General features: G+C 55.9%; 42 protein-coding genes, 1 pseudogene and 1 riboswitch (2 of these 44 cut by a window edge). Of the genes and pseudogenes, 30 read left to right on the top strand and 13 right to left on the bottom strand.

The genetic code is table 11. The annotated features are described in order from the left end of the window. Together K227x_RS25710 and rplU are read left to right on the top strand one after the other, a co-directional pair. Window positions 1-1,727, top strand: partial view of a S9 family peptidase gene (locus tag K227x_RS25710; protein ID WP_218933534.1) — the 3' portion only. 604 nt of this gene lie to the left of the window's left edge; 1,727 of the gene's 2,331 nt are visible here — the last part of the coding sequence; its start codon lies off the left edge, out of view; its stop codon occupies window positions 1,725-1,727. Between the two features lie 270 nt (window positions 1,728-1,997). Then, on the top strand, window positions 1,998-2,312 hold the full coding sequence (gene rplU, locus K227x_RS25715) for a 50S ribosomal protein L21 (RefSeq protein ID WP_145174742.1): 315 nt from the start codon (window positions 1,998-2,000) through the stop codon (window positions 2,310-2,312). A 1-nt stretch (window position 2,313) separates the two neighbouring features. Here the strand turns inward: rplU and K227x_RS25720 are convergent, their stop codons facing one another. Further along, entirely contained in the window at window positions 2,314-2,667 is a 354-nt protein-coding gene (locus tag K227x_RS25720) for a hypothetical protein (RefSeq protein ID WP_145174745.1), read from the bottom strand. Window positions 2,668-2,698: 31 nt separating this feature from the next. Here K227x_RS25720 and K227x_RS25725 point away from each other — a divergent pair, with 31 nt between their 5' ends. The 4 genes from K227x_RS25725 to K227x_RS25740 all read left to right on the top strand — a co-directional run bounded on the left by K227x_RS25725 (window position 2,699) and on the right by K227x_RS25740 (window position 7,811). Then, a complete protein-coding gene (locus K227x_RS25725; RefSeq protein ID WP_246146268.1) occupies window positions 2,699-3,820 on the top strand; it encodes a serine/threonine protein kinase in 1,122 nt (373 codons plus the stop codon). A gap of 158 nt (window positions 3,821-3,978) precedes the next feature. Beyond that, complete coding sequence (locus K227x_RS25730; RefSeq protein ID WP_246146269.1) at window positions 3,979-4,677, top strand: FKBP-type peptidyl-prolyl cis-trans isomerase; 699 nt, start codon at window positions 3,979-3,981, stop codon at window positions 4,675-4,677. Window positions 4,678-4,919: 242 nt separating this feature from the next. After that, window positions 4,920-6,407: an aldehyde dehydrogenase family protein gene (locus tag K227x_RS25735; RefSeq protein ID WP_145174747.1), complete on the top strand. Its 1,488-nt coding sequence runs from the start codon at window positions 4,920-4,922 to the stop codon at window positions 6,405-6,407. A gap of 120 nt (window positions 6,408-6,527) precedes the next feature. Next, window positions 6,528-7,811, top strand: a complete 1,284-nt coding sequence (locus tag K227x_RS25740) for a class II aldolase/adducin family protein (RefSeq protein ID WP_145174750.1) — start codon at window positions 6,528-6,530, stop codon at window positions 7,809-7,811. A gap of 3 nt (window positions 7,812-7,814) precedes the next feature. Here the strand turns inward: K227x_RS25740 and K227x_RS25745 are convergent, their stop codons facing one another. Both K227x_RS25745 and K227x_RS25750 read right to left on the bottom strand, forming a co-directional pair. Further along, window positions 7,815-8,549, bottom strand: a complete 735-nt coding sequence (locus tag K227x_RS25745) for a dienelactone hydrolase family protein (RefSeq protein WP_145174753.1) — start codon at window positions 8,547-8,549, stop codon at window positions 7,815-7,817. A gap of 149 nt (window positions 8,550-8,698) precedes the next feature. Further along, complete coding sequence (locus K227x_RS25750) at window positions 8,699-10,186, bottom strand: TonB-dependent receptor (protein ID WP_145174755.1); 1,488 nt, start codon at window positions 10,184-10,186, stop codon at window positions 8,699-8,701. 817 nt (window positions 10,187-11,003) lie between these two features. Continuing rightward, window positions 11,004-11,078, top strand: a riboswitch (cyclic di-GMP riboswitch). 82 nt (window positions 11,079-11,160) lie between these two features. Between K227x_RS25750 and K227x_RS25755 the strand changes: the two genes are divergently transcribed. The 13 genes and pseudogenes from K227x_RS25755 (at window position 11,161) to K227x_RS25820 (ending at window position 25,954) form a co-directional block, all read left to right on the top strand. Next, complete coding sequence (locus K227x_RS25755; RefSeq protein WP_218933535.1) at window positions 11,161-11,550, top strand: response regulator; 390 nt, start codon at window positions 11,161-11,163, stop codon at window positions 11,548-11,550. A 102-nt stretch (window positions 11,551-11,652) separates the two neighbouring features. Continuing rightward, the gene (locus K227x_RS25760; RefSeq protein ID WP_218933536.1) at window positions 11,653-11,985 is read left to right on the top strand and encodes a hypothetical protein; all 333 of its coding nucleotides are present in this window, start codon (window positions 11,653-11,655) and stop codon (window positions 11,983-11,985) included. A gap of 38 nt (window positions 11,986-12,023) precedes the next feature. Then, entirely contained in the window at window positions 12,024-12,602 is a 579-nt protein-coding gene (locus tag K227x_RS25765) for a chemotaxis protein CheW (RefSeq protein ID WP_145174765.1), read from the top strand. After that, a complete protein-coding gene (locus tag K227x_RS25770) occupies window positions 12,599-13,960 on the top strand; it encodes a methyl-accepting chemotaxis protein (RefSeq protein WP_218933537.1) in 1,362 nt (453 codons plus the stop codon). Before K227x_RS25765 ends, K227x_RS25770 begins: the two co-directional genes overlap by 4 nt. Before the next feature lie 12 nt (window positions 13,961-13,972). Then, window positions 13,973-16,783, top strand: coding sequence for a hybrid sensor histidine kinase/response regulator (locus K227x_RS25775; protein ID WP_145174771.1), 2,811 nt, complete (start codon window positions 13,973-13,975; stop codon window positions 16,781-16,783). Next, window positions 16,780-18,414 carry a response regulator gene (locus tag K227x_RS25780; protein ID WP_145174774.1) on the top strand — a complete coding sequence of 545 codons (1,635 nt, stop codon included), beginning with the start codon at window positions 16,780-16,782 and terminating at the stop codon, window positions 18,412-18,414. Before K227x_RS25775 ends, K227x_RS25780 begins: the two co-directional genes overlap by 4 nt. Next, entirely contained in the window at window positions 18,411-19,823 is a 1,413-nt protein-coding gene (locus tag K227x_RS25785) for an FHA domain-containing protein (RefSeq protein ID WP_145174777.1), read from the top strand. The genes K227x_RS25780 and K227x_RS25785 overlap by 4 nt, the downstream gene beginning before the upstream one ends. Window positions 19,824-19,825: 2 nt before the next feature. After that, the gene (locus K227x_RS25790) at window positions 19,826-20,449 is read left to right on the top strand and encodes a hypothetical protein (RefSeq protein ID WP_145174780.1); all 624 of its coding nucleotides are present in this window, start codon (window positions 19,826-19,828) and stop codon (window positions 20,447-20,449) included. Window positions 20,450-20,645: 196 nt separating this feature from the next. Beyond that, window positions 20,646-21,533 (top strand): formylglycine-generating enzyme family protein, encoded by an 888-nt coding sequence (locus tag K227x_RS25795; protein ID WP_145174783.1) that lies wholly within the window; start codon window positions 20,646-20,648, stop codon window positions 21,531-21,533. Continuing rightward, window positions 21,533-22,450 carry a TRAFAC clade GTPase domain-containing protein gene (locus K227x_RS25800; protein WP_145174786.1) on the top strand — a complete coding sequence of 306 codons (918 nt, stop codon included), beginning with the start codon at window positions 21,533-21,535 and terminating at the stop codon, window positions 22,448-22,450. Before K227x_RS25795 ends, K227x_RS25800 begins: the two co-directional genes overlap by 1 nt. A 19-nt stretch (window positions 22,451-22,469) precedes the next feature. Then, complete coding sequence (locus K227x_RS25805; RefSeq protein WP_145174789.1) at window positions 22,470-23,264, top strand: GAP1-N2 domain-containing protein; 795 nt, start codon at window positions 22,470-22,472, stop codon at window positions 23,262-23,264. 327 nt (window positions 23,265-23,591) lie between these two features. Next, the gene (locus tag K227x_RS25810) at window positions 23,592-24,398 is read left to right on the top strand and encodes a S1C family serine protease (protein ID WP_218933538.1); all 807 of its coding nucleotides are present in this window, start codon (window positions 23,592-23,594) and stop codon (window positions 24,396-24,398) included. Between the two features lie 71 nt (window positions 24,399-24,469). After that, a pseudogene (locus K227x_RS25820) lies at window positions 24,470-25,954 on the top strand (IS1380 family transposase). A gap of 333 nt (window positions 25,955-26,287) precedes the next feature. Here K227x_RS25820 and K227x_RS25825 read toward each other — a convergent pair. After that, the gene (locus tag K227x_RS25825; protein ID WP_246146271.1) at window positions 26,288-28,789 is read right to left on the bottom strand and encodes a type IA DNA topoisomerase; all 2,502 of its coding nucleotides are present in this window, start codon (window positions 28,787-28,789) and stop codon (window positions 26,288-26,290) included. A 229-nt stretch (window positions 28,790-29,018) separates the two neighbouring features. Between K227x_RS25825 and K227x_RS25830 the strand changes: the two genes are divergently transcribed. The 3 genes from K227x_RS25830 to K227x_RS25840 all read left to right on the top strand — a co-directional run bounded on the left by K227x_RS25830 (window position 29,019) and on the right by K227x_RS25840 (window position 31,992). Next, a complete protein-coding gene (locus K227x_RS25830) occupies window positions 29,019-29,720 on the top strand; it encodes an AIM24 family protein (protein WP_145174801.1) in 702 nt (233 codons plus the stop codon). Window positions 29,721-30,167: 447 nt separating this feature from the next. Continuing rightward, entirely contained in the window at window positions 30,168-30,395 is a 228-nt protein-coding gene (locus K227x_RS25835) for a hypothetical protein (protein WP_145174804.1), read from the top strand. Window positions 30,396-30,540: 145 nt separating this feature from the next. Then, complete coding sequence (locus K227x_RS25840; protein ID WP_145174808.1) at window positions 30,541-31,992, top strand: autotransporter outer membrane beta-barrel domain-containing protein; 1,452 nt, start codon at window positions 30,541-30,543, stop codon at window positions 31,990-31,992. A 266-nt stretch (window positions 31,993-32,258) separates the two neighbouring features. On the opposite strand, the gene K227x_RS25845 is transcribed toward K227x_RS25840, so the two are convergent. Both K227x_RS25845 and K227x_RS25850 read right to left on the bottom strand, forming a co-directional pair. After that, window positions 32,259-33,065 (bottom strand): SDR family NAD(P)-dependent oxidoreductase, encoded by an 807-nt coding sequence (locus K227x_RS25845; RefSeq protein WP_145174811.1) that lies wholly within the window; start codon window positions 33,063-33,065, stop codon window positions 32,259-32,261. Between the two features lie 175 nt (window positions 33,066-33,240). Next, window positions 33,241-34,227 (bottom strand): zinc-dependent alcohol dehydrogenase family protein, encoded by a 987-nt coding sequence (locus tag K227x_RS25850; RefSeq protein ID WP_145178468.1) that lies wholly within the window; start codon window positions 34,225-34,227, stop codon window positions 33,241-33,243. 152 nt (window positions 34,228-34,379) lie between these two features. Here K227x_RS25850 and K227x_RS25855 point away from each other — a divergent pair, with 152 nt between their 5' ends. Next, on the top strand, window positions 34,380-34,766 hold the full coding sequence (locus K227x_RS25855) for a winged helix-turn-helix transcriptional regulator (RefSeq protein ID WP_145174814.1): 387 nt from the start codon (window positions 34,380-34,382) through the stop codon (window positions 34,764-34,766). A gap of 398 nt (window positions 34,767-35,164) precedes the next feature. Here the strand turns inward: K227x_RS25855 and K227x_RS25860 are convergent, their stop codons facing one another. Next, window positions 35,165-36,757 carry an adenylate/guanylate cyclase domain-containing protein gene (locus K227x_RS25860; protein WP_246146274.1) on the bottom strand — a complete coding sequence of 531 codons (1,593 nt, stop codon included), beginning with the start codon at window positions 36,755-36,757 and terminating at the stop codon, window positions 35,165-35,167. A gap of 177 nt (window positions 36,758-36,934) precedes the next feature. Continuing rightward, complete coding sequence (locus K227x_RS25865; RefSeq protein WP_145174816.1) at window positions 36,935-38,224, bottom strand: alpha/beta hydrolase family protein; 1,290 nt, start codon at window positions 38,222-38,224, stop codon at window positions 36,935-36,937. A 601-nt stretch (window positions 38,225-38,825) separates the two neighbouring features. Here K227x_RS25865 and K227x_RS25870 point away from each other — a divergent pair. After that, the gene (locus K227x_RS25870; protein WP_218933539.1) at window positions 38,826-41,039 is read left to right on the top strand and encodes an autotransporter family protein; all 2,214 of its coding nucleotides are present in this window, start codon (window positions 38,826-38,828) and stop codon (window positions 41,037-41,039) included. Between the two features lie 427 nt (window positions 41,040-41,466). Here the strand turns inward: K227x_RS25870 and K227x_RS30890 are convergent, their stop codons facing one another. After that, a complete protein-coding gene (locus tag K227x_RS30890) occupies window positions 41,467-42,033 on the bottom strand; it encodes an EAL domain-containing protein (RefSeq protein WP_315854326.1) in 567 nt (188 codons plus the stop codon). Window positions 42,034-42,089: 56 nt separating this feature from the next. Here K227x_RS30890 and K227x_RS30895 point away from each other — a divergent pair, with 56 nt between their 5' ends. The 6 genes from K227x_RS30895 (at window position 42,090) to K227x_RS25900 (ending at window position 52,338) form a co-directional block, all read left to right on the top strand. Continuing rightward, window positions 42,090-42,998 carry a transposase gene (locus tag K227x_RS30895; protein ID WP_218933541.1) on the top strand — a complete coding sequence of 303 codons (909 nt, stop codon included), beginning with the start codon at window positions 42,090-42,092 and terminating at the stop codon, window positions 42,996-42,998. Between the two features lie 347 nt (window positions 42,999-43,345). Continuing rightward, entirely contained in the window at window positions 43,346-45,364 is a 2,019-nt protein-coding gene (locus tag K227x_RS25880; RefSeq protein WP_145174824.1) for an ATP-dependent nuclease, read from the top strand. Then, window positions 45,357-47,300, top strand: a complete 1,944-nt coding sequence (locus K227x_RS25885; RefSeq protein WP_145174828.1) for a UvrD-helicase domain-containing protein — start codon at window positions 45,357-45,359, stop codon at window positions 47,298-47,300. The genes K227x_RS25880 and K227x_RS25885 overlap by 8 nt, the downstream gene beginning before the upstream one ends. 198 nt (window positions 47,301-47,498) lie before the next feature. Then, the gene (locus tag K227x_RS25890; RefSeq protein ID WP_145174831.1) at window positions 47,499-49,580 is read left to right on the top strand and encodes a RecQ family ATP-dependent DNA helicase; all 2,082 of its coding nucleotides are present in this window, start codon (window positions 47,499-47,501) and stop codon (window positions 49,578-49,580) included. Between the two features lie 130 nt (window positions 49,581-49,710). Continuing rightward, window positions 49,711-50,871, top strand: a complete 1,161-nt coding sequence (locus K227x_RS25895; RefSeq protein ID WP_218933542.1) for a DNA-processing protein DprA — start codon at window positions 49,711-49,713, stop codon at window positions 50,869-50,871. Between the two features lie 612 nt (window positions 50,872-51,483). Continuing rightward, window positions 51,484-52,338 (top strand): transposase, encoded by an 855-nt coding sequence (locus K227x_RS25900; RefSeq protein ID WP_246146276.1) that lies wholly within the window; start codon window positions 51,484-51,486, stop codon window positions 52,336-52,338. Between the two features lie 610 nt (window positions 52,339-52,948). On the opposite strand, the gene K227x_RS25905 is transcribed toward K227x_RS25900, so the two are convergent. The 4 genes from K227x_RS25905 to K227x_RS25920 all read right to left on the bottom strand — a co-directional run. Next, complete coding sequence (locus tag K227x_RS25905) at window positions 52,949-53,641, bottom strand: hypothetical protein (RefSeq protein WP_145174837.1); 693 nt, start codon at window positions 53,639-53,641, stop codon at window positions 52,949-52,951. Next, window positions 53,638-57,030 (bottom strand): HsdM family class I SAM-dependent methyltransferase, encoded by a 3,393-nt coding sequence (locus K227x_RS25910; RefSeq protein WP_218933543.1) that lies wholly within the window; start codon window positions 57,028-57,030, stop codon window positions 53,638-53,640. Before K227x_RS25910 ends, K227x_RS25905 begins: the two co-directional genes overlap by 4 nt. Before the next feature lie 147 nt (window positions 57,031-57,177). Then, the gene (locus tag K227x_RS25915) at window positions 57,178-57,477 is read right to left on the bottom strand and encodes a hypothetical protein (protein WP_246146278.1); all 300 of its coding nucleotides are present in this window, start codon (window positions 57,475-57,477) and stop codon (window positions 57,178-57,180) included. Between the two features lie 19 nt (window positions 57,478-57,496). Next, on the bottom strand, window positions 57,497-57,671 hold the final stretch of the coding sequence (locus tag K227x_RS25920; protein WP_315854327.1) for an EAL domain-containing protein. 785 nt of this gene lie beyond the right edge of the window; only the last 175 of its 960 coding nucleotides appear in the window; its start codon lies off the right edge, out of view — the gene reads right to left on this strand; the stop codon is at window positions 57,497-57,499.

Consider the following 57,671-nt stretch of genomic DNA (forward strand, 5'->3'; position numbering starts at 1 on the left):
CCGACGACGCCGACGAAACGCTGCTGGACGGAATCCTGGACTGGACCTACCAAGAAGAAATCTTTGGTCGCGGAAACTATCGCGGTTTTTGGTTCAGCCCCGACGGCAACTGGCTGGCCATGCTGCGAATCGACATCAGCCGGATCGAACCCTATGTCTTGACCGAAGCGTCATCGGATCGCGGGTCCAGCCTGGTACGGCGGTACAGCAAGGCTGGCGACCCGATCCCGCAAGCCAAGCTGTACCTATGGGATCTTCGGCAAGCCCAAGAAGGCATTGTCCCGCCCGCCCGTTTGGTCGAGGAATCGACGCAGGAGAACGAGAAACTGATCACCGGAATTTGGTGGCACCCGCGGAAAGCAACGATGCTGTACGCCGTTAGCGATCGATTGCAGACTTGGCGCGAACTACGCCGGATCGACTCGTCATTCTTGACCGGACGAAGTTCCACCAGCGACCTGGTTCTGCGCGAAGACAGCCCCGCGTGGATAGAACCACCAACGGCGCCACAGTGGCCCGACGACGACAACCTGCTGTGGCTCAGCGAAGTGCCCAGCGGATACAACCGACTGTACCGCGTCGCGATCGACGGCAGCATCGTTCGACCGGCTTCGCCCGATGGACTGGACGTGGCATCGTTTCGCGTGGACCACCAAAACCAGCACATCTTGGTCACGGGCGACCAGGATCGCGGCACCGTCGACCACTACGTCTATCGAATCGATCGCCGCGATGGGACCGACGCAGCCGCGCGATCGACAACCGACCTGGTTCGCGTGACGACGGAATCCGGATGGCACGCAACCGAGATCAGCCCCGATGGCCGCTGGTTTGTTGATCAATTCAGCACCCCCAATCAACCGCCGCAGGTCAGCGTTCGATCGGCGGATGGCCAGCGACGGATGCCGATCGGGGCAGCCAAATTGAAAATCGCCAAGCCGATTTCCAATCCCGAACTGTTTTCGATCTCGACCCCGGACGGCATCGAATTGCCTGCGATGCTGGTCAAACCGGCGAACGCGGGACCATCGTCACCGGTTCCCGTGGTGATCGAAGTTTACGGCGGCCCCCGCGCACCGGTCGTGCGAAGTCGCTGGGGGGGCAAGCAAACTCTGTATCGCGAACTGCTGGCTCGCCGCGGGATTGCAACATTGGTCGTCGACAATCGTTCCAGCGCGGGCCGCGGGATCGCCGACACCTGGACCATTCGCGGCCGGGTCGGCGAAGTCGAGATGAAAGATGTACAGAGTGTGGCGGACTGGATCGCCCAACAACCTTGGGCCGACGCCGACCGTGTCGCGATTCGCGGCTGGAGCTTTGGCGGTTTCCTGACGCTCTATGCGATGACACATAGCGAATCTTTTGCCGCTGGAATCGCCGGTGGTTCCGTCACCGACTGGCGCGAATACGATTCGATCTACACCGAACGCTACATGGGTCTGCCGCAGGACAACCCCGACGGCTATTCCGCCACGTCGCTGATCGATGTGGCGGGGGATCTGCATGGTGAATTGCTGATGATCCATGGGGAAGTCGATGACAACGTCCACCCGTCGAACACCCTGCGAATGGCGCATGCCCTGCAGAACGCCGGCAAAGACTTCCGATTGATGATCTATCCCGGGGCCGCACATTCGGTGGGATCCGGCCCCCAGGGCTGGCATATGTCGCAGATGATAGACCGTTTTTTGATCGAAACGCTGACCCCCGATTCGTCGGGTGAATGATGCTTCGCGCGAATCAGGCGGTGGGCGAAGCGCCCCTAGCCAAAAGGGGCTCGTTTCCGCGACACGGGCCCATCGACCGCCGCATCCGGGGGGATTCGAACCCCAATGGCGCGTTGGGGTTGGGACAATTGTGCCGTCTCCGCCAAAACTGCCTCGTAAAAGTCAGTGGAAGGCCTGTGCGCCGTAGCCCATCGTCGCTAAACTACGCGGCTCGACCATTAAGGGCGAGCAATTTTGATACCAAGTCAGTTTAGATAACCAGAGGGTTTTATGTACGCCATCATCGTTGACGGTGGTCGCCAGTATCGCGTCCAACCAGGCATGGAATTGGATGTCGATTACCGCGATATCGCGCAGGGTGAAAACCTGACTTTCGAGAGGGTTTTGGCCGTCAGTGGTGACGACGGGATGAAGCTAGGTGCTCCAACCGTCGCCGGTGCGACTGTCACAGCATCTGTCATCGGTCTGAAAATGGACAAGAAGATCTACGTCCAGAAGTTCCGTCGCCGCAAAAACAGCAAGCGACGCACCGGGCACCGCCAAATGCACACCCGCGTTCGCATCGAAAGCATCGCTGGCGCTTAGTTCAGTATCTGGTTTTCGCTTCGGCCCGGATCATTTCCTCGCCGCCGACGTTCACCAGCTTCCTGACCCAATGAATCACGATTACAGTGACGCTACCGCTTCCATCGGAAGGGGCGGCGTCATTTTTCGTAGAAACGCGGAAGCATGAATCGACGTTGAACATCACGGTCTGTTCAAACAGGCCGCCAGCGTGCACGATCGACGCCGTGGGCGGGTGAGACTTGCCGCAGAGGGGCGGGCTTTCACTAGGGGATGCCGCCATGGCGATCGCCCAACGCCATTGACCTTCCAACCGGAGAGTCATCGAATCGTGGTCTAAAAGCAGATGGCATTCGGCGAGCGACTTGCCGATCACTGGAATAAATCCACAGCCCACGAGGCCCGCGTTGATCCCCTATTCAAGCTTGGCGGACTACGAACTTGGCGAAGTCCTAGGCGTGGGAACCGTGGGGACCATCTATTCCGCGACCGAAAAGGCCAGTGGTAACGTCGTTGCCCTGAAAAAGCTTCACCCGGCGGTCAGCCAAGACGCGACAATCCGAGCCCGTTTCGAACGGGAAATGCTGATCCTATCTCGTCTGCGCCACCCCAACATCATCGCTTACCACAGCGGCGGCGACGATCATGGCACATTGTTCTATGTGATGGAAATGGTCCGCGGCGGCACCGTCAAAGACCTGTTGGAATCCGACGGCCGTTTCCAGTGGCCGGTCGTGGTCGAACTAGGACGCCAAATCTGTTCGGCGCTTCAGTACGCTCACAACTACGGCGTGATCCACCGCGACCTAAAACCGGGCAATCTGTTTTTGACCCGCGATGGGACCGTCAAACTTGGCGACTTTGGGATCGCTCGCGATCTGCACAACGCCGACCTCACCAACAGCGGCATGACGGTCGGCACCCACGCCTACATGGCTCCCGAACAGATTACCGGTGATGCGTCGATTTCGGGCAAAGCCGACTTGTACGCACTGGGCTGCTGTCTTTACGAGATGCTGGTTGGGCGAAAACCGTTCAACGGCGAAAACTTTGCTCAGTTGTTCGAACAGCATCTGCGGACTCCGCCACCACGGGTGCGTGACGCGGTACCGGATTGCCCGGCTGAATTGGACAACATCGTGCATCAACTGCTGGCCAAACGTCCCGAAGACCGCCCCTTCAACGCCCGCAGCGTCCAGGCCGTGATGCTGCAGCTGGACGAATCGCAGCAGCCTCATCTGGCCGACACCGATGCGGCGGGCCCCCATCCGACCGCCCCCCACCCAATCGACCGCGATTCACCGACCGACGTCGCAGCCGAACTGGCCGGCCCGAACCAACAGGGTTCTCGGTCTGCCGCCGCTGCAGCCACATTCGATTCTCCCGGGCGTCGACTGTTGGTCGACCAGATCCGCGACCGCGGCAAAGGCATGGCAGACCGATCGGTCAGCTGGACAAGACTAGCCATTCTAGGGGGTGCGATCGTCTTGGGCATCGTGATCGCGCTGCTGGTCAGCCGGATGCAATAAATCCAGTTATCCATGGGGGGTCGTGATCGGAACGCGATTCGCTGTTATTCTGCCGGCAGACAACGCCCCGCAAACAGCCTCTGTGGTCCTCGCGGTGGCCGCGTCTGCTCGTGACCCGATGTCGGCGATCGAATCCCACCTTACCCAGGAATGACCTGATGAACCAACGATGCCTCTTCGGCGGCGTGGCGATGTTGTTATCGCTATTGATCTCGCCAGCCGTCCTATCCGCACAAGACGCTGATGCGAAAGAAAAACCTAAAGTGCAACGCAACGAAAAACAGTCCATCGGCTACTTCCTAGGCGTCTCGGTTGGCCAACAGATGAGCCAAAACGGATTCCAGTTGGGTGACATCGATATCGAGTCGCTGCTGGCCGGTTTCAAAGACGGCATCGGCCAATCCGATGCGTCGATGAGCGACGATGAATTGCGAGAAACGCAAACCAAGATTCAAGAAATGTTGGAAACCCGACTGCGCAGCAAGGGCGTCGATTTCTTGGCAGGCAACGCCAAGGAAGAAGGCATCAAAGAACTCGCCGGCGGCCTACAGTACAAAGTGCTGACGGCTGGCGACGGCGAATCCCCCGCAGCTACTGACACGGTCAAAGTCCACTACACCGGCAAGCTGATCAACGGCGAAGTCTTTGACAGCTCGGTCCGCCGCGGCGAACCAGCCACCTTCCGTGTCAATCAAGTCATCAAGGGATGGCAAATGGCTCTTCAAAAAATGAAGGTCGGCGACAAGTGGATGTTGTACATCCCGTCGGACTTGGCCTACGGCGAACGCGGGAGCCCCGGCGCAATCGGTCCTCACGAAGTCCTGATTTTCGAAGTCGAATTGCTGGAAATCCAGTAGTTCCTTCCAGGGCCTTCCCCCAACAATGTCGATCATCGCAATTCGTTGCGATGATCGATTTTTTATGCGCCGACGGTGCATGTGCCGAAGATCCAAACATCAGCCAATCCAACGGGCAAGCATTTCCTATACAGACGCGTTAGAATCGATTACTGCTGCGGTCTGCCTGTCCAATTTGCACACCCATCGACGGTACCCAGCGGACCAGTCGCAACCCCCGCCTCTATCGAAAAAGGTCTCTGATGAGCATCGCAACCGAATTTCAACTGCTGCCGGAAGTACAAGCGTTTCTCGATCGCGAATCGATCCCAGCCTTCGTTGGTGGCCGTGAACTGAAATCGCCCAGCGGCGAAACGATTGCGACGATCGACCCCGGGTCGGGGCAAACGCTCTCTCACATTCACGAACTGGATGCCGCATCCGTCGACCACGCCGTTGATGTTGCCAACGAAGCGTTTCCCGCTTGGTCCGCACTGTCGCATGACGAGCGCAGCAAGATCTTGCTGAAACTGGCCGATGCCGTCGAATCCCACAAACCGATCATCGCGCAGATCGAAGCGTTGGATGCTGGCAAGATCGAAGCCCAGGCGCAAGGCGACGTCCAAAACTTTGTCGATACGCTGCGTTACTTTGTCAAACTAAACGGCTCGGTTGAACTTCGCACAAAACGAGATGTGCCCGGCTTTGATGCCTGGACCTACAAACAACCCTGGGGCGCGTGTGCGTTCATCTTTCCGTGGAACTTCCCCTTCCTGTTGATCGGATGGGGCATCACCCCCGCGCTGGCCGCCGGGAATACCGTCGTGATCAAACCGGCCGAAGACACGTCTTTGTCGGCGCTATACCTGGCCGCATTGGCCAAGGAAGTCGGTGTTCCAGACGGGGTGATCAATGTCGTGACAGGCCGCGGAGCTACCGTCGGATCGGCGCTGACCCAAAACGCGGACATTAAACGCATGTCGTTCACCGGATCTCCCGAAGTCGGACGCATCGTGGGTGAAACCTGCGGTCGCAACCTGGTCCCGGTCAAACTGGAACTGGGCGGCAAGGGCGCAGCGGTTGTCTTTGACGATGTGGACGTCGAAGACACCGCCGAAAAGCTGGTCGGTGCGATCACGTTCCACTCGGGCCAAGTCTGCTGTGATGCGACTCGCTGGTTGATCCACGAAGACATCTACGACGAGTTTGTCGGGCACTGCATTGACCGCATGAAAAACATTCGCATCGGGCATCCACTGGACCCCAACAGTCAAATGGGCCCGGTCGTGAATCCCAAGCAATGCGAACGCGTATTGGGCTATGAAAAGAAGGGACAGGCCGAAGGCGCCGAGTGCATCTTCGGTGGCGGCCCCGCATCGGTCAGCGGATACACCGGCAACTACGTGAACCCAGCCCTGTTGGCCGGTACGCTAGACAATGTTGCCGCACGCGAAGAGATCTTTGGCCCTGTCGCTTACCTGGTCAAATTTTCGACCGAGGCGGAAGCGATCGAAATGGCCAACAACACCGACTACGGATTGGCCAATAGTGTTTGGACCAAGGACGACAAACGGGCGGCGCGAGTTGCCGAAGCCATGACGGCGGGCAACAGCTGGATCAACGCTCACAACGTCTTCGCCCAAGGTGTCCCCTACGGCGGCGTCAACAAGAGCGGCCTGGGTGGCGGAGTCCTATCGGCCGAAACCCTGATGGATTACTACCGCAGCACATCCGTCGTTCGCCCGCTGTAGTTGTTCACCGGCGCACCACTGTCCTGGGATTGCCAGGCCTGCATCGCCTGGCCCAGGACAGGTCGCCCGTCATTCGGTTCGCTCCGCCGCCACAACGATTCCCTTCAAGACGATATCACTATGCGTAATCTGGTTCATCCACGCGACGAAATCATGCAGACGATGGACCGAATCTATCGGTACCGGATGACGACCACGTCGGGCGGAAACTTGTCGATCCGCGACAACGAGGGGAACGTCTGGATTTCTCCCGCGCGAGTCGACAAAGGCAATCTGACGCGTGACGACATCGTCTGCGTTCGTGCCGACGGAACCGTGGATGGTAAACACCCACCGTCATCGGAATTCCCGTTTCACCGCGCCATCTATGCGGCTCGGCCAGACATTCAATCCATCGTGCACGCCCATCCGGTCGCCCTGGTCGCGTTCAGCATTTGTCGCCAAACGCCCAACACAAGACTGTTTCACCAAGCCCATAACGTGTGCGGAAAACTGGGCTTTGCACCCTATGCGTGCCCCGGCAGCGAAGCACTGGGAGAAAGCATTGCACAAACATTCGCAAGTGGTTGCGATAGCGTGATCCTAGAGAACCACGGGGTCGTCGTGGGTGGCGAATCGCTGCCGCGTGCGTTCGAACGATTCGAAGCGTTTGAATTTGCCGGCAAGACATTGGTCAAAGCCAACCAGTTGGGCAGCGTCCGATTCCTACAGGACAAACACCTGCAACAAGCGGCCGACCGAGCTGTCGATTTCGAATCCTTCGATCCGCCGGCCCCCACACCGAACGAACAAGAACTGCGAAAACAGTTGTGCGACTTCCTGCGTCGTGGCTGCCGCCAACGATTGCTGATCAGCACCGAGGGCAGCTTTTCGGCGCGAGTCGACAAGAAATCGTTCTTGATCACCCCCAGCCAAAAGGATCGCGAACTGCTGACCGTCGAAGACCTGGTCCTGGTCAGCGGCGATGGTCGCGAATCCGGAAAACTGGCTAGCCGTGCCGCCCGCGCCCACCAAGCCATCTACGCAGCGCACCCCGCGGTCAATGCAATCGTCTTCGCGCACCCCGTCAACGCGACCGCGTTCAGCGTCACCGATTCCACCTTCGACGTCCGCACGATCCCCGAAAGCTATGTCTTTTTGCGTGACGTCAAACGAGTGCCCTACGGCGTCCAATATCGCGACTACACCGAATTGGCGACCTACGTTTCCGAAGCATCCCCGGCTGCGATGCTAGAAAACGACGGCGTGATCGTGACCGGCCGTAGCGTGCTGGACACGTTCGATCGTTTGGAGGTCTTGGAATCCACTGCCGAGGCGGTGATCAATGCCAAGGCGATCGGAGAAATCCAAACGATGCCAGAGGCCGTCATCGACGAACTGCGGCGCGAGTTCAACTTAAGCTAAAACCTACTTCAAACAGTCGGTCAGCTTCTGACACGCCATCCCGTTCAGCAGTTGTGCTAGTTCGGGATCGTACCGGTGACCCTCGTCCCGCATGAATGCGTGCTCACCGTTGAATTCATGCCAAGTGAAACAGGTCTCCGCCGCCGTCATCGCATCGTAGACCAGACGGCGTCCTTTTAGCGGGACATGAGGATCTTGGCGGCCCCAGATCATCATCATTTCGGCTTGGATATCACGGACCCTGGCCAACGAATCGTCGCCCGTTCCCAAACTGCCTTTGTGAATGTCCGTGGCGTAAAAGCAGATCCCAGCTTTCACTTCTGGATTCATCGCGGCACGAAATGCCAAGTGGCCGCCTAAACAGATCCCGACGGTTCCGATTTGGCCGGTGCAGTCCGGATCATTTCCGAGATATTCGATGACCGCACGAGCATCGGCGTCGTATTGAGCGACGGTCTTTGTGATCTTCAGTTCGTTGCCGCGTTCGGTACCTTCCCGATCGTAGGCAAACGCTTCGCCGGGTTCGGTGAATTCATGGTAGACATCGGGCACCGCAACGACAAACCCATGCCCTGCGATCATCGCCGCAGTGCGCGCGATCGGGGCCGTCATCTGGTAGATCTCGGAATACAGGATCACGCCCGGAAACGCTCCTGCTGCATCGGGGCGAAACAAATGAGTCCGCATGGGTCCGGATGGCGTATCAATATCCACCGGCAAAACGGGCTGAATGCGCATCGCAACGCCTTTTGAATCGGGTCATCGAGTGAAACGGGCCGGCTAGACAACGCCGCCCGCATCACTGTTGTAACGACCCCGATTCCCCTCGTGTTGCTCCAGCACCGCAGCCCCCTCCATCGGCCAGGCGGCGAAGGCCCGTCGATTGCCTATCTGGCGTGGCTCAAGCTAGGCGATATCAGGTTGGCTTGCATCCCGACCGGTGCAACCGCAGGGCTAGCAATTGCCGACTCGGTCTTGCGACGACAACCAAAGAACCCGCGTTGTTGGATCAAGTTAGCGACTTCTGCGGGAACGTGACTGACCCATTCCGGATCACCCTTCTGGATCTGCAGCAGCACCTCGCGAGAGAATGTCGCCAAGCACTCGGGACTGTAATTCCCCAGCTGTTCGATTTCTCCCTTGTCGACCAAGTACTGGTACAAACTACGCAGCTCCGGTGCAACTTCAAGATTCTCGACCGTCTTCAGAACGCCGGTTTCACGATCCAGCAACGGATAGATGTACAGTTTCAAATCGTTCTTGAACAAGCGCCCAAACGATTCCAGAATGCCACCATCCAGCTTGGTGTAGTACTTTTCGTCGAACAGTTCGATCAGGCTAGCAGCCCCCATGGTGATCCCGATCTTCTTCTTCGTGTGCCGGGACAGATAGGCGGCCAAACGATAGTATTCAAAGTAGTCGGATATCAGCACCGTCAATCCAGATGCGGCCAAGACATCCACACGTTCTAGAAAATCTCGCAGGTCGATGTCACCATTGACGCGAAGATTTCGCATCGTGATCTCGGCCAATGTCACCACTTCGTCGGCGTTGACGTCGGCTTCCTGCTGGAACTTCTCCTGAGCGGCTTTGATCATGTCCAAGTTGACGTTGGTCAGCGGACGAAAGCTGCCTCGTTCGACCAAAATGGGCTTCTTGTACAACACTTCCGACGGCTGCAAAACTTCGCCATTGGCCGAGAACATCGCAGCACTGCTGAGTCCTAGCTGGACCAATCGCAAACTCATCACGCGATTGTCGACGTGCCGGAAAGCGATCCCCGAAAACTCGATCATATCGATCTCGATTCGGCGAGTACTGAGGTTATCCAGCAGCGATTCGATCAACTGATCGGGTTCGTGATTCAGGAAGAATGCACCGTATAGCAAGTTGACGCCGACGATCCCAAGCGCCTCTTGCTGCAACGCATTCTCGGTATCCAACATGCGAACATGAATGATGATTTGGCTGTCTTCGTCCCGCGGGTGCGCCTGGAATCGAATCCCCATCCATCCATGACAATCGTTGGTGCCATGAAAGTTGCGGGCTGATACCGTGTCGGCAAAAGCAAAGAACGCCGTCGTATCACCACGACTCTCTCGCAACCGTTCCAAGTTCAACGCATGTTCGCGGTCCAACATGTCTTGCAGTCGTTGGCGGCAGACGTATCGATCGCACTGGCCATAGATCGCATCGCTGACCGACATGTCGTAGGCCGACATGCTTTTGGCGATCGTCCCGGCAGCAGCACCGACTCGAAAGAACCAACGCACCACTTCTTGGCCCGCGCCGATTTCGGCAAACGATCCGTAACGACGCGCGTCCAAGTTGACTGCGAGCGCCTTGCGTTCTGTATTTGGTCGTTCGATTCCCATGCCTACTCTGCCCAGTGTTACCCATGAATTAGTTCAATAGACTTGTATGGGTTACGTAGAAGTTCGGGGACGCCGAAATCTGACGCATTCCATCGACGCCCGGCCCACCAAGATCCCCTTGTCGGCACAACCGGAACGACCATCCCGAGAAACGCCCGCAGGCAATCACCGGAACTGCCGTAGTGGGATTCGCCAGAATCGCACGATGGCAACCCGACGGTCACGAATTTGGACGAATTCCACGACGACGCAGGTTTGATCGTTGTCAGGACGGACTCGTGGCCTCGTCCCCCACGCCACACATTTCCCGTCCGCTTCGATGCCCCCACCGAACATTGATTGGGTGGATGAAGTTTGCCCAGCGGCACCGTTCGTCCGATTCCATTGCCGAACGCTTCGGCATCGACACGAGATCTCCGCCGGCACTTCGGCCGACTGAAATTTCAAAGTCGCACGGACAATGGATATCGGGAAGTACGTCGTTGCGTCGATCGACGGTTCGTTGATCCAGGACATGGAACCGGTCGCCAGAATTGGCTGGTCCATTGAGGTGTATTTTGGGGAACGTCCTGCCGCGGACTGAACGTTCGCAGCACCGCCTTCGCAATTCCAGTCGTCCCACCGCAAGTCTCCGCCGGGGATGGATCGTCGATCCGAAGGCTGCCGCCCGGTTTGCAGTGGCAACTTATTTCGCCCTTTTCCTTGACGCCCCTTCGTATGTGACACATCCTTCATTTGGATGCAAGTCACACGGCACCCTGCACGGGGAATCGGTGCGCCAATTCAAATCTCCCTCCCCTGGGACTCTGAACGGGTCTTCCGAAAACGGCAAACCAACCGCGAGGCTGGGACGCAAAGCCACGGATCTCTTCGAGATCGCCGGGCTACCGAAGAAGCTTATCACCCTATCAACCATCAGCTGTTCGTCGTCGCACTCCGCTCGGATGCGCAGCGGCCAATTGCAGGAGAGTCCCATGCACCCAGCCCGCATCCTCGTCGCGGATGACAGCCGCACCATTCGGGCGGTCGTCTATCGATCGTTGGCCGAAGCTGGTTTCGATGTCATTTTGGCGTGCGACGGCGCCGAAGCCATTCAACTGGCCAGGCGAGAGCGACCGCATCTGGTCATCTTGGACATCCAGATGCCCGAAATCGATGGCTATGCCGCATGCGAAGAGATTCTGGCCCTGGAGAATCGAATGGAATCGCTGCCCATCATCTTCTTGACCAAAGAAAACGCAAAGCACCTCGATACGTTGGGCAATGAACTGGGCGCCTATCTACCGAAGCCGGTTTGCGAAGAAACGCTGCTGTCCACCGTTCGCACTTTGCTTGATCGTCGGCCCGTATCGCATTCTTGTTAACAAGCGTCCATGGTTTTCGACCCCACCTCTGCTGCCCCCATCAACGAGCGCGAAGATTTCATGCCGACACCGTTGCCACCCATCCCAACCAGCAACGAACCCATGAATGGACTGCAAACGGAGCTGGCGGATTTTGTGAATCGAACACGCCGACGACTTCAATCCATCGCTGAAACGATCGTCGACTGCAGTGCGGACGTCCCCAGGAATCAGCAACAGACCACTGCAATCGCAAGCGAAACGACACCAGCACGCGAACCACAGCAAACCACCGATCATCCGTTGCCAACGATCGACGCAGCCACCAGCCAAGAACCGCCGACACCATCGCTTCCCATTCCAGAGATCGAACCCGCAGTCGACGAAAACGATCCGTTGGAACGACTAAGCGCTATCAAAATCCGGCTCGCCAAACAGATCGAATCGAGCCGCTGATCCCTTCGCCGCTGACACGGCACCGATCGAATTGAACCATGCAAGCAACCGAAACCATTTCGAACCTACCGAACGCGTCGTCGGACGTTGGATCGGCATACGACAAACACTGCGTCTTTCGCAGCGGTGCGTCGTGGTTCTCCGTACCAGCGGTAGCGGTGCGTGAGATTGCGATCATGCCCGACCTGGTCCGCGTACCAAGTTGCCCATCATCGCTTGACGGAATCTGCCATCTGCGAAGCGAGTTCATTCCGGTCGTCTCGATTCATTCACTGCTGGAACATCACGAAGACGACGACACCACGGGCCACGAAAAGCTAGTGGTTTTGCCGTGCGGTTCGGGACTCGGTTCTTGGGCCCTGCGAATCGCCGAGGCCGCGTCGCTGGTGTCACTAGAAACACTCGGCACTTCCGAATGCCCGACAACCGCCGCAAGCCAGACGTCGATCGTGGCGACAGCGATGTATCGGGATCAAATCGTGCTGGTTCTAGATCCGAACAGTCTCTACCGCGAAGTTCGGATTGCACTGGAAGATTTCTGGAACGATGCGAAGAAGCCCGTTCTAAGTTCCGTCGACAGAGACTCATTTCGCCCGAACTTGGGGATCGAAAGATGAAAACCCGGACTCTTCTTCTTGCGACGCACGTCATCGCAACCGCAGTGGCAGCAACGATCTTGGTCGCTGCATTTCAAACCGAATCCACACCAATCATCATCGCTGCGGTCACCATTTCCGCAGCAACCACGATGGCGATTTCGTGGTACGCAGCGACCCGGATCCGAACGGGATTGTCCGTTTTGGAAGCCGTTGTTTCAGACAATGAGGCGTCGCGAAACCTGGTCGTCGGGCTGGCGGAGTTTGACCAAGCGGCCACCCGGATCGGCAGCGATGCCGCACGCTGGGAAGGGGTTGCAGCTGACACGCGATCCCAGGCTCGCGAGTTCAAAGCGATGATGCTGATGCTAAACCGACGCGGAACCGGCAATCAGCCATCCAGCACCCAGCTAAGGGACTTGTTGACCGGACTAGGAAGCTCGCTGCATTCGCACCTGGAGCTGATCGAACGCAGCCATTCAGAGATTCAACAAGCAGCGGAAGCGATCACCGACGGCTCCGAATCGCAAGGACACGCGATCGTTAAGACCACCAGCTACGTCGAGCAATTGGCATCAACCATCGACTCGGTATCCGTCAATGCAACCTCGGCAAAGAATGCCATTCAAAGCAACGGACAATCTGCCACCACCGCACTTCGGCTTGTCCAACAACTCGACGACGGCATGAATCGAGTCCAAAAAGGATTTCACTCCTGCGAACAGAAGCTGCGCGGCCTTTGTGATCCGTCGCGACAAATCAGCGAGATCGTCGCAACCATCACCGAGATCACAGCCAAGACCGACTTGTTGGCGCTGAACGCCTCGATCGAATCGATCCGCGCCGGCGAACTTGGAAGTGGCTTTGCGATCGTCGCCGAAGAGGTTCGGAAATTGGCCGAACAAACATCGGACGCCACCAGAGAGATCACCAGCCTGATCGATTCGATGCAACTGGTAACGCAGGAATCGATCCGCGGAATCGAGAATGAACGCAGCGAAATCGAAATGGCGACCGAGAACGCATCCGCGGTGAAGAACGCGTTGGAAGAAATTCATGACGCGACCAAGCGAGATGCGACGCACGTGATGCAAATTGCGACGTCGTCCAATCAACAGCTTCAAATTGCACAAGACGTGGTGCTGGCGGTCGAGCAAATTTCGAAAATCGCCAAGGCCAACCGTGGCGGCGCCGACAGCATCGGCTGGACGATCAAAACGCTCGCAAACGCGACCCCTGAATTCAGCGGTGCCATCGATCGACTGAGAAGCTGTTCGACGGACTCGCCCCCCGAAACGGGTCGCAGCGACGATCGCCCGGCACCGATCAACGCGTTGGACATTCCAAACACAACGTCCGGTCTGGCTTCGGTGTGCTAGGTGATATCAAAAATGTACCCAAACACAACCACACCCGATCCGTCGCTACAAAGTGACCGACTGACCACGCAAGAGTCGCGAGACTTGTTGAGCGAGGTTTGGCAAGCCGCTGAAAACGCGTCTCAACAATCGTTGGTCGACTTCGTTGAAATGGTCAGTCAGGTACTGGAACTTCAAGAACGATCGGCTGACAGCGATGCGGCCAGCGATCTTGCGTGCTTCATTGATCGCTGTATCACCGAGATTCGATCGGCGATGGAAACCGAAATGCCTTCGCCGGATCAATTGGATTCGCTGAAATCCGAGGCGATCCAGCGTTGGGGGGACCAATGGATCGATGACAGTGAATTTGATATCGAACAGACTGGATTCGACGACAATCTTTGGGAAGAAAGCGACAACGACGACCAGGACACCGATGCGAACATCGTAGCCCCCAGTGCCGACGATATCGCGTCGATGCTAAGTCAATTGAACCTCGCGACGGCCCAACCCGTAGACGAACCAGAGCCGAACGCCCCGCCCCCGCTGGCCAACCCCACCAAGCTTGCCGATGCACCGGTTCACGCCCCGACGTCGAATCGCCAGGAAATCGTTCCCGTCGCCGCCCCCGTGGCCAAATCGACGCCGATCACCATTGCATCGCTTGATCCCGAGCTGAAAGAGGCGTTTTTGGACGACGCGTCGAGTTGCTTAGCATCCATGGAAGCAGCCCTGTTGCAGCTGGAATCGGATCCGAAACACGCAGTATCGCTCAACCAAATCTGCCGTGAATTGCACACGTTGAAGGGAGCTTCGGCGAGCGTTGGATTGACCGAATTGGCGGAACAACTGCACGGCATCGAGGATCGCCTGCACGAGGATGAAACCGCAGGTCGAACTCCTAGTTTTGATTCGCTGCTACAGAACGTCGATTCCATTCGAGGACAAATCACTGGAAATGATCGCGATCTGACGGACACGCCATCGCAACCCAGTGTGCCGAAACAGTCCGACGACGCGGATTCACATCACGTGTCGCCGCCCAACATGTCATTTGACGATGGACCGATCGATGACGAGTCGGTGCGGGTGAAGTCATCCCAGTTGAATCGTTTGATGGACATGCTGGCCGAGCTTGTGATGCTCCGCAATCGCCGCGAGACCGAAGTGACGCAGTTGCAAGACGTCTATCACGAATTGATCGGCAGCGCTGCAAAGATGCGAACGATCGGTCACGAGGGGCACGGCAGCACCAGCAGTTCGCTGCAACTTTCCGAAGTCGCCAACGACGTCATCGAAGTGGCTCAGAACGTTCGCGAATGCGCCCGCCCCGTCGCGGAAGGGAACGTCGCAGTTTCGCAATTCATCCGTCAATTCCGCAAGGAACTGGTCGAACTTCGGCGAACGCCTATCTCTGGCCTGTTCCGACGACTGCAACGCGTTGTTCGCGACGCGGCCCATGCCGAATCCAAACAGGTACGTTTAGTACTCGTCGGCGAAGACGCTGGCATCGAACGATCATTGCAACAACGGCTTTACGAACCGCTGCTGCACATTGTCCGCAACTGCGTCTGTCACGGCATTGAATCGGCGCTGGATCGCGAGCGACTTGGAAAACCCTCGGCAGGAACGATCACGTTGGAGGCCACTTCCGGCCCCGATCTGTTCACGATCGAAATCCGCGACGACGGAGCCGGTTTGGATTACGACGGCATTCGCCGCCGCGGGATCGATTCGGGACTGCTGGAAGCCAACCAGAGCGTCACTGAAAAAGAGCTCGCACAACTGATCTTTCAACCCGGCTTTTCCACGCGACAAACCGCCAACCAGGTCGCCGGCCGTGGCGTGGGAATGGATGTGGTTTCGGCGACGCTGCAACGCATGCGAGGATGGCTGGAAATTGATTCGCAGCCGCAGCAGGGCACACGCATCCGCATGAGCTTCCCGCTTCCGTCCGTGATCCAGCATGCGATGGTGTTCCGATCGGCCGACCAACTTTTCGCGTTGCCGATGCAGTCAGTCCACACCGCCGGTGGCAACGACTCGAATTCGGTATCGATTGAATTTTCCAAGTTGTTGGATGGATACAAACCAGCACTAAGTGGACCGCGACACGCAATCGTGTTGGCCTGCGGCGAGGATCATTCCGGATCGCCGGGATCCGGCCGCCAACGCGTCACGCTGATCGTTGATGAGATCGTTGGTCCAGAGGAAGTCGTTGTCCGTCCGTTGCCAGCCATCTTGAAAAAGCACCCGTTCTGCACGGGCGCAACACTTTCAGGGATGGGACAGACCGTCCTTCTCCTGGATGCTCGGCGAGTGGTCGAGTCACAAAGTCGACCAATCCGTTCGCCCAGTCAGACGCTTGTACAAAACTGCGTGGCATCGGATCCCCGTCCTCCGGAACCGAAATCGGAGGCCCGTCCACGCGTCTTGGTCGTGGATGATTCGATCAGTGCCCGCAAACGAGTGGTTCGATCGCTGCAGCGTTACACCGTGGACATCGTCGAAGCGTCCAACGGGCGTGAGGCACTGCAACTGCTAAAGACCCAACGTTTCGCCGCCGTGTTCAGCGATATGGAGATGCCACACATCAGCGGCATGGATCTTCTGGCTGAAATCAACTCGCGTGCAGGTTCCGATGCACCGCCGGTCATCATCATTAGCAGTCGAAGCGAGAACGAATTCACCGATCGCGCCAAACAGCTTGGCGCGAACAACTACTTGATCAAACCGCTCGCTGACGAATCGCTGGACCAAGCAATCGTCGGAATCGAGTCCCTGAAACATCTGCAACCTACACCACCAAAACATTCCCAAGCGAACGGAGAGAACCAATGAGCGACAAAACGGTACTTGTGATTGACGACAGCGCAACGATTCGGAAGCTGGTCGATACACACCTGACGCCCGCCGGCTATCGCGTCATCTTGGCGCCCAACGCCGAAGACGGATTGCAGTTCGCTTCGGAAGTAAATCCTGACTTGATCCTTTTGGATCACCAGTTGCCAGGCACCACCGGCTACCAGGTGTGTTGCCAATTGGTGGAAAATCCCCAGCTTTGCAAAATCCCTGTCGTTGTGAGTTCAACGCTGCGAAAGAAAGCGTACGCAGAGTACATCGACTTGGACAACGTCGTCGACATGTTGCCCAAGCCATATACCGAGGAACTGCTGTTAACGACGGTAGCCAATGCGATTCAAACCGGCGTCATGGTTGTTTCGTCGCAATCCGGTGGCAGCGCAGTCCCCGAAGTCATTGAACAATTGGATGACGCGGGATTGGCCGGATCGTTCGCCTGTTTCGGACTTCGCGAAATCGTCGACTTCCTGAACAACGGGCGAAAGGCTGGCGTTCTGGAAATTGAAGCCGATCGCACCCGCATTCGATTCCACCTCGATCGCGGTCGCATCCAGGGTGTTTATGCATCGGGAATCGATCCCAACCAGATCGACCGGATGGTGGCCCGACTGCCACAATCACTGGCTAACTTAGCACCAGTTTTCAAGATGACGATTGGGGGACGAAGCTGTGCGGAACTGGACGGATTTGTTCAACTGCTGGACCAAAAGGTGCTCGATCCGCGTCTGATGACAAAGATGCTTCGATTTCAAGCGGCGATGTTGGTCCAATTCGCCTTCACGAATCCGTTGTCCGCGTTCCGATTCGAAGCCGGCCACAGCGAAAACTCGCTCCACAAGAACCTGCCGCTCGACATCAGCTTGCTCGCTCTTTTGGTCGAAGCAGCCATGCACGACGATGATGACGACACGCATGATCGGGCGCCCCAGAATATGGTCTACGTCCGCCGCGCCATCCGTGGCCAAAACCTGGATCGTGCCGGTCTATCCGCACGCCACATGAAGGTATTGAACCTTCTGGCAGAACCAAAGAGCGCCGACGATTTGTCGCAAACGCTAGGCTGGAATCCTGATGAAGTCCGACAAGTCTTGACCGGGTTCACACTCGCCGAACTGGTCGAATCTCGCACCCAGAATGTCGCCGGTTCCTTCGTCGTTTTCGAACCGCAAGCCGACGCTGCTCAGTCGCTTCGAACCTCACTGGAAGAATCCGACAATCGCTATACCGGGAAAGTCGTTCGCGACAAACTTGCTCTGCAATTGGTGCTGAAACGAACCGTGCCCCATACGCTGGTATTTGCAGGCGACGACCAAGCGACATGCCTGCTGATGAAGCAGCTTTTTGCGACCAAGAATCCCAAGGCTGCGAAAATCAAACGAGTCGCATTGATCTCAGCAGATCCGCACTCGCAAAACATCGACTGGAACGAATCTCTCGGATTTACCCCCGACGAAACGCTCCGTCGCCCCGCCACTGCCGAACTTTTGTTTCGAGTCATGGATCGGATTCATGACGACAGCGACACCGCATCATCGGTGTTGCCCAACATTCCGATCCCGTCCGAAGTTCAGAATGCACCTGTTGCACTCACCGCAGGAGCCGAAGCATGATCGACCGAGCAACCCAAAACAGAACCATCCGGTTGACCGCGACCCACGAATTGGGATCCACAGAACACCATGATCTGAAACAAGACCAAAGCGTGTTCGTCGGATCATCGTCGAATTGCGGCTTCCGACTTGTCGGTAACGATTTGTCAGAAATCCACTGCCACATTGGGATCGAAGACGGCAAGCTGATGGTTCAAGACTGGATGTCCAGCCAGGGAACCCGCGTCAACGGCGAATTGATCTCGGCACAAGTCGAGATCCAGCCAGACGACATCGTCCAGATCGGCAAATACGAAATCTCATTCTCTTCCATTGGGTCGAATTCTTACGCAACTGCCCCGATCGCCAAGGTCACCGCTGAACCTCCGCCACCGGTGGTTGCAACGCCCGCTGTTGAAACATCTGTTGTTGAAACATCTGTTGTTGAAACATCTGTTGATCGGCAGATCCAGCAGCAATCACCCGCGGCGCTACCAGCAGAGTCTTCGTCCAACAGCGACACGACGATGGACGTGCCGGATGACGAAACCCCCAATTCGTTTGATTTTGATGACGACTTTTTCAAGATCGACGAAGAGGAGACCTACGACCGAGAAACGGTCGCTTTGCTTCACGCCGAAATCGAAGAACTGCAGGCCGCTCTTGCCCAGCGGGATGCGGAACGTTCGTGCGAACGCTGCGACCAACGCATGGAGGACGACATCCATGACCCCTTGGTCGATGGATCGGACGAAGTTCTGCAACGGATGCAAGACCTGATCGATGAAGCGAACCGCAGCGACGAACACGTTTCGATACTCGAAGAAAGTTTGCACGCAGCCGAGGATGCAAACCGAACCGGCCAAGAAGAACGAAGGCAACTAGAAGCCTGGGTGGCCGACATCGAAAAGCGAATTGGTCAACGCGAAGACGAACACGCCGCCGAAGTCGATGCACTGCGTCAACGCCTGGAAGAATCCACCGAGCAACAGCAACGACTACAACGTCAACTGCGGCAAGCGGCCACCGGTGGGAACGCACCCAAGCACTACGAGGAAACACTGGAACAACTGCAGGCGACCAACAAGTCGCTGCAGGATTCATTGGCCGAGACCCAGAAAGAACGGACTTCTCTCGAGCAACGCATCGAAACACTTTCGGACGTCCAGGAAATTTCGCTGCGAGAGGAACGAGCAAGCATTGCCAAAGAACAGGCGAAGCTTTCTCGAATGCGATTCGAAATCACCAGCAAACTTGCCGAAGTCGAAGACTTGCCGAAAGTGGAAAACCCCGCCGATCGGGAAACAAGCAATCGAATCCAAGCCCTTCGACAACACCTGCGTGAAATTCACGAACAAGAGAAGTCCGAGGAAAAGGAAGTGTCGTTGACCAGTCGTCTTGCCAAACTTTGGCATCGAGTCGAGTACTGATCATGGTTCCGCCAACAGCAACCGAACCCGATGACGCAGCCCGATGCGAAGTCCATTCCGTGCCCCCAATCGGAGACCAATCATTGATCGTCAACGATGATGGATCCGCAAACGATGCTGTGATTGCGTCGTTGCAAGGCGTCGTTAGCGACGTCGACGATTTCATGTCTTCCTGGTTGGAACGGTTATCCCAATCCGACGTATTGTGCCAGAATCCGCTCACGACGGACCAACGACTGCGTGAACGTATCGAGAGGTTCGAGCGAGAGAAATCACGTTGGGAGGACAAACGGAGGTGCCAGGAACGGGAAATTCACCAGAAACTGGATCAACTTTCCGATGCATGGCTCCGTCTCGAATCAGAGCAACGTAGGTTTTTGCAGACAAAAGGCTCGCGCCACCCAATCGCTGTCGCCAACAACGCGGCAATCGATGACGGTGTCGAGAAGAATCCAGTGCCGATCAGTGGTAAGCAAAGCGTGAACGAGCAGGTCTCGTCACCACGTTCTGTCGAAGCAACGGCCAGTGAAGCTCGCGAGTCTGCTGTTCTGCAATTCCAACGTTTGAGGCAGGAAATCGAATTCAATCGGCCAAGTTCAGGTGCTGCTCCTTTAGGCACTCCATGAACGGCAACAAGGATTCGACCTGCACGTCACCCATGTTTCGTGGAGATCCAAATTGTCGCTCGCTTCTCTCTTGACCGATGCCATCGGCATATGGAAGCCACGTGCATCGAGCGACGTTGCAAGTCGATTTCCCGATGTTGCAGACGCTCCCCCGGATACGCGAAGGCTGATTCGCAACCGTCGCTACTGTTGCGTATTGACGAACAAAGATGACCTGCCCTTTGATGACGTATCGTTATCATTCGCTTGGCAAGCACTGCAACACGACATGGCAATGGTTCCCGGCGGCGACGTCCAACAAGTCTGTGATTCCATCATCGCCACCAACGCCGGCTTCGAGATCGTGCCGAGCCCGAATCGAGTGGTGAGCGTCGATTCGATTTACTTGGATCGCGATTGCGTTACCAATGCCGACTTCGCCAGATTCGTCGAATCCGATGGCTACGGAAATCCCGATCTTTGGCCCGCAGTGATCTTGCCAAACGTCCTACAGTTTTCAGACAGCAGTGGCCAACCCGGCCCTAAATATTGGGTCAACGGCGACCCGCCATCGGACAAACTAGACCACCCGGTCGTCGGCATCAGCTGGTACGAAGCCAGTGCATTTGCGACATGGGCAGGCAAACGACTGCCATCATCCGCCGAATGGCAACGCGCCGGAACGTGGCCGAAAGGTCACAGCAGTGATGGCACCGAATTGCATTTCCCTTGGGGAAACGGTTTTGATCCGGCGAAAGCCAACGTCTGGTCCAGCGGGGTCGGCGACACGGTTGCCGTCACGGAGTTTGAACGAGGACGCACGCCCAACGGAGTCCGCCAATTGGTCGGCAATGTCTGGGAGTGGGTCGACACTCAGTTTGAACCGAGCACCGGCGACGGTGTCTCGGTTCTGCTTGACCAAACGATGGCCGAGATTCGAGGCGGAGCATTCGACACCTACTTTCAGACCCAGGCGACCTGCCAATTTCACACCGGCCAGCCGCTATTGTTTCGCGGTGCCAATGTTGGTTTCAGGTGCTGCGTCAGCGCAAGCGAAATCCCCGACGTGGATCGCGGCGTCATTCGTTCTAGTGAGGCTGTTTGATGATCGCGACAACCAACCAAGTGAATGCCGGTTTCCCGCCGATCACCGTCGACTGTGCCTGCTGCGATCAACGGCTGCCCGATCGCGTTGAATATTGCGCCGAGTGCAGCACTCCCGCGTCATTATCCCACGCCGTCGCAAAACGCGTTGGAACCCAAAGCTTTGTTTCGGTACTGGGTGCCAGCAACGCCGGCAAAACGGTCTACTTGGGATTGCTGTTGGACATCCTTAGCAAGGGCACCGACGCGTTCCGAGGATTGCCAACCAGCGCATTTTCGATCGACTTGCAAGAGCAGGTGATCACCGCACTGGAAGGCCGCGTCTTTCCCGACAAAACACCCTCGGAAGCCGATGCTTGGAAATGGCTGCACTGCCAGATTTCAATGGCTGAAAAGAAGAAACAACGCAACGTGGATTTGGTGTCGCCCGACTTTGCGGGCGAAGCGATCTCGCTAGAAATCGACCAGACCGGTACCTATCCAGCCATCGGTCATGTGGTGAAGAAGTCCAGCGGGATCTTGATTCTTTGCGATTCAATGCGGGTGCGTGACGCGGGTTCCGGTGAAGACCTATTCGCTACCAAACTAGCGTCGTACATCGCCCAAGCACACGGACTGACCAGCGACCACGGCAACAGCCGATCACGCAAACACGGCCCCCGCATCGCGATCGTGTTTACCAAATGCGATGGTTGCCCCGAGGCGACCGAAGATCCGTCACGATTCGCCGCGAACAACACGTCACGGCTGTTCGAGTATTGTCGCCGGACCTTTTCGCAACATGCTTTTTTTGCTGCCAGCGTCGCAGGAAGCTCTGGCATCCTGGCAGACGAAACCGGCCGCCAAATGCGTATCCCCTTTCACATCCAACCACGCGGCATCATCGAACCGCTTCAGTGGATCGTCAACCAGGGATAGCCCCACCACAGGACCTTACATGGACACCATGAATGTCGACCAGGCCGTGTTCGCATCTTCGGATCGCGGAACCACCAAAGGCTATCAGCTGGTTTCGAAATCGATCGGTGTGGATCGTGCAATTGGCACAGCCTTGTCGCATTGGGCCCCCACACGGTTGCCAAGCGAGAACGTCAACCACTGGTCGATCAATGCATTTCCCGTTTCCGATGACCGCTTCGCGATCAGTCGTACGGTCGTCGGAGGCCCCGAGTACAGCGGTCGCGGCGGCCGCGAAGTGGTGACGTTGTTCTTGCTGCTCAGCAACGAACAGTTTGCATTCTACGAATGGGATGCCATCGCCGTAGCCAGAACGGCAATCGCCATGGGGATGCTAAGGCTTCCTCTACAAATCGAAGGCGACCAACTTCCCCAAGCAATGATTCCGTCCCGGCCTATCATGAACTCGATGGATCTTGCCGACGGTCAACCCGACGAAGATGTCAACGAGTCAATGCTGGATGACGTTATCGCGATCCTGAACGACTCCCGTCGTGTGGCTCTGATCGGATTGAATGACCCGATCCTTACCGCAACACGATTGGTTGCACGCCTGCCAATTCAAGCAAGACAAAACTTCAGCTTCACGACCGGTTTGCCTCCATCGGTGCACCGTCCATTCCACGCTCACTTCTTTTCGTCCGAAGTGACACTGAAACAACATGCGTTGGAAGCACAAAAAGTCGTCTGCTTTCATGCACAAAAGAAGTTCGAACAATATCGTTCGCAGGTTTTAGTGCAACAAGGCTCCGTAGGCGTCCCACATGGAATGTGAGTCCGACATGCAACGCACTTCGCACCGTTGCCCTATACAGATCGGGCCAAGTTTCCGGCGTAAAAACTTGCCGCAGCGATTGGCATAGAGTAACTTCATTCGCGATGGCTGCCGCGACGGTATACTCCAAACCAATTGAAAGATCGCGGACGAGGTCGACGGATCGATACCAAAAGCGTCCGTCGCCCCAAACGTGATGATTGCGACGCGATCCCATCTGACACACGCAAACCAGATTCGGGTCAATCGATGTCGCCCGATGCCACACTTGAAACTCGGATCGATCGAAGGTCGGCTCGAACACCAAGCAACGCGCGGAGCACTCCTTTGATTCACTTCATCATTCGGCTGACCATCGCATCATGCGTCGTCTTTTCGATTTCTGCGCGGCCCGCACAATCGGCGATCACACCGCAATTGATTCAGCGTTGTAAGTCTGCGACCGTTTACATTTCCGACAGCGATCGTTTGGCATCCGGCAGCGGTGTCTGCATCGACACGCGGGGCTATTTTGCCACCAACGCACACGTGGTCGATGCGATTGACGGGAAAATATTGGTGACCGTCAATCCTGGTGAATCCTCCTACAAACAGTACGAGGCGACCGTCGTCGCACGGTCTGCCAAAGACGATCTGGCAATTCTGTTCGTCGAAAATGCTGCACAACTGACCGCTCTCGAACTTCCGGATGACGTGGGCGTGACCGAAGGCCAAGAGGTCATCGCGCTGGGGTTTCCATTTGGCAGCGGTTTGGCGACGGACGGATCCGACGAACTTTCTGTCAGCGTCAATGTTGCACGCGTCAGTGCACTGCACAGCGAATCCGGTGGAGTTCAGCAAATTGAATTTGATTCGCAACTCAATCCCGGTAACTCCGGCGGCCCGGTCGTCAACCTTGATGGACAAATCATCGGAATCGCCCAAAGCATTTTGATCTTCGTCTCGGAGAAAGAAACAAAAAATCTAGGCGTCAACTTTGCGGTGGCAACCCGCAGGCTGCAGGCTTTGATGACACGTCCCGAGATCGTAGTAAGCCGAGTTCAGACGCCTTACCTTGACACACCACTGGAAATCGATTTCAAGTTCAAACAACCGGCTCAGCCCGCATTATTCACCGGGAACTTCGTGAATTGAAAAGCCATCGCGTGAAACGCTACGTTTAACGGTTAACCACAACCAACTTAAACACAGCAAGGAATCACGCGATGGGTGAACACCAAGGTAATCTTTTTGAGCCGCAATTCAATCGCTCCGTCAAGGTTCAAGCGACCGATCATCGAATCACCGCCAATGCCGGCGTTCTCTTGCTTCGCGATGCTGAACATCGGCTCGGCCTGTTCGATTCAATCGCTAAGAACATCCGTGATCCCAGGCGCCCCGACCGCATTCGCTATCGCATCGACGAGCTGATTCGCGAACGGACCTTTGCGATGGCCGTTGTGTGCTCCGCTCAAGACGACGTCGACCGACTCGCTCATGACCCAGCCTTTCGCGCGTCCGCCTGGAACCGCACCGGCGACAAGGTCGCCGACGAGCCACTGGCAAGCCAACCCACTCAATCCCGCTTGATCAGCATCCTCGCTCGACAGCAGTGCAACTTAGAAGCTGTCTGAAACGGACTGGCTCAAAGTGTCGAGCGTCATGTGTTCGCCTCGGGAGGTCGCCGCGTCAAACATGTCACCATCGACATTGACAGTTTCCCCATCGAAGTTCATGGCAAGCAGCATGGAGCCAGCTACAACGGCTACTACAAAAAGTCGGTTTACCATCCATTGGTTGCATCGCTGAGCGTCCACGGCGACTACGACAGCACGCGACAAGGCAACCGACTGGGCAACGGCTTCATTCATGCGACGCTTCGGCAAGGCCAAGTTCACACCGCCAATGGCATGAGACGCTTTGTCGACAAGACCGATGCCCACGCGCACGCGATTGCCCAGCATGTTGACTATCGACTCGATGCGGGCTACACGATCCCCAGCGTGATGGATGAACTGAGCTCGAAAAACAGGCGTTTTGTCGGACGGCTGAAGACGAACAAGAAACTCGACACGCTGGCAGCCCAACACATCGCCCGTTCGCCGGGGCGACCACCGGCGGGCGGCTACGAGTACACCGTTGAGCTTGGTTCCTACCAGGTCGACTCTTGGGCGCACGCCCAACGCCTGATCCTCGTTGTGGTCGATCAGCCAGATTTCAAGACGGGTCAGTTGAACTTGATGCCGCGTTGGTTCTTCTTGGTGACGAACTGGTCGGAGGATTCTCGTAGTGCCGATGAACTGCTGGCACACTATCGCAAACGCGGCACGTTTGAAGACCGGCTTGGCGAGTTCAATGAGTCGATCGGCGTTCACTTGTCGTCGCAAGGCTTCAAGGAAAACGAAGCGACAATGCTGCTTGCGTTACTGGCCTTCAATCTCAATACGATCTGCCGCAATGAACTCGAAGATGCGGTGGGTGGTTGCTGGGACATGCAGCGGTTCGTCGATTTCATGCTGAAGGTTGGCGGCCGAATGGTCAAGCACTCGCGCCGATTAGTTCTGCGAATCGCTCAGTCGGCCGAGCCGTTGCGGTCCCGCCTGATCGGCCGCATCGAAGGCTGGCAAGTCGTAGCACCGAAAGCGAGTCCTGCCCATGGCTTCACGCCACCGCCGGAGCACGCACATTTGCAAGAAGTGCTTCGTCACTAAAGGCACCCATCGACACGAAACACGGCTTTGGGGAGGGGGCCGTTGCGCGCTCACCGACAGAACCAACTCCAAAATCAATCACGCCGCTGCTCCCAACCGCCTCGTCAACAAATCAATCCGCATTCAGACGCTTGGTGAATAATGCGGGGTAAGCAACGTTCGTCATTGAGCCGCTGGGTGTGAGGCCACGGGCATTGGGGGGGATTCCCGGCCGCTCACGCGATCACGGCTCACTGAATCGGCAAACCGTCAACGACTTCCGCTACGAAACGCTTGGCAATTTGGCTGCTGGGCGGAACAGATGAATGGATCGACGCGTTTCATCACCGACGGCTAAAAGTCAAACTGAACTTTACCGTCGACCAGCTTCAATTTCGCGTCGAACTTCTTGCCCGCCTTGGATCGAAAACCTTTCACGATCGGCGTTTCGCCCTTCTTGATCAACTTCTTCGCATTGGTGACCGAGATTTTTCTACCGGACATCGTTTTCCAGATGGTCAATCCACATCCCTGTTTCCATTGACTGCATCCGTAGGACTTGGGCGTTTCGATCACGGGGTGGCCGCAAAGCGGGCACGGGCCGAGGCCACTATCGGCACCATTGGATACTTTGGCTTGCCCGGACGACGACTTGGTTGACGTCAAAGACCGCTTCGATGGCTTCGACCGCTTGGCGTCCGGGTGGTCGTTGTCTTGCTCGTTGCCCAACGGCAGGGGCACCTCCACCAATTTGCCTGACGCGGCCAACGTCAGTAGAAACGGATGCCCTCCATCGATCGTGATCGGTTCGCGAATCACACCGAACTGCAGCAACTCGCGCAGGTTCGTCATCGTCAGAGCGGACTCGCGATAGATCGGGGCCAAAACGAACGAGCATCCCTTTCGCCACGCCGAACAACCCAGCGCCTTTTTGCCGGCGATGACCTTCTGGCCACATTGCGGACAGTCACCATAGACATCCGGATCGATCGACAATGAATCGCTGCGGCGGATGATGCCGTGGGTATACTCGGCAATCTCGTCCATGAACGAACTGGCCGACAATTCTCCGCGTTCAATTTGCTTCAACTTGGCTTCCCATTCGCCGGTCAGCTCGGGACTGGTCAAGTTGCGGTCTTGAACGATCGCGATCAGATAGCGTCCCAGGTCTGTCGCCACAATGTTTTTCTTATCGCGATCGATGTACTTTCGGCGCAGCAAGGTTTCGATCGTGGCGGCGCGGGTAGCGGGTGTTCCCAAACCTTTTTCTTTCAGTGCTTCCCGTAGTTCGGCTTCCTCGACCAATTTGCCTGCTGTATCCATCGCACCTAGCAACGTGTTTTCCGAGAAGTGTTTCGGCGGCGAAGTTTGCCCGGATTTGACAACGGGCTGATGCGGTCCCGATTCCCCCTTTTGGAAATCGGGAAGCGTCTGAGGTTCATCCGATTTCTTGTCTTTCCGTGGATACAGCAGCGTCCAACCTGGAACCACCACACGAACACCTCGGGCACGGAACCCGACTTTCCCGGCCGTGGCGTCAACGGTCGTGACTTGCTTTTCGCATGAGGGATAGAACGCCGCGATCAATCGGATCGCCACTGCGTCGTAGACCTTTTGCGCATGCCCGGTCAAGTTCCCCGGCTTCGCACCTGTCGGAATGATCGCGTGGTGATCAGTGATCTTGGCGTCGTTGATGATCCGGGCATTGAAGGGCAGCTTCTTCAGATCAAGCCTGCTAACTTCAGTCGGCTTGAACGATTGAAGCTGAGCGAGAATCTTGGGGACCTCTTTCCGCATGTCCTTGCCCAGGTAGCGTGAATCCGTCCGCGGATAGGTGATCCATTTCGCTTCGTAAAGCGACTGAGCCGCCGACAGGGTGTCGGCCGCGGAGATTCCGAAACGCCGGTTCATGTCTCGTTGCAGTTCGGTCAGATCGTAGAGCTGCGGCGGCAGCGACGTTTCGGATCGGCCGGCAACCTTGTTGATGACCAACGGAACCTGGGCACAGGCTTTCCGCACTTCTTCGGCTTCCGCTTCGTTGTCAAAACGATCGCCGATAGAGCGGAACTGCACTTTCCGGTAGTTCGTCAACAACTCCCAAAACGGTTCAGCAACGAACGTCCGAATCGCATCGTCACGCCGGACGATCATCGCTAACACAGGAGTCTGCACACGCCCCAAGCTCCACAGCAAACCGGACCGACGACTGCCGGACTGCTTGTCAGATTGCTTGCTGGAACCGGAAGTCGATACGGGACTTGATTGATGACGAACGGTATAGTTCCGGGTCGCGTTCAACCCCACCACCCAATCCGCTTGGCTACGGCACTTCGCGGCCGCGTACAAGTCATCAAAGTCTGAAAGCGGGCGGATCGAAGCGAATGCTTTGGCGATCGCCGAAGGCGTCAGCGAACTGAGCCACAACCGCTGGGCAGGTTTCCGCGTGGCTCCGGCCAACGATTGAATGTAGCGAAAGATCAGTTCGCCTTCGCGTCCCGCATCCGTCGCACAGATCAGCGAATCGGCCTTCTTGAACAACCCTTGGATGATTGCGAATTGTTTTTTCGCGCCGGCGTCACCCCGCAACCGCAACTGAAACTTTTCGGGCACGAAGGGCAGTGTGTCCAAGGACCATCGCTTCAGCGCCGGATCGTAGTCACCTGGTTCTTTCAGTTCGACCAGATGTCCAAACGCCCAAGTGACTTGATAACCACTGCCTTCCAGGTACCCATCGCGTCGCGTCTGGGCCTTCAAATACGATGCCAAGTCACGAGCAACCGAAGGTTTTTCGGCCAAGACAACACGCATCAACCCACCGGCAAAAAAGAAACCAAAGGAAAGCACAACGAGAGCCATCCAATCTAGCCGTTTCCCGCGAACCATGTCGTAGCAGACGCCAGATCAAATGGGTCAAACCGGTTTGCCCCATTTGAATTATCGCGAGTCCTTGACTTGCGTTTCACGGTCACCGGTGGTTTCAGTGATGCGGATTGCAGTCGTGTCCACTGGGCAGAATTTTGCGTGATACACTACGCCGACGCTGTCGTTTTTGATTTCAATTTGTCCGTTGCTAAGGTGTTCGCCGATGTCCGATAACCGTTACTCGTTGCAGTCATTTCTAGAAATGACCCGTGATCGTGATCTCGATCAGGGTCTTTTCGAACTTGAAACGGAACGGATGCTCGACATCAACCTGGACGGTGAGGTCTGGACAAAACTCGGTGCCATGGTGGCCTACACGGGAAATGTCAAGTTCGAGCGAGAAGGAATCCTATCGCGCGGGATCGGGAACTTGCTCAAAAAAGCGGTCTCCGGTGAAGGTTCGTCCCTGACGAAAGTGAGTGGTCGTGGCTCGGTGTTTTGCGCCGACGGTGGAAAGAAAATCACGATTTTAAAACTCGACAATGAAGCGATTTGCGTTAACGGCAACGACCTGCTCGCGTTCGAAACGTCGCTGTCTTACAACATCAAGATGATGAAACGGATGACCGCGGTGCTGGCCGGCGGACTTTTCAACGTCCGAATCGAAGGCACTGGCATGGTCGCGATCACCAGCCATTACGACCCGGTCACTTTGCCGGTCACCCCCAACGAACCGGTGATCACCGATCCAAATGCGACCGTGCTGTGGTCAGGGAATCTGGAGCCCGAACTGAAGACCGATTTGCAGTTCAAAACGCTACTAGGGCGAGGCTCCGGCGAATCCGTGCAGCTTCTGTTCCGTGGCAATGGCTTCGTCGTCGTCCAACCCTATGAAGAAGTCTACTTCCAACACAAGCAGGCATAATCCGCCAGCGCATTCAGGCTAGACGGCAAATAGATCGGGTCAGCTGGGAAATACGTCAAGTGGCAATTTGTGACGTTTGTTCACTGGCGATTATCGAACGAGCCGGCTTACGACGATGTACGACATACGAGGGGCACTCGGTCGCGTGCTTGGGAACCGTGAAGGCGGCGGTTTCCATCGCGACTTGTTGAAACGTTGCAGATCACCCAGGGGCACATCGCATGGATGCGATGAGGTGGGATTTGGCGTGCCTCTGTGTACGCTTATTCCGCTGCATGTGATGAAAAACCTAACCGCACGTCTTGCGTTGTTGATGGCGATATTCGCCGGTCCTTCTGCCAACGCCGCTGATTTTGACGTCAGCAACCACAATGATTCTGGGCCGGGTCGCTGCGCGCCGCGATTGAAAGCTCCAATGGTGCCGGTGGTGATGTCACGACCGCCAACATGACGCTGAAAGAGGGGTTGGCCGACGGCGGTGACGGTGGCAATGGCTATGCAGGAGGCGGAGGAGACGCTGGGGCTGGCGGTGCTCTTTTCGTCAACACGGGCGCCATCGTCAACGCCCAGTTCGCTGGCGTGGGCGGGGCAGGCTCCACGGCCAACGGCTTGGACCTGGGTCGAGACTGGGCGATCGCCGGTGGCGGTTTCGCGGCGCGACCGAGCGACCGCTAGGAACTGAGAGCCGACGACGACGCCCAGTTCAACGATCACCAAGTCTTCCACGTCGGATCAGGCTCCGTCAGCTACTTCTGGCAAGCCCCATCGAAGGGAAGAAGATTCCCAAACAACCAATCAAACTTAAAAAGAGAAGAATACCATGCTTCGACACTTAACCATCTGGACCCTCATCGCGTGTGTGACCACTGCACAAGCAGCGGGCCCGATCATCAGCTCGTCCAATACAAGAATCACGCAAGCCGACGGCCCTCGCAGCATCGTCGATGTCAACGTGGGGGCAGGCGAGTCAATCTCGGCCATCAACGTCAGCACTTCGGGCCATCATTTTTACACGCGACTGATGGGCAATGATGAAATTTGGAATAAATTTTGGTTTGAAGAAAGTGGTAACCTGCTAGATCATGGAGGCCCTGACACGGTTTCTCCCGGAACGTACAGTTTTTTATGGGACGATGATTTTGGTTTCGGAGCTGACTTTACCATCGACTTCATATTTGCTCTCGCCTCTTTTGAAGCGGGACAATTGTTGGGCAGCACGTCGCAGGCTCAGTTCCAAAACCAGAGCTACCAATTCCAATCGCTCAGCAGTCAAGTTCGCAACATGGCGGGCACCTACACCAGCGGTGGCGGATCGATGGGCTTGGCCTCGCTGCCCCCTCCATCCCGCACCGCCGACGGTGAGTACGCACCCATTAGTTTGGTCAGCTACGAAGAGCCAGCCGTTGATCAGGTCAGCTATCAAACGGGTGCCGCCCGTCAAATCAACAACCGCAGTTTACCCCTGACACGTGGCGGATGGGGTGGATGGATGCAAGGCTACGGTGTTGGTGGTAGCGCTGATGGCCACGCCGGTGTGTCCGGATTCGACTACGGCGGCGGTGGGACTCAGTTGGGACTGTTCCGCCACGTCGACGCTCACACGATGGTTGGATTCTATGGTGCCTACGGCTATCAAAACGTCAACACCGATGCCGGTTCAGAAGCCAACGTCAACAGCGGCATGGTCGGCGCGTTCTTGCATCGCCACGATCACGAAGGCAACTACTACACACTGGCTGGCAACGCAAACTACGATGACTACGACACGTCTCGCACCGGTGGAATCACCGGCAACTTTGACGGCGTGCAAACGGGCACGTACCTGGAACGAGGGTGGAATCGCACACTTGGTGGCGTGACGGTCCAGCCCAATGTTGCCCTTCAATACGTCTGGGTACATCAAGACGACCATGTGGAATCCGGCGGCGCGTCAATCGACGACGTCGATGCCCATTCGCTTCGCAGCATGATCGGATCGAACTTCTATGGCAGCCGTCACGTCCACGGTCCCCTGGGTTGGGGCTGGACACCGAATGCTCGTGCGTCATGGATGCACGAATTCTTGGACCCATCAACGAGTGTGACGGGAACGCAAAGCGGATCGAGTTTCGCAACCAACGGTTTGGACATGGGCCGCGACTGGGCACTGCTGGGTGTCGGCATGCAAGGCAACCGCAACGGCGCATTGTCGTTGTACACCAACTACGACCTGCAAGTGAACGACCGCAACCGATTCCACACCGGCACCGGCGGCATCATCTGGACGCGATAGGGTTGCCACGGCCAACTGCCGGAACATCACTCCGCTCGGTCGCGCGGACAATCGTCCGCCGCCCACCAGGGCGTCGCCAAAAGCTGCGTCCGCCTCGCTCAATCCGAAACAGCGAAGTGTGTTTGCCGCCTCCCCGTACCCAATAGCGATGGTCGTCGTGTACGCGAAACGCAATCCGGCGGGGAGTTACCCGTTGACTCGCCTGAAAATCACCCCATTCCCCTATTCTTAGTCGGGGTGATGCTGAATGATTCCTGCTCACCTTTTCAGCTGGGTTGCTTCGCGAGGGTTTCTTCGATGGCCTGGATGATTTGGGCGTTTTTATCGGCGTCCAGGGCATCGGCGTGGGGCGGCCCAAATTCTCCGGCGTCGTTGTTGAAGTATCGGCCCGATGCGGTGGCAAACTCTTCCTCCAAGGCGGCGCGAGTCAGGATCTTGGCTCCGATGGTGATGTCTTGACCTGGAACGCCGAAAGCTTGCTGGACCATTTTGCTGGCGAGCAAGGAGCCTGGGTTCACGGCCACGATGACTGGGCCATCCGTGCCGAGAGAATCCGCTAGACCACGGGACCACATGGTCAGCGCAAGCTTGCTTTGTGAGTAGGCATCCAGATCGCTTAGCAGACGTTCCCCGCGAAAGGCATCCATTGCCACGGGTGATTGAGCGGAGGACGAGAGGTTGATGACTCGGCCGGTGGAGTCCATTCGAGGCAGCAAACGCTTCGTCAACAGGTACGGTGCGATCGCGTTGACCACGAACCGCACATCGAGGCCTTCGGGAGTGAGCGGATCGGAGGTCGAGAAGACGCCCGCGTTGTTGATCAGCACGTCCAGATGGTCGTGCTTGGCGGACACAGCTTCTGCCAATGATACCACCTCGTTCATGCGAGACAGGTCAGCGACGTAACGTTCAATCACGGCATCGTTGGAAAGTGGCCGCAAGGACTGTTCCAATTGCTCGAGTTTCTGGGCATCACGTCCGTGCAGCAAAAGATGGTGGCCGAGGGGGGCCAGCATTTTGGCGGTAGCCAGTCCAATGCCGTCGGTGGCTCCGGTGATCAGAATGCGTTTCATCAGTGACTCATTTTGTGTCGGAATAGGTAGGTCTCTTTGGCGATTGGCGGCACCGTTGTTCAACATCGGTCGGGGGAAATCCTAGGTCCTCGATGACTTGATTGACACCCATCGCGGTGTTGCCGTTCATGCGAAAAGCCATTCCAGGTCGGTTGGCGAGTCGATTCGTGTTGATCTAATTCTCGATGACGACTTTGCCCATGGCCTTGCCGCTTTCGAGTCTTGCGTAGGCTTCGCCAGCTTCTTCCAAGGAGAAATTGGTTTCGTCGAGGATGGGCGTCAGGTCACCGGACTCCGCGATCTCGGTCAGTTTGCGAAGGATTTCGCCATGCTGTTCTCGCTTGTGGTTGTGCAGCATGGGAATCAGCATGAAGACGACGTGCAAAGACAAACCTTTGAAGTGAGCCGGGGTGAGATCCAGTTCGCACATCGAAACCGTTGTTGCGATTTGTCCGTTCAGTGCAGCGGCCTCGAACGAGTTGGTCAGGTTGGCGCCGCCGACGGAATCAAACACCAGATCGAAGCCGGCTCCATCGGTGTGTTTGGCAACGTATTGCTCGACCGTCTCGGTTTTGTAGTTGATTCCAATCCCACCCAACTTTTCGATGAGGGCGAGTTGTTTGTCGCCACCGCCGGTGGAATAAACATCCGCTCCGAAGTGCTTTGCCAATTGCACCGCGACATGCCCCACACCGCCGGAGCCGCCATGCACGATGACTTTCTGGCCGGCTTGGATGCCTGCGCGAACCAGGCCTTCGTAGGCGGTGATCGCGACCAGCGGCAGTGCGGCGGCTTCCTTCATCGAAAGGTTCTTCGCCTTGTGCGCGATCAAGTCGGCATCGGCAACGATGTACTCGGCTAAGGTGCCCGGTAGATCGGCCAGGCCACCGGCACAGCCATAAACTTCATCGCCCACGGAATAGTTATGGACACCTTTGCCAACGGCTTCCACGGTGCCAGCGAAGTCCATACCGAGAATGGCTGGGGCGGGTGGCGACAAAGGCAGGTCCGCTCCCATTTTGCGAATCATCGTGTCGACGGTATTCACGCTCGAGGCGGCGATCTTGACCAACACGTGGCCCGGTTTGACTGACGGTTGTTCGACTTCCAAGGCTTCGAAGGCTGCGTTTTCGCCGTAGTTCTTGATCAGCATGGCTTTCATCATCAATTTCCTAGTGGAAGAGGTGGGCGAGGACGCGGGAGAAAATTACGTTGATTCCGTTGTCGTCAGCCTATTCGTTTGTTGGTACGGTGTGATAATAGGGGTAGATGCTGGTTCGGCAAGAACGCACTTTTACGACATATAGGCACAAAATGGATACTAATGGAAAGGCAAGGCACGCGAACTACGAGTTGCCGGCTTGTCCCGTCGAGGCCACGCTGGAACTGATCGGAGGCAAGTGGAAGGGGATCGTGCTCTACTATTTGATGGTCGACGGACGCGTCCGATTCAGCGTGCTCAAACGCAAGGTTGGCTGTGTCACGCAGAGAATGCTGACCAAGCAGCTCCGTGAATTGGAGAGCAGCGGGTTGGTTAATCGGATCGTCTACGCCGAGGTTCCGCCGCGGGTGGAATATGAATTGACGGAAGAAGGCGAGTCGCTGAAACCAGTGCTGTTGGCACTAAAGAAGTGGGGCGACGCTCACGCGTTGCCGTTGCTTGAAGAGCGAGAGAACCGGAGAGCAGTGGAAGCTTCGTGATGGATGATGTCTCTCCTTTGTTCTCGCGGGATGTTTGGGTTGAATCCCGTGAGCCGTTTGGGCGTTAGCCCCGGTTATGCGCGGGAATCGTGGCATCGACAGTTCCTCTCGTCTCGGAACCCCCCAAACAGCCGGTCTACCCGTTGACTCGCCTGCAAATCACCCCGTTCCCTTTTTCTTGGTCCAAACCGGACTCCCTGCCGAGCGATACTGATCCAGTGCAATGCCGTCAGCGAGCTTGGCCCGATCAGTTTTGGGAATTACCGGCAACGCTGCTCGAACCGAACGCCTGGACGATTGCTCGAGAGACGCGTGAATTCAATCCTGCATTGAATCGGCATTGCCACTTGGTAAGTCGATCTGGGATTTCAGTTTCTGTACGGGAAATCGGTTCGCTGTCACGGATCGTGTTTGGCGGCAAAGAGTCGCAGTGGTGTGGTCTTGCCTTTGACGAGTTGGGGAGGCAAAGGAATCCATGCGGACGGATCGGCTAAGACGGATTGGGTGGACTCAGTGATCAGCAGATTGTGGCCGGCTAGTTTGGTGGCCGCTTCGACTCGCGCGGCTACGTTGACTGTGTCACCGATCGCGGTGTACTCCTGGCGTTTGGGGGAACCGATACTGCCGACGACGGCAGGACCTGTGTTGATGCCAATGCCGATTTGCAAGTCGTCCCAACCCGCGTCTTGAAAAATCGAGCTGGACTGCTGGACGCAATTCCGCAGTGCCAGTGCCGAATCGACTGCGTTTTGTGCATGTCGTTCCGTATTTGCGCCGACACCAAAGATTGCCATAAATCCGTCACCCAAAAACTTGTTAACCATCCCGCCGTTCGACTCCACGCATTCAACGGCTTCGCGAAAAAACACGTTCAGCGCTGAAACCACTTCGCTGGGCGAATGTTCCGACGAATACTGCGTAAAATTTCGTACGTCGACAAACATCACGGTGATGACTTGTTCGCGACCGGTCAGCCGATCGCCTTGGCGGATGATTTGCCGCGCGGCTTCTTGGCCGACGTGACGGCCAAAGGTTTGCTGCAAATGCTCGCGTTGCCGCAGGCCTTCGACCATCGAGTTGAAACTGTTGATCAGGTGCCCAAATTCGTCCGCGCAAAGCAAGTGAATATGAGTGTCCAAGTTACCCGCTGCGACTTCCGCAGCGGCGCGTCGCAATTGCTGAACTGGTCGGACGACCAGTTTTCCAAGCATCCAACTGGTGGCAAACCCAAACGCAATCGCGACCAGACCGACCGCGACGGCAAATCGTGGTGCCAAGTTTTCGTCATCCGGCAACAGTAGGATTAAGACGAGCGAAATGATGGGGCTGACCACCGAAGACACTGTCCACAGAGCGCCTCGCAAAGTGATGTTCAACGGGATGATTCCCGGCACACTGGCGGGCATCGTTTGATTCGTCTGATTTTCGGAATAGAAAACGACGGGAAACACCGCATGCTGGATCGCCAATTCAACGGCAAAGAAACTGTGCGTCACCGCAATCATCGCTGCGATCAGAAACGATGTGATCAAGTGAGCGATGACGATGCCCTGCAAAGGTTCGGGCAAAACGTACAACGAGGTGATGAAGACCGGAATGCAACTGAGCCAGCCGAGTGACGCAACCAGCAGGAACCACCAAGGCAAGTTGACGACGACACGCTGAACTTTTTGGTGTAGCTCGGCCGCAACCGGCTTTCCCGCCAACAGATCACGGTACACCGGTCGCACCCACAACAAAGGCAGCACAAAGCACAACACGGCAATCGGATAGATCAGCACATTGAACCACAACACACAATCGTCGAATCGAATCCGCTGGGCATCCGACAATAGTGGGAAAATCTGGTTGCGGTTGTAGAGGACGTTGAAGAGACTGCCGATCGCATTGGCAACCAAAGGCGAAGTGCAAACGAACAGCAACCCATGTCGCTGTAGGAAACTCCATTGGGGGCCGGAGCTGGCGCTGGGGCGATCTTGAAAATCAGGCATCCGCGATTCAAGCAAACGGGGAAAGCGAGTCAGCAGAAAACCAGCAACGATTTTCGCTGCCAAGTCGGGCGCAGACGCGATCGTCGAACACAGGTGGCCCGCAGTCTAGATGGAAAACAAAAACTTGAAACTCGAACGCGGCACGCCCATGGCATGATCGGCACCTGGCGGCGCGGTTTAGCGGAATCCGACTTCGGTGGAGACCAATGCACCGCGGTCGTCGGTCAAGGTCACTAACCACGTGTTGGCTTCCGGCGGAAGTCCCATCGCTTCGACTTTTCCAGCGGAAATCACACAGTCGATGGATTGCCATTTCCGCTCGGATCGCAGGCCCGTTTCGGTTGTGAAGTGCAATGCGGATTGAACGATCTTGGTGTCGGACTGGAACGGCACGGTGACGGTGCCGCTGTCGCTGTCGCTGTCGCTGACCTGCAACGGGCCCACGGCTGCCAGCGGTGGGGTGTTCTTCAAAATCGAGTCCACGAAAATCTGGATTTCCGGCGGGTTCCAGCCTGCTTGATGGCCGTGTGGCATTCGCGGCTCGATCCGCATCGTGCGTGGCCCCTGCACCTTGGCGTAGGACTTGGCGTAACTGTCCAGCACATAATGCTTATCGTGCGTGCCGTTGACCCACAGTGTGGGGACCGTGCATTTCTGGAGGTGACTTCCCGGGTCGTATGCAGCAACCCAGGCGTCACGGCGGTCGCCAAGACGGTCGATGGAAGGCTTTTGGACGGATTCGCCTTCGTGCAGGAATCCACATCCGTAAACAGGCACAGCGGCTTTGAATCGATCATCCAGCGAAGCGGCCAAGCAAGTCGTGTAGCCGCCCCAGCTGATCCCCGTCACAGCGGTGCGGTCGGCATCCACATCGGGGAAACTGCGGATCAGTGTATGAGCTCGCATCACGTTGGCCGCCGCGTGGTACGGCCAGTCGTCATCGATCCTTCCCCCGATGCAGTCAAACTTTTCGGGGTGTCCGTCCCCGGGGCCGCCTTGGGCAAGTCGAACGCGAGTTTCTCGTTTGTGACCCGCGTAGGGTTTCAACTTCCCTGACGCATCGAATTCAGGATTGGGAGCGCGGCGTCCTCCGAGGTCCATTGCGATCGCGGCATAACCACGGTTCGCCCACATCCAAACCCAATCGGCGAAGGCGGTCCCACCGCCACCGTGAATCAGCACGATGCCGGGATACGTTTCCCCCTGCTTGCCAATGCCCAGCGTTTTCGGCGAGGCGTAGAATGAGAAAACTTCCGTCGCTTGGCCGTCAACCATCTCGCCTTCGTAAATCAACGACTGGATTTTCGCGTCAGGATCTTCGATTCGATAGACCGGCACTTCCGACTTCAGACGCTCGATCGGCCAGACTCCTGGTGTCGAGTGGATCGCCTCATCGTCAGCTTGGACGAAAGGAATCAACCAGCAGATCGCCAGCAGCAAAACACTCAGTGAACGAGAGGAAGTCATGGAAGGGGCACTGTTGTTTGGGATAGGAGGCGGAAACGATCCAGGCCCAACAGTTTATCAGATCCCGCCGGACGCCCCTTCCCGAGTCGACCTGGCACCCGGGCAGGGCAGCGGAGTGCTCGGGCTGCCTGATTTGGACTGATCCAGACCAAGTCCAGCAATCGCTTGGACCAACCAGCCCAGTCCTGCCAATGCCGTGCATTCGCATCAAGCGTATCTTCATTGGACTCTTGATATTGAAGATATCTCCGGCGTCGCCCACCGGAGCGTCGCCAAAAGTGCGTCCGCCTCGCTCAATCCGAAACAGCGAAGTGTGTTTGTCGCCTCCCCGTGCCCAATAGCGATGGTCGTCGTGTACGTGAAACGCAATCCGGCGGGGAGTTACCCGTTGACTCGCCTGGAAATCCCCCCGTTCCCCTTTTCTTGGTCAAGTTTGACGGTTCGCCGGATTGGCGAGGTTAGCGAGATTGAAACGCGGCGCCCCGGTGGTGTAGAGCACCGGGGCTGTTTCGACGATATCACAAGATCAAGCTCGATTAGTTCGCGTGACCGCGGATGGGGCGGACACAGCAACATTGAATTGACAACAGGAACACGCAGGATGCCCAACTGCCGCTCGACAACGACGACCAGCATTCACCGCACTGCTGCAACGCGAAGGACACTTCGCCGCAGTTTGCTCGCTCTGCTGATCTGCTCGGCGGCGTCGAGTGCCTCCGCGGCCGATGTCACCTACGATGACACGCAATCCATTTCTGGCAACGACGGTCACGTGACCGTTAACGATGGCGGTAAAGTCACAAACCACTTCGAGTCCATCTACACGACCCCCTTCATCTATCGGGGAGCTCTGTATACCCTGACCCATATCGACGGGGCAACCGTCAACGGTGGAACGCTGACGAACCAGGGCTACATCATAGAAGGGGTTGTTGTCAACGGCGGAACGCTGACGAACAACTACCGAATCGTAGGCAGTGCAACCGTCACCGGCGGAACGCTGACGAACAACGACGAGATCACCGGCCAGGCAATCGTCTCCGGCGGAACGCTGACGAACGGTAGCGAAATCGGGTCAGGTGCAAACATCACCGGCGGAACGCTGACAAACAATGGCGAAATCTTCTACGCCCCGACGCTTGTCGGAGCAAATGGTCGCTTGGCAGGGACAGGATACAGCCTAAGCGTCCAAAACTCGGGAACCCATGCGATCGGCAATTCGATCGGCACATACGCTGCGGACAGCTACCAAGCCCAAGCAGGTTCGATTCTGGACATCGAGATCCAACCCAGTAGCGGTGCACCAGCGGCACCTGTGGCCGGAACCGACAATGATTACCTCGATGTATCTGGTACCATCGACATCGACCCCAATGCTCGTGTGAAGGTGAGCCTGCTGCCCGGGGCCAACGCCAATGATCTCGCCTTGGGCGCAAAATACACGTTTCTAAAAGCCGGAACGATCAACGGTCAATTTAACGCGAACGTGATCGAAGACTTGGCCTTCTTCGACGTTGAATTGAATTGGCAGACCACCACGCCTGGCGACGACTTTTACTCATTCAGCTTGATCGAAGCACCAGCCCGGTTTGCGGAGTTTGACAATTCATCGAACAACCGATCGCTGGGGAGCGTTTTGGACACGATTACCGGCACAGGCGACATGGCGGATGTCCTGGGGCAGGCCCGAATGTTCAGTGGTTCGCAGGTCAGCTCCTTCATCAGCCAGGTCGGTGGCAGCAGTTTCGGCAGCAACAACCAAATCGCGGTCCAGGGCACTAGCCTGATGACCCAAACGATCGCTGGGCAGATTCGTGCTCAACTGTTCAACGGCTCCGGTTCCGCTATGGGCCCCGGTCCGATGATGGCGCAAAGCTCGTCCCCGCGTGACGCGTCCCCCATTGAATTGGTCAGTTATGTTGATGTGGGGCCCGCTGCTTACTCGTCGCGGCAAGCCGTGATGCAGACTCGCACCGAGTGGCAAGGTTGGGTGCTGGGTTATGGTCTGGATGGTTCAGCCGATTCCAATGGCGGTGTCTCGGGAATCCACTACGGTCTCGGCGGCGTGACGGCGGGTATCCAGCGCAGTGTGGACGATACCCATTCGATCGGCTTCTTTGGCGGTTACGTCGGATCGAACGCGACCGGGCAAACGAGCGACTTTTCGTCCCAGACCGATGGCGGCCAATTCGGTTCGTTCGTGACCGGGAACGATGGACGCAACTACTACGTGTTGATGGGTGGACTGCAATTCGAAGGTTACGACAGCAGCCGAACGATCAACGTTGGCGGAATCAACCGTACTGCCGAAGCTGACTACAGCGGCTGGCAGGGATTCACGTATCTGGAACGTGGGCTGACGCTGCACAGTGGCAAGAACACGGTGTGGCAACCTTACGGTGGTTTGCAGTACGTGTATGTCAACCAAGACGGTTTTACCGAATCGGGTGCCGGTGCGCTGAACTTGCAAGTCGATTCGCTGGACACGCATTCGCTTCGTAGCATGTTGGGCACGCGTGTCCGCCGCACGTTGGGAGATCACGGTTGGCAGCACTTCGTCACGCCGGAAGTCCGCGTGGCCTGGATGCACGAGTTCTTGGACACCAGCACGTTGGTCAATTCGCAATTCGCCGGCGTCGGCGGCAGCGGGTTCACGAACAGCGGCCTGGACCTGGGCCGTGACTGGGTGCTCGCCGGTGCCGGACTGTCGTTCCAGTTGACCGACCGCTTCGACACTCGAGTCGACTACAACACGCAGGTCAACGCACACCAAGACCTGCACATCGGTTCGGGCCAGATCAATTACCGCTGGTAGCCGGTAACAAAGACTTCTTAGCCGACCAATTCTTTGTAAACACAACGCATGGGTTGCCGAGTCGAAAACCATCGCTCGATACTTGCGATGAAAACGGCGTAACATCGTCACTCGCTTCCATCTCTCTCAAAAGAAGGTCAACTCAGTGGATGCCGTTGGGGGCCATCCACCTTTCATACGATCGTCTTTTCTTCCAGCGAATTCGTATCCGCTTCCCCGATTTGCGTTTTGTGGCGTTTCTGGTGTTTGCCGCAAATAAAAGCGAGCATCAGCGCAGACCGGTACCGCGTCGACTTTCTTGTGGCAGCAGCGGATGAAGACGCGGGGGATCGAATCAGGAACCTTCGCCGCGATTCCATCAGCGATCTGCTTCGACGTCCAACGCAACAGCCTTAGGTATTCGCGAATCGATACATGCATCATCGACTTACCACGCGGTCCCACTGAACTGGCAGGCGATCAGCAAGCCCTCTGTGATTTCAAAATCGAGTTGTTTCGGGTCCACTGCAAATTCTTCGATTGCGTTTCGCACCGTCGTGTAAAAATATGGGTCTGCGAATTGAAGGGCACTGACGTTCACTGACATGGTGATGGAGAATCCAACTGCATCCCACTGAGCCAATTGTCGGCAGGCTTGCCGAATGATCCAGTTGCTGACGGGCAAGATTTCACGGCTTCGTTCCAGTAAATGGATGAAACGATCGGGCGGCAAGGTACACGGAGCAAAACACAACCATCGTGCGCGGCAACACAGGTTGATTCGCTGGGCAAAATTGGGAGAGCCAAAACCCGCCGAATCTCTACAACCAAGACCACTTTTTCGAACGTTGTGACCGGAGTGTCCCACCAGCCCTCGCCCGACTTTCAACTTCACCCTCCCAGGGGACGTCGATTGGATTGCTGACGTAGTGGGATTCGCCAGAATTCCCTTCCAGCGGGTAAGAACCCTGAGGGACAGAGCACCTTTTCGAGGGTTGATTTTCAGGATTGACACGCGAATAACGATTAGGTTGAGTTTGACGCTGGTTTCTTCCTTGTGAGGTTGCGTCGATGGTTCGTCTTTCCCGCTTTGAAGTGTTCGATCCCGATGAAGTGGCGGTTGCCCATGTTTGGAACCGCACCTGTCGCCGCTGTTTTCTGTTTGGCGACGATTCCGTCTCCGGCAAGAACTTCGACCTTCGAAAGGTTTGGATTGAAGACTTGCTGCAGCATCTCGCGGCTGAGTTTGGGATCGACTTGCTGGGCTTTGCGATCCTCTCGAATCACTTCCACCTGATTCTTCGCACTCGCCCCGATGTGGTGGCGTCCTGGAGTGACGAGGAAGTGGCCGCGCACTGGTGCCGGATCTGTCCCCACAACCGCAAGCCCGATGGCAGCCCGGCCGAGCCGACCAAGCCAGAAATTCGCTCCATTGCCGGTTGCCCAGTGAAGCTGGCCGAGATTCGCCAGCGACTGTCCAGTCTGAGTTGGTGGATGCGTTTGCTGTGCCAGCGGGTCTCGATGCGGGCCAACGCCGAGGAAGACGAAAGCGGCCGGTTCTTTCAAGATCGCTACAAAGCCACACGGCTGGTCGATGAAGCCAGTTTGCTGGCGTGCTCAGCCTATGTGGATTTGAACTTGATTCGGGCCGCGATGGCCCAAACGCTGGAAACGAGCGATCACACGTCGGTGCAGCGTCGGATCGAAGCAGCCCAGCAGGACATTGCCCAACCGCAGGACGCCCCTGAAGCACTGGAAGATAGGCCGGAGCGTCAAACCAAACGTCCCGATGCGTTCCTCTCTCCGCTTACCATCGACGAAGCGTCGGATCCAATTGGCCCTGATTGGCACACCGCATCAAGCGTTTGCATGGCCGACCCAAGAATTTCGTTCGTACGAATCTTCTGCGTCTCGGTCCACTCGGCATCCAAGATTGGAATGAGTATTCGGTCGGGTTGTACGAGGCAATCAGCACAATGACGTCCACCGAATTTTCGGTCGCTAGCGAACGGACGAAATCAACAGCCTTATTGGCGGCATCGGAACCATCAATTGGCAATGAAATCTTCATCGAAATGACTCCTGTGTGGATGTCGGAGCGACGGAGTAGAACCTCATTTGTGTCCGGATCGTCGATGATTCTCGTCACCAGACGCAATCGGGCGTCACTTTTCTCCACTATTTGCTGAATTAGAACGAACGGGGCCGTCACCCCTTGCGAACGGCCTCACTATGGGTTGTAGAATCTTGAGCTTTACTTGGTAGCGGTTGGGGCCCGGCAACTTTCAACCTGCGTCAATGTCACTATGCCGACTGCTAGATAATCGATGAAAATCAGCCTCCTGAGTTTTCGCAATTTTCGTTGTTTTGGTCCGAATCCTGTTTCGATCGACTTGAATGATATTTCGGTTCTGATAGGTGAGAACGGGGCGGGAAAGTCAGCCGCTCTTCTCGGACTGGCTCGATTGTTCGGACTCACCAAAGAGCAACGTTCAATTCGCGCCGATGACTTTCATTTGCCGGTCGGAGTTTCGCGATCTGATGCCGATCTAAAGTCGTTGTCACTTTGGATCGAGGCCAGAATCGAATTCGATGCGGAAGGCGGCGGAGATGATACGTCCGCTATTCCTGAACACTTCAAGCAGATGCGGGTGAATGAACCCGGTGGTCGACCGTATTGTCGAATCCGCCTCGAAGCAGTCTGGCAAAAAGGAAATTTGCCTGAAGGTGAGGTTGAGCAATCGCTGAACTGGATCAAAACGTCGTCTGATATCTCAGATGAAATTGACGACGAATATCGCCAGCCGCTCTCGGCGTTCGAGCGACAGCGAATTCACGTTCACTACATTCCCGGAGCACGTGATCCATCGAAGCATGTCCGCGTTTCATCGCAATCGCTGCTCAAACGGTTGCTCGATGCCGCTCGTTGGACAGACGACCTTGCCGATTCGATCAACACTGCGACCGACGGAATCGTAAGCGACTTTAGTAATGAACCGGCAATTACAGAGCTTCAGCGTTCGCTCAATGAGTCTTGGAACGGGTTGTACAACCGCAGTCGATTCAAAGAAATCGTATTGCACCTCGAAACACAAACCGTTGAAGACTTCGTCTCGTCCTTCACAGCAGGAATGAAGACCGAAGCAGAAGATGATTGTGTTCCCGTAGATCGATTGAGCGACGGGCTGCGATCACTCTTGTACTTTTCGATCATGAAATCCGCTTTCCAGATCGAGCAAGCCGCAATCGACGACTTCTTTGGCGGCCACCCGTTCGACGAAGAACGCCTTGACCCTCCCCTGCTGACAGTGTTCGCGGTCGAGGAACCAGAGACCCACCTCGCACCGCATTTGCTGGGACGAGTAGTGAAAATGTTTCGCGATATCGTCAAGCCACCGAGGGCTCAGGCGATCTTCTCGTCACACTCTCCTTCCGTGCTTGCCCGAATTGAGCCCGAGGAAATTCGATACTTGCGGCTCGATTCTACCACGGCGGTCGCGTCGGCTCACAAATTGAGCCTCCCCACGGAACAGTCCGACGCGGACAAGTTCATTCGCCAGGCGGTGCGTGCCTATCCGGAATTGTATTTTGCTCGCCTTGTTGTTCTCGGAGAGGGGGACAGCGAGCAAGTTGTGATGGCACGTCTCCTTGATGCAAACGATTTGCCTTCCGATCCCAATGTCATTTCTGTCGTTCCTCTTGGCGGTCGTCATGTGAATCACATGTGGCGTCTGCTCAATAGCCTTTCCATTCCCCATCTCACATTGCTAGACATGGATTGCGATCGAAAGGGTGGAGGTTGGGGACGGATTCACTACGTCTGTGAACAACTTATTGAACTTGGTCACAAGCGAGAAGAAATTCTTGAAGTTGTTGATGACGATAACACTTCTGTCATGAGTGACGAGACCTTTGCAGAAATGCCTAATTGGGGCATGCCCCATGATGACTTCACCGGATGGGTTAAGAGCCTTCGCAAGTACGGCGTCTATTTTTCTGACCCCCTGGATCTGGATTACTCGATGTTGCGAAAGTTCCCTGAGCAATACCAGGAGACTGCCGACGGCGCACCACGGATACTTTCCAAAAAACAGGAGCTTAGAAGTGCTCAGATCACTGGTCTGTTCCGAACGGTTTTTGGAAAGAAAAACATCGCTGAACCCGAACGACTTGAAACTCAGCTTGAAAGCCTTCAATGGTATCGACACCTCTTTCTTCAACGCAGCAAACCCGCGACGCACATGGCGGCTCTTGCTGAAATCAAAGACGAAGATTTGCTGGAGAAATGCCCTGACGAATTGAAGAGTTTGATACGCGCAATCAAAGCGAAGACAAAGAATGGCTAGACTGCGCAATCGGAATCCAAAGATTGAGGAACAGTCTTGGCAGCCCGTCGGGATCGAGTCCCTAGAAGACACAGCCCTGACTGCTGCTCAGGCTGCAAGGAATAGTATCGTCGTTGCTGGCCCAGGTGCCGGTAAGACTGAATTGCTCGCTCAGCGAGCTGATTATCTGCTGCGAACTGACACGAGCAAGTCACCTCGCCGAATCCTTGCAATAAGCCTAAAGCGTGATGCTGCGAAGAATTTGCAAGATCGTGTCGGGAAGCGTTTGCCAGCGGAATTGGCAGAGCGTTTCGACTCGATGACGCTCGACGCGTTCAGTAAGAATCTTGTCGATAGATTCCGCCTGGCAATTCCAGAATTCTGGCGACCAAACGACGACTATCGTATTGAGTTCAATATAAAAGAGGAGCGTGCGGACCGTATGATCCGAGAGGCTGCCGAGCGACTTAGATGCGAACCCGCTGACTTGTCCGGCATCGGACCAATCCGGTGGTACCGGGAGTGCTTTTCACAGCGTCTCCAAATCGACGGAAGTGCGATCCTGGAAAACGGTTCAACACGCGAACGATTGGCGGTGTCGCAGTGGCAGCACTATCTTCATGGGAAATACCGCTACCTTAACTTTCACATGATCGCTCGTCTCGCAGAACTGATGTTGCGATCCAACCCGGCAGTTCTACACGCGATGCGAGCAACCTACTCGCACGTTTTCCTCGATGAATTCCAGGACACGACCAACCTTCACTACGATCTTCTACGAACGGCATTCCTTGATTCGGAATCAGTCTTGACCGCAGTTGGCGATACGAAGCAGTGCATTATGACTTGGGCAGGCGCGCTGGCCGGAATCACGAAACGATACGCGGAGGAGTTCACGGCTGATTCGTACGCCCTTCGAGCTAACTATCGGTCAGAACCGGAATTGATCCACATCATTGGATCACTTGCTCAGCAGATCGAGCCCGAGGCGATTCTTCCTGTCTGCGGTAGGGGACGCGAATCTGGCGATGGACAATGTCGCGTCATCGAGTTCTCTGACGATTCCGAGGAGGCCATCGCAGTCGCATTGGTTTTGAATGAGCTGGTCGAGGATGAAGGTGTCGAACCGCGAGATATCTGCGTGCTCTGCCGAAAGCGTGTCGATCAATACTCGTCCAATCTGGTCGACGCGTTGCAGCAGATCAACGGTTTGGCGAGAGTTCGCGATGAAACAAAACTTCAGGATTTGCTGGCTGAGCCGCTGGTTGAACTGGTTGCCGATGCGTTTCTCGTGGCGGCAAGCGATGAACCTCAGCCGGATTCGTGGTCCCGCCTACAAAGAGTTCTAGAAAAGACTGGGCGCAGTGAGTCCGCTCAACAACAGAGGATTCGCAACAAACTGCTTAGCACTTTGGTCGACTGTTTGCGGTTGTCACTTCCACAGTGTGCAAAGACTGTCGATGGGATCGCGGTCGAGGTGAATCGAGCCATCGACGCAATCGGAGAGAAGTCGTTTCGCCAGAGTCATCCGCAGTATCGACAAGGAACCTTCTTCGAGGAGACCGTCTCCAGCTTGGTCAAGCAACTTGGGTTTCGCTATGGCGACGAATCACAACAGTTCGGGACCTGGATCGAAGTGATCCGTGATTTGCGTGGCGAAACCTCCATTCCAGTGATGACAATCCACAAAAGTAAAGGATTGGAGTATCACACCGTCATCTTCGTTGGACTGGAGGATGCTGCTTTCAATAATCTGCAAGACCCAACCGGAGATGGGAATTCCTTTTTCGTCGCCTTCTCACGAGCGAAAAAACGCGTGCTCTTTACTTTCGCGAAGTCACGGTTCAAGCGGATGCAAAGCCGCAAGAACGTCAATCTACTGTACGGCTGGCTTGAGGAAGCAGGTGTGGGAATCGAGAGTGCGGCTGATATTGATTTCGACGAGTCGATCTGGTGATCGTTGAAACGATGTGCTTCGTCACCCCGCTCCAAAGCGGAGCCACCGCGTAACGTCCGTGGCCGGATACGCGGAAACATTCCGGTCGGTCAATGAAACAGATACGTATCGGTTTCGGCTGCCACCTAACGACACCGCAAGTCTTTGCTAAAACCTGGCTTCCAATCTTCCCTATATCTCTCGCACTCGGGGCATATCGTGCACGACGCGGCACTTCAGTACTTACGTTCGGCAGTCGGGAATCCAACAGCTCGGTTTCGTGATGGCCAATGGGAAAGCATCGAATCGGTTCTGAACCGCCAACGCATTTTGGTTGTTCAGCGGACGGGCTGGGGGAAGAGCATGGTCTATTTCGTGGCAACACGTTTGCTGCGAGACAAAGGGGCCGGTTGTACCCTGCTTGTTTCACCTCTGCTCTCGCTGATGAGAAATCAGCAAGCCGCGGCGAGTGCGTTGAACTTGCAAGCTGTGTCGATGAACTCCTCTAATCGGGATGAGTGGGACGATATCCAGCAACGGTTGCAGAACGACGAGATTGATGTCCTGCTCGTTTCGCCGGAACGGTTAGGGAACGAGGATTTCCGCCAGAACGTGTTGCCGCTGCTTGCGAACAACGTCGGACTGTTTGTTGTCGACGAAGCACACTGCATATCGGACTGGGGCCACGACTTCCGGCCGGACTACCGACGAATCGTTAGGATCGTCGAAGCACTTCCCAGCAATGTTCCTGTTCTCGCAACGACGGCCACGGCCAATAACAGAGTCGTCGCGGATATCCAACTACAGATTGGCGACGCAAAAGTACAGCGAGGCCCTCTCGTCCGCGAAAGTCTACGGCTCCAGAATATTTCAATGCCAAGCCCTGCTGCGAGGTTCGCTTGGCTTGCCGAGAAAATCCCTGAGTTTGAAGGGAGCGGCATCGTCTACACGCTTACCCAGCGTGATGCGGAGAGAGTCACTGAGTGGCTCCAAATCTGCGGCATCAACGCGCTGTCATATCACGCTGGCGTCGAGGATCGCGAGGCACGGGAACAGGCACTGCTTGCGAACGAGGTCAAGGTGCTTGTCGCGACTGTTGCTTTGGGGATGGGGTTTGACAAACCGGACATTGGATTCGTAGTTCATTTCCAGCGGCCAAGTTCGGTTGTTCACTACTACCAGCAAGTCGGACGTGCTGGGCGTGCTGTTGAAAACGCTCTGGGCATCCTGCTCCATGGTTCGGAAGATGACGACATCGCAGACTTCTTCATACGCAACGCATTTCCCCCGCAGGCACACGTTGACCAGATCATTCAGGCACTTAGCGAAAGCGACGGTGGCCACTCGATTCCAAAGCTACAGGCGTCTCTGAATATCGCGAACGGCCAGATAGCGAGCGCGATCAAGTACCTCTCCGTGGAGTCGCCCTCTCCAATCGCAAAGATCGGTTCAAGCTGGAACGTGACCGCGTCCGCAGCCAAATACCAAGTCGATTCTGAGATGGTCACCGCAATCACCAAGATACGACGGGACGAACAAGCGGAGATGCAGCGGTATGTGGACAGCGGCGAGTGTCTGATGCACTTTCTGAGCAATTCGCTCGACGACCCAAATGCTGCCGCGTGCGGTCAGTGCGAGAACTGTGTAGGGCAGCCACTCATCGACGTTGACTACGATGAGTCTCTCGCAGTCAGAGCAGTCCACTTCCTGCGTCGTAGCTTTCAAGAACTCGCACCAAGGAAGGCTTGGCCAGCTCACAGTCCGCTGCCTACCTACGGATTTTCTGGGAAAATCGGTGATGATGTGCGGGCATCTGAAGGAAGGGCGCTCTGTCTGTGGAGAGATGCGGGTTGGGGGGAACAAGTTGCTCGCGACAAGTATGATACGAAACGTTTTGACGATTTGCTGGTTGACGCGTGTGCGTCAATGATCGAACAATGGAGTCCGGAGCCGTACCCCAGTTGGGTTACTTGCGTGCCCTCGTTGAACAATCCAACAACCGTACCGGATTTCGCGGGTCGTTTAGCTGCTAAACTGGGATTACCGTTTGTCAACTGTGTTCAGAAGGTTCGTGCGACGCCACCACAGAAAGAGATGCAAAACAGTTTCCAGCAAGCGAGCAACTTGGACGGCGCGTTTCAAGTTTCAGATGAAAATTTTCCAAACGGAGCATGCCTGTTGGTCGATGACATTGTTGATTCAAGATGGACTTTTACCATTATCGCTGCGCTACTTCGGGAGCGTGGCTGTGAAGCCGTGTTCCCGATGGCGTTAGCACTCAGCTCACCACGAATGGACTGAGGGATTTCAAATGAGTACTACTACCCAACCGCTTAGCGAAGACGCAAAGACGATCCTGCTGCTTGCAGGTTGGTTCGGCGAGAAGAGCGCTGGCTGTGATCCATTGAGTCTGACTGCTTACAACTCACTCGTGAGTTGGTTGGTCAAGAATCAAATGCGGCCTGCGGACGTGCTTGAATTAGATGACGTGCATGACGCGGCGAACGCGGCTGGTGTCGACAAACAAAGATTCGAGAAGCTGCTCGGTCGAGGAGTTCAGCTTGGTTTTGCGGTCGAAGAGTGGAACCGAAATGGAATTTGGATCGTCTGCCGTAGCGACGATGACTATCCAACTCGCTACCGTGAACGACTCAAGAAATTGGCACCACCAATACTTTACGGAGTTGGCGACAAGTCCCTAATGGCAGGAGGCGGCGTGGCGATTGTTGGCTCTCGAAACGTCGATGCCGCAGGCGAAGAATTTGCCAGAGAAGTTGCGGCTTGGTGTGCGACAGGAAATAACCCCGTCATTTCAGGTGGAGCGAGGGGCGTCGACAAAACTGCGATGGAAGGGGCGTTGAGAGCCGGTGGTACCGTTGTCGGCGTACTTGCAGACAGCCTGCTCAAGACCAGCGTCAGCCGCAACGCTCGCGACGCCATCGCGGAGAATCAACTTCTGTTGATCTCACATTGTCACCCCAAGGCTCGATTCACGGTCGGCACGGCGATGGGGCGCAACAAATTGATCTACGCCATGGCAGACGCCGGGCTAGTTGTCAGCTCTGAATACAAGAAGGGCGGCACATGGGCTGGTGCCGAAGAGGAGTTAAAGCGAAAATCGCCACAACCTGTATTTGTACGAAACGGTCCAGGTTCACCAATCGGTAATACACGGTTGCAAGAGTTGGGCGCTGTGCCGTTTCCTGACCGCTGGCAAGACCTCGACCCTCGTTGTCTTCATAAAATCATTGATGACGCACAGTCTCGCTCGTTAGCTCAGAAAACACCACTCTTTCCGGTCGAAGTTGTATCCACCGATGACCCTCCAAGCGAAGCGACGGTAAACGGAAAAGCTAAGCCGTCAAATGTTGGTGACTCCATTCCGACAGCCATGACGGCTTACGACGCGGTGCTTGAACTGTTGCTGTACTCGCTCGCTGAACCACTAACGGTCAATGAAGTGTCCGAGCGACTGCAAGCGAAGAAGAACCAAGTTCAGGATTGGTTGAATCAAGCCGTTTCGGAATCTCGGGTTGTAAAACTAACCCGCCCAACGCGATACCAACGCCATTGCGGATCGCAGTATTTGTAAGGAAATATCCGTTCCGCCTTGTACGGAGCGAGATGCGTGTGTTGCGTATTGAGTGATAGATAGCCGTCTAAGTTAATTCGCTCCAGTCCGTCCTTTCCAAACGGAGCGAAGTTCAGCGACTGGGGGTGCTCGACGTCACGCGGATCAATTTTGTGCGAACCGAGCATCGCTGAAATCGAGACGAAATGAACTGCAGCGATCGGGCCGTCGATCAATGAAATCGAAGCAGCGTCGTCAAGCAGTTTCGTCAGCCGGTCAAGAACGAAAGCTCGAAGCATCTCCGGTAGTTTTGCCGACTGGACGAAAGCCGTTGGGATCTCGCCGACATCGAGTTGGTGCTTTCCAGCGCTCGTCCGTCCGTAAAATCGTGAACTTTCTTTAAAAGTCACCATGTGTGGTTTCTGAAAGCTATCTGGGATGCGGACGAGTATCGCTGGGCCTTCGTCACCGCCCTCGATCTCGATAACGTCTAGACAGACGATTCTGGGTGCGACGCCGTGAGAAGAACCCTGAGGGACAGAGCACCTTTTCGAGGGTTGATTTTCAGGATGGACACGCGAATAGCGATTGAGTGGAGTTTGACGCTGGTTTCTTCCTCGTGAGGTTACGTCGATGGTTCGTCTTGCCCGCTGTGAAGTGTTCGATCCCGACGAGGTGGCGGTGGCCCATGTTTGGAACCGCACCTGTCGCCGCTGTTTCCTCTTTGGCGACGATTCCGTCTCCGGCAAGAACTTCGATCTTCGAAAGGTTTGGATTGAAGACTTGCTGCAGCATTTCGCGGCTGAGTTTGGGATCGACTTGCTGGGCTTTGCGATCCTCTCGAATCACTTCCACCTGATTCTTCGCACTCGCCCCGATGTGGTGGCGTCCTGGAGTGACGAGGAAGTGGCCGCGCGCTGGTGCCGGATCTGTCCCCACAACCGCAAGCCCGATGGCAGCCCGGCTGAGCCGACCAAGCCAGAAATTCGCTTCATTGCCGGTTGCCCGGTGAAGCTGGCCGAGATTCGCCACCGACTGTCCAGTCTGAGTTGGTGGATGCGTTTGCTGTGCCAGCGGGTCTCGATGCGGGCCAACGCCGAGGAAGACGAAAGCGGCCGGTTCTTTCAAGATCGCTACAAAGCCACACGGCTGGTCGATGAAGCCAGTTTGCTGGCGTGCTCAGCCTACGTGGATTTGAACTTGATTCGGGCGGCGATAGCCCCGACGCTCGAAACCAGCGATCACACGTCGGTGCAGCGTCGGATCAAAGCAGCCCAGCAGGACGTTGCCCAGTCGCAGGACGCCACTCAAGCACTGAAAGAAGGGCCGGAGCGTCAAACCAAACGTCCCGATGTGTTCCTGTCTCCGCTCACCATCGACGAAGCGTCCGATCCAATTGGCCCTGACCCGTCACCGCTTCGGGATCGCTGCAGCGAAAAGGGGTTCCTGGCGATGTCGTTGGCGGATTACCTGGAACTGCTGGACTGAACTGCCCGTCAGTCGGTCCCGGGCAAAGGGGGCACAACGCCGGCTTCCGCTGCGGCGGTGTGGAAACGCTTGGGTCTGGACGGGACGGTTTGGTGTGAACTGGTCGGTAACTTTGGCCAGCTGTTTGGCAATGTTGCCGGGCGTCCCGAGAGCGTTGATTCGATACGCAGTCACCAGACGCAGCGACGGTATCACTTGCGACGTCGCGCCCGTGAGTTGATGACGACCGCTTAGCCGCACCTCTCGCTCTACTTTTGCCGTTCGTCCACCGATTGGGCTGAAGGTCCGTCGGTGCTGCAGCCGAAACGGCTCAGAGCGGACGGGTCGACAGCTGGCGACGCCCCGGAACCGCTTCCCCTGCAGGCAACCACAAACTGACCTACAGCAGGTCTCGCCGACGCTCCCCGAAAGAGTGCTCTGTCCCTAGTTTGCTTCCAAAAGCCAAAACGACCGTGCCATTCGTGGGTGGCACCGGACGCTTGCACTCCGCAGAATTTCAGCCGACCAACGTCTGCTAAGCCGATGCATCCGCTGTCCCGAGCAAACCAACAAAAACCGTGTCTGCGCCCAACGCAGGTTTCTTAGTGTTGAAATGAGTTGGACAGAACAGTCACTCGTCGTGGAGTGTGAATGCCAAGTGATGGCAGATAAAGACCGCGGGTATGCCCTGAGCCATAATTTCGGTTTCGCGATCGTGTTCAGAATAGCGATGCTGTCTTTCGGCAAATTTTGGATGGGAGGTCAATTCGCACTCAAGTTTGCTCGCAAGTGCACTGAACAATGCCTGAGCGTCATCCGATACGAGATAGGCAGCCAGTGCGGCTTGAGTTGAGAAAGGCGCGCTTCGTCCATCAAGATACTTCTGCAAATCTCCTGCGTACTCAGCAACTGCACCAGGTGACTTCAGTACCTTCGCCTCGACCGACCAGCGAATGCGTCGATTGATCAGAAGAACGAAACCAAGGTCGCAGGAAGGCGGTCGAGCCGAACGTTTTGAAAGCGACTCGAATTCCCACGCTTCGTGCTGTGGAACGAACGATTCAAATCTGCTTGCGTTTGCACCCCACAGCGACGTGATTTCGGTCATATGCAGATCGGTAAGACTTCGCTCAAGTTGGGCGTAGTCCTTTGAGAAATCAAGCTGTTTGAAGTTTGGTAGTGCTTTTACGCGATCGAACCCATCCCATACCAGCGTGAGTATTTGTGTGACGACATGAGGAGGCCATGCATCGGCGATTGCACGAAACTCTGGTGTGGAATCTGGAAACAGGTCGTCGAAAATCGTTGGTAGACGCGAACTCATTTTGCTGTGGCCCGATTCTGTCGATCCGCGACAATCGCAGCAGCCAACTCATCGGCGTCACGTAGTCCCTGTGAACGCGACCAGTATCGACGCTGATCTGGTTTCACAAAAAGGACGGTTGGAATCTTTGTCCCATCCTCCGCTGCCTGAGTTACGAAAACACGAGCGACTCGGCGAAACCCAAGACCGGAGGAAATTGGCTGGCCGTCTCGGGAACGAATTGTCATTTGTTGTTCATAGAACTTCGCCAATTCTGCACGAAGTTCGTCCGCCTGCATCATTTCCTTCTTGCACAATCGACGTCGACCGGGCCAATCCAAGTGAATCGCAACCATTCGCACAGGCAGACGTGCCTCGCCAGGGGCTTCCTCAAACACGGTCGCGCGAACGGCTCGTTCTTTCCCGAATGTTGCTCGCAGGGTCTTGATGAAGAAATCTGCGTACTGCATCAGATCATCGTTCTCCTCTTTCTCAACCCGCCGCGTTTTGTTGCGTGATGGCTTTTCGCCAGGCTTCGATGAGCCTTCGCGATAACCAAACTCTAGGAGATCGGAAATCAGTGCACGTTCTGGTTCCTTGAGTTGAAATGCGTCTTCAACCACTCTGTCAACCTCGTCGAGCCTTAATGAGTCGAGGGCCGGTAACGCAGCAGCGTCGGGAAGTGGAACATCCAATATATGACCAGCTAAAGCCTCTGCACGATCGAAGGCAAGTCTACTCGTTAACGCGAGATGATAGGTGGACACGCTACTGCGAAAGGCAAGGCACGCTGCGGAAAGCCAGTCGTCCGTGCCGGAAAATTGATGAACCGAGACGAAGCTCTTTGTGCAGAGGACCCCCTTTGCCTCTCCTTGCGGGTTGACAACCTGCGCCTGAAAACGCCCAACGGACTTTATGAGCGATTTTTTAATGAGCAGCTGCGGAAGTTCAAAGTACTCCTCACCGGGGAATCGGTGTACTTCAGGATCTTTGTTCTTCGGTAGAATTTTGGCATTCAGGAAGAATGAATCGGCGTCTGGAAAACCAGAGTCTTCCAGAATTCGTCGATTTATAATTCTTGGTTCAGTGTCACATCGATCTCCCCGCTTAAGCCCCTCTCGCGTCAGTAGCAGTTGACCATCTTTAGCTCTCCCGATCTTTCTTGATTCTAGCTTACGCAACGTCATCGCGAGTCTAAGCGTATCAATTAAATTTGCATCCCGACGCTGACCTAAAAGCAATATCGTCCAGATTACAGGATTGTGTATCGCTTCACCGGCACTGAGCTCGTGTGTGTCTTGCCGTTCAATGGCGATGACAGATTCGTCTTCCGTCGTAAAGAGTGGCTTTGGGCAAATATAAGTGAGTGTATAGTCGGACTCCGGCTCCGACGGGCGCAAGGTAACTAAACATGCTGGTGACTTCACACCCTTGAACAGTTGCCACCGCAAATGAGCGAACGACACTACCTCTTCCACTCGATGTCCAGAGAATACATTGGTTCTAAGTTGCTTCGACTCTTTTGAACTTCGCTGATACAGCAACGTCGCCGCCGGTAGAATCATCGAAACTCGACCTGACTTCAGTGTTAACGCTGCTCCTTTTGCCAAAAACAGTGGGCCCGCGTTTCCATCGGCAACAGGCCAGCCATGCTTTGACGCCCAAGCGGTTCCAAGCGACTCGTCATCCAACGAACTGTCTCGCCACGGCGCGTTTCCAACGACTAAATCCCATATCGGTTTTCTGCCGTCCTTTTCGTCGGGTGTAGCAAATTCGTCGTGCTCTTCGGAAAAGAAGTCGCTCTTGATTAGCCGAATATTGCGCAGTGGTGGAAAGATCGTTCGCTTCCAATACTGCCGCGGGTCGATTGCGTCGCATAATGCGAGACAAAGACTGAACGACGCGACTCGAATTGCGTCTTCGTGATCGTCGACACCGAAGAGATTGTTTTCCAGCAGCCCCCGCAAGTCGTCGACTCTTGGCTCGTAGCCTGGGTTTGCGTTCTTCCATCTTTGGACAAGCCGTTGGAACGCTTTCACAAGGAATATGCCAGAACCGCAACATGGATCCAGGATTTTCAAGTCCCACTCTGTCCCACCCCACGGCAGCACGCCGTCAAGAACGAAGTCCACGAGATGCGGCGGTGTGTAGTAGGCACTCATCTGATGCTGGTCTTCGTTGAGAAACTCCTCGTAGACGCTGCTGATGAATTCCAACGGAAGCGTATCAAACGAATACAATGGCCAAAGTGAACGCTGCCCTGACTTCACTTCGACATCGCCGGCGACGAACTCGGCCAGCAATTTCAGGTGTTTGTCCGTAACGTTCTTCTTTTCACTCTCCCACTCCGTTTCGCGTTCTTCAGCCGTCTCTCCCTTGCCGGGGAACAAGTCGCCATTGAACTTATCGTTTAGCCAGCGAAACAGTGCGTATGTTTCTTCTTTGTTGCCAAGTATCTGCCGCAATGCATCTTCGTGCTGATACTGGTTGGCGAGGTGTCCGTCGAATCGACCGTCGAGCACCGACTGGCTGATGGCAGGTCGACCTTCGCTGTCCGTTCGTTGAAAGAGAAACTGAGTAAAAATGAGCCTTGCCAACATCGCATGGCATGTATCTCGCGGCAATTCTTCAGCCAGCAGCTTCTTGCGAACAGCTCGCAAGTTCGCGACCAGCATCACGTCGGCACGTTCCTTTTTCTGAAACTTCGACTTGTGTTGATCTAGAAACGCACCGCTAACGAGATTTACCCAATGCAGGGTCTGCGCAATATCCCCTTGAAGCACATTCGCTTCCGTTTCGCCTGCGGTTGCTTCGATCGGCTCCATCACACGGAGATTGTGCAATTTGCGATTCTGCGTCGGCGCCATTGAGCATGACCACGCCTGAATGCGGGTCGGCTCAAGCGTAACCAATAACGCTGACTTGGAAAAATTCCAACACAGTCGTTGAGCCTCCCGGAGCACGTCATCTGCGACGCCTTGGGAAAACTGGAGGACAATGGCAAGCGGAGCTTCGGCTGTGTCAGCCGTGGAGTTGGCGGACAAAATGCCCGTTTCGATGTTGCTTAAATCGAACTTTCGGCAAAGGGCGTTGCCAACTTTTTGTTCAACCAACTGCGCATAGTGACCTGGCCCGCCACCAGTCGGGTTAATGATATCTTCAACTTCGGGCCATCCAAGATGACGCGATGCTTGCTCCAGCCACATCCTGTGATCCCAAGAAACGTTTTTTTCTGCGGTTTCTTTCAGTCTACCGAAATCCCAGCCGTGGGGATATCCAGACTGAAGCATGGCAATCAGAGCACCATCTGGCAACATTCGCTCATCGACTTGTTTCTCACGAAGAACCCTCTCATGGATGTCCGGTTCGCACGCCAGCCCCCTTTGGGAACAGCCTTGACTGCCATCCACCTTTCAGCAGATCGTCTTTGCTTCCAGCGAATACGTGTCCGCTTCCCGGATTTGCGTTTTTCGTGTTTGCCGCGAATAGAATCGAGCGTCAGCGCAAACCGGTGCCGCGTCGACTGTCTGACGGCAGCAGCAGATGAAGACGCGGGGCTAGGTGAAGCAGACCGATGCGGAGGCTTGGTCTTGGTGGTGGCTTTTGCGACGTCGCCTCGCATCCTGACGCATCGATTCCGGTGAACTGACGCAGATCGACTTGCCGAAATACTTCTGCCACTGCCACACCAGGTCTCGCCACATGGATGCGTTGATCCCGGCCTGCGTCAGTGTGCGGGCGATTGAGTCAGGAACCTTCGCCGCGATCCCATCAGCGATCTGCTTCGCCGTCCAACGCAACAGCCTTAGGTATTCGCGAATCGATACATGCATCATCGACTTACCACGCGGTCCCATTGAACTGGCAGGCGATCAGCTAGCCCTTGGCGAATGCCTGCGGCTGCGGTAGTCCTGCATGATTCGCAATCGTAAACAACGCAGCAGCCTCTTCGGGTGGCACCGGTCGGCTGAAATAGTATCCTTGGTACTCGCCGCAATCGTGATGCTGAAGGAATTCAAGTTGATCCTTCGTTTCAACGCCTTCGGCGAGA

Origin of the sequence: Rubripirellula lacrimiformis (assembly GCF_007741535.1) — a bacterium.
Classification (GTDB): Bacteria; Planctomycetota; Planctomycetia; order Pirellulales; family Pirellulaceae; genus Rubripirellula; species Rubripirellula lacrimiformis.

Bases quoted from the DNA above. Each gene is read 5' to 3' on its own strand.
- rplU (WP_145174742.1), top strand. From the start codon at position 1,998: ATGTACGCCATCATCGTTGACGGTGGTCGCCAGTATCGCGTCCAACCA.
- K227x_RS25730 (WP_246146269.1), top strand. From the start codon at position 3,979: ATGAACCAACGATGCCTCTTCGGCGGCGTGGCGATGTTGTTATCGCTA.
- K227x_RS25735 (WP_145174747.1), top strand. From the start codon at position 4,920: ATGAGCATCGCAACCGAATTTCAACTGCTGCCGGAAGTACAAGCGTTT.
- K227x_RS25740 (WP_145174750.1), top strand. From the start codon at position 6,528: ATGCGTAATCTGGTTCATCCACGCGACGAAATCATGCAGACGATGGAC.
- K227x_RS25745 (WP_145174753.1), bottom strand. From the start codon at position 8,549: ATGCGCATTCAGCCCGTTTTGCCGGTGGATATTGATACGCCATCCGGA.
- K227x_RS25750 (WP_145174755.1), bottom strand. From the start codon at position 10,186: ATGGGAATCGAACGACCAAATACAGAACGCAAGGCGCTCGCAGTCAAC.
- K227x_RS25755 (WP_218933535.1), top strand. From the start codon at position 11,161: ATGCACCCAGCCCGCATCCTCGTCGCGGATGACAGCCGCACCATTCGG.
- K227x_RS25760 (WP_218933536.1), top strand. From the start codon at position 11,653: ATGAATGGACTGCAAACGGAGCTGGCGGATTTTGTGAATCGAACACGC.
- K227x_RS25765 (WP_145174765.1), top strand. From the start codon at position 12,024: ATGCAAGCAACCGAAACCATTTCGAACCTACCGAACGCGTCGTCGGAC.
- K227x_RS25770 (WP_218933537.1), top strand. From the start codon at position 12,599: ATGAAAACCCGGACTCTTCTTCTTGCGACGCACGTCATCGCAACCGCA.
- K227x_RS25775 (WP_145174771.1), top strand. From the start codon at position 13,973: ATGTACCCAAACACAACCACACCCGATCCGTCGCTACAAAGTGACCGA.
- K227x_RS25780 (WP_145174774.1), top strand. From the start codon at position 16,780: ATGAGCGACAAAACGGTACTTGTGATTGACGACAGCGCAACGATTCGG.
- K227x_RS25785 (WP_145174777.1), top strand. From the start codon at position 18,411: ATGATCGACCGAGCAACCCAAAACAGAACCATCCGGTTGACCGCGACC.
- K227x_RS25790 (WP_145174780.1), top strand. From the start codon at position 19,826: ATGGTTCCGCCAACAGCAACCGAACCCGATGACGCAGCCCGATGCGAA.
- K227x_RS25800 (WP_145174786.1), top strand. From the start codon at position 21,533: ATGATCGCGACAACCAACCAAGTGAATGCCGGTTTCCCGCCGATCACC.
- K227x_RS25805 (WP_145174789.1), top strand. From the start codon at position 22,470: ATGGACACCATGAATGTCGACCAGGCCGTGTTCGCATCTTCGGATCGC.
- K227x_RS25825 (WP_246146271.1), bottom strand. From the start codon at position 28,789: ATGGCTCTCGTTGTGCTTTCCTTTGGTTTCTTTTTTGCCGGTGGGTTG.
- K227x_RS25830 (WP_145174801.1), top strand. From the start codon at position 29,019: ATGTCCGATAACCGTTACTCGTTGCAGTCATTTCTAGAAATGACCCGT.
- K227x_RS25835 (WP_145174804.1), top strand. From the start codon at position 30,168: ATGACGCTGAAAGAGGGGTTGGCCGACGGCGGTGACGGTGGCAATGGC.
- K227x_RS25840 (WP_145174808.1), top strand. From the start codon at position 30,541: ATGCTTCGACACTTAACCATCTGGACCCTCATCGCGTGTGTGACCACT.
- K227x_RS25845 (WP_145174811.1), bottom strand. From the start codon at position 33,065: ATGAAACGCATTCTGATCACCGGAGCCACCGACGGCATTGGACTGGCT.
- K227x_RS25850 (WP_145178468.1), bottom strand. From the start codon at position 34,227: ATGAAAGCCATGCTGATCAAGAACTACGGCGAAAACGCAGCCTTCGAA.
- K227x_RS25855 (WP_145174814.1), top strand. From the start codon at position 34,380: ATGGATACTAATGGAAAGGCAAGGCACGCGAACTACGAGTTGCCGGCT.
- K227x_RS25860 (WP_246146274.1), bottom strand. From the start codon at position 36,757: ATGCCTGATTTTCAAGATCGCCCCAGCGCCAGCTCCGGCCCCCAATGG.
- K227x_RS25865 (WP_145174816.1), bottom strand. From the start codon at position 38,224: ATGACTTCCTCTCGTTCACTGAGTGTTTTGCTGCTGGCGATCTGCTGG.
- K227x_RS25870 (WP_218933539.1), top strand. From the start codon at position 38,826: ATGCCCAACTGCCGCTCGACAACGACGACCAGCATTCACCGCACTGCT.
- K227x_RS30895 (WP_218933541.1), top strand. From the start codon at position 42,090: ATGGTTCGTCTTTCCCGCTTTGAAGTGTTCGATCCCGATGAAGTGGCG.
- K227x_RS25880 (WP_145174824.1), top strand. From the start codon at position 43,346: ATGAAAATCAGCCTCCTGAGTTTTCGCAATTTTCGTTGTTTTGGTCCG.
- K227x_RS25885 (WP_145174828.1), top strand. From the start codon at position 45,357: ATGGCTAGACTGCGCAATCGGAATCCAAAGATTGAGGAACAGTCTTGG.
- K227x_RS25900 (WP_246146276.1), top strand. From the start codon at position 51,484: ATGGTTCGTCTTGCCCGCTGTGAAGTGTTCGATCCCGACGAGGTGGCG.
- K227x_RS25905 (WP_145174837.1), bottom strand. From the start codon at position 53,641: ATGAGTTCGCGTCTACCAACGATTTTCGACGACCTGTTTCCAGATTCC.
- K227x_RS25915 (WP_246146278.1), bottom strand. From the start codon at position 57,477: ATGGGACCGCGTGGTAAGTCGATGATGCATGTATCGATTCGCGAATAC.